General features: G+C 45.3%; 53 protein-coding genes and 1 pseudogene (2 of these 54 running past the window's edge). 49 read left to right on the top strand and 5 right to left on the bottom strand.

Annotated features, from left to right (window positions below):
- Positions 1–945 carry the 5' portion of an adenylosuccinate synthase gene (locus ACYQ2E_RS02715; RefSeq protein WP_460016522.1) on the bottom strand. Its footprint begins 363 nt before the window's first position, so the window shows 945 of its 1308 coding nt (coding positions 1–945); its start codon is at positions 943–945; its stop codon lies off the left edge, out of view.
- Between the two features lie 418 nt (positions 946–1363).
- Here ACYQ2E_RS02715 and ACYQ2E_RS02720 point away from each other — a divergent pair, with 418 nt between their 5' ends.
- Entirely contained in the window at positions 1364–1903 is a 540-nt protein-coding gene (locus tag ACYQ2E_RS02720; protein ID WP_460016523.1) for an HNH endonuclease, read from the top strand.
- A 30-nt stretch (positions 1904–1933) separates the two neighbouring features.
- Positions 1934–2917 (top strand): DUF6287 domain-containing protein, encoded by a 984-nt coding sequence (locus ACYQ2E_RS02725; protein WP_460016524.1) that lies wholly within the window; start codon positions 1934–1936, stop codon positions 2915–2917.
- Positions 2918–2968: 51 nt separating this feature from the next.
- On the opposite strand, the gene ACYQ2E_RS02730 is transcribed toward ACYQ2E_RS02725, so the two are convergent.
- A complete protein-coding gene (locus ACYQ2E_RS02730) occupies positions 2969–3445 on the bottom strand; it encodes an S-ribosylhomocysteine lyase (RefSeq protein WP_460016525.1) in 477 nt (158 codons plus the stop codon).
- Positions 3446–3718: 273 nt separating this feature from the next.
- Here ACYQ2E_RS02730 and ACYQ2E_RS02735 point away from each other — a divergent pair, with 273 nt between their 5' ends.
- From ACYQ2E_RS02735 to ACYQ2E_RS02880, 30 genes and pseudogenes are all read left to right on the top strand, one after another.
- A complete protein-coding gene (locus tag ACYQ2E_RS02735; protein WP_460016526.1) occupies positions 3719–4564 on the top strand; it encodes an aldo/keto reductase in 846 nt (281 codons plus the stop codon).
- A gap of 147 nt (positions 4565–4711) precedes the next feature.
- Positions 4712–6310, top strand: coding sequence for a bifunctional aspartate transaminase/aspartate 4-decarboxylase (locus ACYQ2E_RS02740; protein WP_460016527.1), 1599 nt, complete (start codon positions 4712–4714; stop codon positions 6308–6310).
- Between the two features lie 288 nt (positions 6311–6598).
- Complete coding sequence (locus tag ACYQ2E_RS02745; protein WP_460016528.1) at positions 6599–7063, top strand: hypothetical protein; 465 nt, start codon at positions 6599–6601, stop codon at positions 7061–7063.
- Positions 7064–7519 carry a hypothetical protein gene (locus tag ACYQ2E_RS02750; protein WP_460016529.1) on the top strand — a complete coding sequence of 152 codons (456 nt, stop codon included), beginning with the start codon at positions 7064–7066 and terminating at the stop codon, positions 7517–7519.
- An 11-nt stretch (positions 7520–7530) separates the two neighbouring features.
- Positions 7531–8286, top strand: a complete 756-nt coding sequence (locus tag ACYQ2E_RS02755) for a hypothetical protein (protein WP_460016530.1) — start codon at positions 7531–7533, stop codon at positions 8284–8286.
- A 110-nt stretch (positions 8287–8396) separates the two neighbouring features.
- On the top strand, positions 8397–12977 hold the full coding sequence (locus tag ACYQ2E_RS02760; protein ID WP_460016531.1) for an MSCRAMM family protein: 4581 nt from the start codon (positions 8397–8399) through the stop codon (positions 12975–12977).
- A gap of 12 nt (positions 12978–12989) precedes the next feature.
- Positions 12990–13163 carry a hypothetical protein gene (locus ACYQ2E_RS02765; RefSeq protein WP_460016532.1) on the top strand — a complete coding sequence of 58 codons (174 nt, stop codon included), beginning with the start codon at positions 12990–12992 and terminating at the stop codon, positions 13161–13163.
- A 1-nt stretch (position 13164) separates the two neighbouring features.
- A pseudogene (locus ACYQ2E_RS02770) lies at positions 13165–13407 on the top strand (YdbC family protein); the annotation flags it as partial.
- 167 nt (positions 13408–13574) lie between these two features.
- Positions 13575–13919 (top strand): hypothetical protein, encoded by a 345-nt coding sequence (locus tag ACYQ2E_RS02775; protein ID WP_460016533.1) that lies wholly within the window; start codon positions 13575–13577, stop codon positions 13917–13919.
- 13 nt (positions 13920–13932) lie between these two features.
- Positions 13933–14976: a hypothetical protein gene (locus ACYQ2E_RS02780; RefSeq protein WP_460016534.1), complete on the top strand. Its 1044-nt coding sequence runs from the start codon at positions 13933–13935 to the stop codon at positions 14974–14976.
- Positions 14973–17678 carry a type IV secretory system conjugative DNA transfer family protein gene (locus ACYQ2E_RS02785; protein ID WP_460016535.1) on the top strand — a complete coding sequence of 902 codons (2706 nt, stop codon included), beginning with the start codon at positions 14973–14975 and terminating at the stop codon, positions 17676–17678. The genes ACYQ2E_RS02780 and ACYQ2E_RS02785 overlap by 4 nt, the downstream gene beginning before the upstream one ends.
- A complete protein-coding gene (locus ACYQ2E_RS02790; RefSeq protein ID WP_460016536.1) occupies positions 17653–19674 on the top strand; it encodes a pLS20_p028 family conjugation system transmembrane protein in 2022 nt (673 codons plus the stop codon). Before ACYQ2E_RS02785 ends, ACYQ2E_RS02790 begins: the two co-directional genes overlap by 26 nt.
- Positions 19664–19972 (top strand): hypothetical protein, encoded by a 309-nt coding sequence (locus tag ACYQ2E_RS02795; protein WP_460016537.1) that lies wholly within the window; start codon positions 19664–19666, stop codon positions 19970–19972. The genes ACYQ2E_RS02790 and ACYQ2E_RS02795 overlap by 11 nt, the downstream gene beginning before the upstream one ends.
- A complete protein-coding gene (locus ACYQ2E_RS02800; RefSeq protein ID WP_460016538.1) occupies positions 19962–21638 on the top strand; it encodes a type VII secretion protein EssB/YukC in 1677 nt (558 codons plus the stop codon). The genes ACYQ2E_RS02795 and ACYQ2E_RS02800 overlap by 11 nt, the downstream gene beginning before the upstream one ends.
- A 15-nt stretch (positions 21639–21653) precedes the next feature.
- Positions 21654–26162, top strand: coding sequence for a type VII secretion protein EssC (gene essC, locus ACYQ2E_RS02805; protein WP_460016539.1), 4509 nt, complete (start codon positions 21654–21656; stop codon positions 26160–26162).
- Complete coding sequence (locus ACYQ2E_RS02810; protein WP_460016540.1) at positions 26155–26619, top strand: DUF4176 domain-containing protein; 465 nt, start codon at positions 26155–26157, stop codon at positions 26617–26619. The genes essC and ACYQ2E_RS02810 overlap by 8 nt, the downstream gene beginning before the upstream one ends.
- The gene (locus ACYQ2E_RS02815; protein WP_460016541.1) at positions 26616–26987 is read left to right on the top strand and encodes a DUF4176 domain-containing protein; all 372 of its coding nucleotides are present in this window, start codon (positions 26616–26618) and stop codon (positions 26985–26987) included. The genes ACYQ2E_RS02810 and ACYQ2E_RS02815 overlap by 4 nt, the downstream gene beginning before the upstream one ends.
- Positions 26987–27298 (top strand): hypothetical protein, encoded by a 312-nt coding sequence (locus tag ACYQ2E_RS02820; RefSeq protein WP_460016542.1) that lies wholly within the window; start codon positions 26987–26989, stop codon positions 27296–27298. The genes ACYQ2E_RS02815 and ACYQ2E_RS02820 overlap by 1 nt, the downstream gene beginning before the upstream one ends.
- 12 nt (positions 27299–27310) lie before the next feature.
- Complete coding sequence (locus ACYQ2E_RS02825; RefSeq protein WP_460016543.1) at positions 27311–27577, top strand: hypothetical protein; 267 nt, start codon at positions 27311–27313, stop codon at positions 27575–27577.
- Positions 27574–29595, top strand: a complete 2022-nt coding sequence (locus ACYQ2E_RS02830; protein WP_460016544.1) for a GH-E family nuclease — start codon at positions 27574–27576, stop codon at positions 29593–29595. Before ACYQ2E_RS02825 ends, ACYQ2E_RS02830 begins: the two co-directional genes overlap by 4 nt.
- A gap of 2 nt (positions 29596–29597) precedes the next feature.
- Entirely contained in the window at positions 29598–30173 is a 576-nt protein-coding gene (locus ACYQ2E_RS02835) for a suppressor of fused domain protein (RefSeq protein ID WP_460016545.1), read from the top strand.
- A gap of 254 nt (positions 30174–30427) precedes the next feature.
- Positions 30428–31090, top strand: coding sequence for a hypothetical protein (locus ACYQ2E_RS02840; RefSeq protein WP_460016546.1), 663 nt, complete (start codon positions 30428–30430; stop codon positions 31088–31090).
- A gap of 24 nt (positions 31091–31114) precedes the next feature.
- Positions 31115–33184 (top strand): glycohydrolase toxin TNT-related protein, encoded by a 2070-nt coding sequence (locus ACYQ2E_RS02845; protein WP_460016547.1) that lies wholly within the window; start codon positions 31115–31117, stop codon positions 33182–33184.
- 20 nt (positions 33185–33204) lie between these two features.
- Complete coding sequence (locus ACYQ2E_RS02850; RefSeq protein ID WP_460016548.1) at positions 33205–33606, top strand: Imm63 family immunity protein; 402 nt, start codon at positions 33205–33207, stop codon at positions 33604–33606.
- A 78-nt stretch (positions 33607–33684) separates the two neighbouring features.
- The gene (locus ACYQ2E_RS02855) at positions 33685–34776 is read left to right on the top strand and encodes a DNA/RNA non-specific endonuclease (RefSeq protein ID WP_460016549.1); all 1092 of its coding nucleotides are present in this window, start codon (positions 33685–33687) and stop codon (positions 34774–34776) included.
- Positions 34776–35243 carry a hypothetical protein gene (locus ACYQ2E_RS02860; RefSeq protein WP_460016550.1) on the top strand — a complete coding sequence of 156 codons (468 nt, stop codon included), beginning with the start codon at positions 34776–34778 and terminating at the stop codon, positions 35241–35243. Before ACYQ2E_RS02855 ends, ACYQ2E_RS02860 begins: the two co-directional genes overlap by 1 nt.
- Before the next feature lie 64 nt (positions 35244–35307).
- Positions 35308–35790 carry an immunity protein YezG family protein gene (locus ACYQ2E_RS02865; protein ID WP_460016551.1) on the top strand — a complete coding sequence of 161 codons (483 nt, stop codon included), beginning with the start codon at positions 35308–35310 and terminating at the stop codon, positions 35788–35790.
- A gap of 59 nt (positions 35791–35849) precedes the next feature.
- Positions 35850–36089 (top strand): hypothetical protein, encoded by a 240-nt coding sequence (locus ACYQ2E_RS02870; RefSeq protein WP_460016624.1) that lies wholly within the window; start codon positions 35850–35852, stop codon positions 36087–36089.
- Positions 36090–36140: 51 nt separating this feature from the next.
- A complete protein-coding gene (esaA, locus tag ACYQ2E_RS02875; RefSeq protein ID WP_460016552.1) occupies positions 36141–38954 on the top strand; it encodes a type VII secretion protein EsaA in 2814 nt (937 codons plus the stop codon).
- 54 nt (positions 38955–39008) lie between these two features.
- Positions 39009–39809, top strand: a complete 801-nt coding sequence (locus ACYQ2E_RS02880; protein WP_460016553.1) for a hypothetical protein — start codon at positions 39009–39011, stop codon at positions 39807–39809.
- A gap of 76 nt (positions 39810–39885) precedes the next feature.
- On the opposite strand, the gene ACYQ2E_RS02885 is transcribed toward ACYQ2E_RS02880, so the two are convergent.
- A complete protein-coding gene (locus ACYQ2E_RS02885; protein ID WP_460016554.1) occupies positions 39886–40794 on the bottom strand; it encodes a helix-turn-helix domain-containing protein in 909 nt (302 codons plus the stop codon).
- 700 nt (positions 40795–41494) lie between these two features.
- On the opposite strand from ACYQ2E_RS02885, the gene ACYQ2E_RS02890 reads away from it, so the two are divergent.
- The 5 genes from ACYQ2E_RS02890 (at position 41495) to ACYQ2E_RS02910 (ending at position 45624) form a co-directional block, all read left to right on the top strand.
- Positions 41495–42022 carry a sigma factor-like helix-turn-helix DNA-binding protein gene (locus ACYQ2E_RS02890; protein WP_460016555.1) on the top strand — a complete coding sequence of 176 codons (528 nt, stop codon included), beginning with the start codon at positions 41495–41497 and terminating at the stop codon, positions 42020–42022.
- A gap of 539 nt (positions 42023–42561) precedes the next feature.
- Complete coding sequence (locus ACYQ2E_RS02895; protein WP_460016556.1) at positions 42562–42795, top strand: DNA-binding protein; 234 nt, start codon at positions 42562–42564, stop codon at positions 42793–42795.
- 81 nt (positions 42796–42876) lie between these two features.
- Positions 42877–44112: a tyrosine-type recombinase/integrase gene (locus tag ACYQ2E_RS02900; RefSeq protein WP_460016557.1), complete on the top strand. Its 1236-nt coding sequence runs from the start codon at positions 42877–42879 to the stop codon at positions 44110–44112.
- A 104-nt stretch (positions 44113–44216) separates the two neighbouring features.
- Positions 44217–44771, top strand: coding sequence for a biotin transporter BioY (locus ACYQ2E_RS02905; RefSeq protein ID WP_460016558.1), 555 nt, complete (start codon positions 44217–44219; stop codon positions 44769–44771).
- A 139-nt stretch (positions 44772–44910) separates the two neighbouring features.
- Positions 44911–45624, top strand: coding sequence for a hypothetical protein (locus tag ACYQ2E_RS02910; RefSeq protein ID WP_460016559.1), 714 nt, complete (start codon positions 44911–44913; stop codon positions 45622–45624).
- 73 nt (positions 45625–45697) lie between these two features.
- On the opposite strand, the gene ACYQ2E_RS02915 is transcribed toward ACYQ2E_RS02910, so the two are convergent.
- Positions 45698–46420 carry a biotin--[acetyl-CoA-carboxylase] ligase gene (locus tag ACYQ2E_RS02915; RefSeq protein ID WP_460016560.1) on the bottom strand — a complete coding sequence of 241 codons (723 nt, stop codon included), beginning with the start codon at positions 46418–46420 and terminating at the stop codon, positions 45698–45700.
- Between the two features lie 201 nt (positions 46421–46621).
- Between ACYQ2E_RS02915 and ACYQ2E_RS02920 the strand changes: the two genes are divergently transcribed.
- The 6 genes from ACYQ2E_RS02920 (at position 46622) to ACYQ2E_RS02945 (ending at position 51661) form a co-directional block, all read left to right on the top strand.
- Positions 46622–47998: a CitMHS family transporter gene (locus tag ACYQ2E_RS02920; RefSeq protein ID WP_460016561.1), complete on the top strand. Its 1377-nt coding sequence runs from the start codon at positions 46622–46624 to the stop codon at positions 47996–47998.
- Positions 47999–48122: 124 nt separating this feature from the next.
- Positions 48123–48458, top strand: coding sequence for a hypothetical protein (locus ACYQ2E_RS02925; RefSeq protein WP_460016562.1), 336 nt, complete (start codon positions 48123–48125; stop codon positions 48456–48458).
- A 52-nt stretch (positions 48459–48510) separates the two neighbouring features.
- A complete protein-coding gene (locus tag ACYQ2E_RS02930) occupies positions 48511–48921 on the top strand; it encodes an acetyl-CoA carboxylase biotin carboxyl carrier protein subunit (protein WP_460016563.1) in 411 nt (136 codons plus the stop codon).
- Positions 48922–48932: 11 nt separating this feature from the next.
- On the top strand, positions 48933–50048 hold the full coding sequence (locus ACYQ2E_RS02935; protein ID WP_460016564.1) for a sodium ion-translocating decarboxylase subunit beta: 1116 nt from the start codon (positions 48933–48935) through the stop codon (positions 50046–50048).
- Positions 50049–50092: 44 nt separating this feature from the next.
- Positions 50093–50221, top strand: coding sequence for an OadG-related small transporter subunit (locus ACYQ2E_RS02940; RefSeq protein WP_460016565.1), 129 nt, complete (start codon positions 50093–50095; stop codon positions 50219–50221).
- 45 nt (positions 50222–50266) lie between these two features.
- Positions 50267–51661 (top strand): oxaloacetate decarboxylase subunit alpha, encoded by a 1395-nt coding sequence (locus ACYQ2E_RS02945; RefSeq protein WP_460016625.1) that lies wholly within the window; start codon positions 50267–50269, stop codon positions 51659–51661.
- 2 nt (positions 51662–51663) lie between these two features.
- On the opposite strand, the gene ACYQ2E_RS02950 is transcribed toward ACYQ2E_RS02945, so the two are convergent.
- Positions 51664–52593 carry a sugar-binding transcriptional regulator gene (locus ACYQ2E_RS02950; RefSeq protein ID WP_460016566.1) on the bottom strand — a complete coding sequence of 310 codons (930 nt, stop codon included), beginning with the start codon at positions 52591–52593 and terminating at the stop codon, positions 51664–51666.
- Between the two features lie 39 nt (positions 52594–52632).
- On the opposite strand from ACYQ2E_RS02950, the gene citC reads away from it, so the two are divergent.
- The 6 genes from citC to ACYQ2E_RS02980 all read left to right on the top strand — a co-directional run.
- Positions 52633–53664 carry a [citrate (pro-3S)-lyase] ligase gene (gene citC, locus ACYQ2E_RS02955; RefSeq protein ID WP_460016567.1) on the top strand — a complete coding sequence of 344 codons (1032 nt, stop codon included), beginning with the start codon at positions 52633–52635 and terminating at the stop codon, positions 53662–53664.
- Positions 53654–53947 (top strand): citrate lyase acyl carrier protein, encoded by a 294-nt coding sequence (citD, locus tag ACYQ2E_RS02960; RefSeq protein ID WP_460016568.1) that lies wholly within the window; start codon positions 53654–53656, stop codon positions 53945–53947. Before citC ends, citD begins: the two co-directional genes overlap by 11 nt.
- Entirely contained in the window at positions 53947–54855 is a 909-nt protein-coding gene (gene citE / locus ACYQ2E_RS02965) for a citrate (pro-3S)-lyase subunit beta (protein ID WP_460016569.1), read from the top strand. Before citD ends, citE begins: the two co-directional genes overlap by 1 nt.
- A complete protein-coding gene (gene citF, locus ACYQ2E_RS02970) occupies positions 54845–56383 on the top strand; it encodes a citrate lyase subunit alpha (protein WP_460016570.1) in 1539 nt (512 codons plus the stop codon). Before citE ends, citF begins: the two co-directional genes overlap by 11 nt.
- 87 nt (positions 56384–56470) lie before the next feature.
- Positions 56471–57001, top strand: a complete 531-nt coding sequence (citX, locus tag ACYQ2E_RS02975; RefSeq protein ID WP_460016571.1) for a citrate lyase holo-[acyl-carrier protein] synthase — start codon at positions 56471–56473, stop codon at positions 56999–57001.
- Positions 56955–57671, top strand: the 5' portion of a protein-coding gene (locus ACYQ2E_RS02980; RefSeq protein ID WP_460016572.1) for a triphosphoribosyl-dephospho-CoA synthase. It continues 171 nt past the right edge of the window; 717 of the gene's 888 nt are visible here — the first part of the coding sequence; it begins with the start codon at positions 56955–56957; its stop codon lies off the right edge, out of view. The genes citX and ACYQ2E_RS02980 overlap by 47 nt, the downstream gene beginning before the upstream one ends.

Consider the following 57671-nt stretch of genomic DNA (forward strand, 5'->3'; position numbering starts at 1 on the left):
GCGCATGACAACTGCATCGAACCAGCCGATGCGGCGCGGACGTCCGGTAGTCACGCCGTATTCGTGCGCAATCTCGCGGATTTTATCACCGGTCTCGTTTTTCTGCTCAGTCGGGAAAGGCCCCTCGCCCACACGTGAAGTGTAAGCCTTGCAGACGCCAAGCACTTCCTGGATTTTGGACGGGCCGACACCAGCGCCTGTAGTTGCACCGCCGGCAATCGGGTTGGAAGAAGTCACATAAGGGTAAGTCCCGTGGTCGATATCGAGCATCACGCCCTGAGCGCCCTCAAAGAGCACCTTTCTGCCCTTGCGGAGCTCCTTGTCAATCTGGTAGCTGGTGTCCATGACATAGCGCTTGAGTTGCTGGCCGTAGCCGTAATATTCCTCAATCAGTGGCGCAGCCTCAATCGGCGCTGCATCATAGAGCTTTGTGAACAATAAATTCTTTTCGTCCACAATCTCAGTCAGACGCTTTGTCAAATATTCCTTGTCAAGCAAATCCGCCACACGCAAGCCGCTACGCATATATTTATCGACATAAGCAGGCCCGATGCCGTTTTTCGTTGTCCCGATTTTCGCCGCACCGCGCGCATTTTCCTGCAACTCATCAATAATTTTGTGGAAACTGAACAAGACCTGAGCGCGGTCGGAAATACGCAGCCCGCTTGTATCCACACCTGCGTCCTGCAAGTATTTCAGCTCCTCAAGCACCGCCTGCGGATTAATCACCACGCCATTTGCGATAATCGACAACTTAGACGGGTCGAAAATTCCCGAAGGAATGCTGTGCAGGGCGAAATTCTTGCCGCCGAATGAAATCGAGTGTCCGGCATTGTTTCCGCCCTGATAACGCACAATCACATCCGCCTTCTGCGCAAGAAAATCAGTGATTTTTCCCTTTCCCTCGTCGCCCCATTGGCTACCTACAACTACAATTGCTGGCATATTAAATACTCATTTCTTTATGTTTTTCCGGCAAAATGCGAGGACAGCTCTAAAAATTGCTTTTTGTGACTTTTGAGTTCATTTTTCAAAAGTCAAGAAAGTCCGACGACGGCTTACAGGTGTAAGTCTAGGAGGACTGACGATGGATTTTGGAAAATGAACCAAAATCGCAAAATCTGAATTTTTAGAACTGTCCGTTAGCAAGTTACTACTAATTTTAGCGAAATTTAAAATTCTGTGCAAGTAAAATTCCGAATAATCTGAAAAAAGCTGTTTGAATGTTCGGATTTTACTTCGAAATCAATTCGTGCAGAAATTATCGTTTGCCTTTTTTTACGTGATAGAAAAAATAAAAATATTGAAAATTATTATTTTTAAACACGCCATGCTATAATAATGATAAAGGGAGTAGGGTAAAATGTTTAAACTTGCACAGAGTACGAGGGCTGAAATACGCAAAAAGGGTTTCTTTTTTCCAAAATACTATTACCGGCTTTGGACAACCAAAACAAATTTTTATGATTTCGAGACGACTGCTGAAGATTGGAATGAGAATCTGGCTTTGAGTGCAAAAGAACCTGTTTGTTACGGACAAATTGAAGAACGGTTTTATTGGTACTTTAAAGGTGAATGGTGCTGGGAGAATGAGAGATTAAGCGCAGATGAAGTTCGAGTTAAACTTTATTTACGTCACAATAGTAACCAACGGGAGATAGAACGCGGCAAAGAGATGATTGCTGCAGAAGATAGACGGAAAGCTACGAAAAGGACAGAAATTTCGGACGAAGTGCGACAACTTGTCTGGGAAAGAGACAAGGGGCGCTGTGTGAGATGCGGCTCAAAAGAAAATCTGATGTTTGATTATATTATACCTTTAACTATGGGGGGAGCATCAACAGCAGAAAACATGCAGGTGTTATGTGTGACCTGCAGTTCCAAGCGAATCGAATATAGATAGAAATGGATATTTAGCACTTTGGAGTAAGAAATGAAACCAGTAAAAGTAGAAAAAAATCATCCGATTTTATTTGTCGCGATGCTTGCGGGGATTGGCTTGCTTGTGGGAGGTATTATTTTATTCTTCATTATGGTGGTAATGCCGGATTCTGAGAAGAAAAATCAAATAAGTTCAAGCTCTTCCAGCAGCTCAAAGCCGGTATTATCAAGTACTGAAGCTCAAGCTACAACCAGCAGTTCAGTAACTATGTCATGGTCGAGTTTAGAGCTTAACCAGCAAATTTCAATATTGATACAATGTGCTGCTTCACAGGCTGCGCTTGCCGGACAGAATGATACAATGCTTGGAGCCAGCACTTATTCTATGACAGGAACAGTTTCGGATGGTACGCTTTTGATGAATAATGGAACAGAAAACGGTTCAGAAGAACTTGCAGATGTTACGATTACAGATGGCTATGTGACCGTGGAGAATAAGTTCATGGGGACGACTGGCACATTCTTGCTTAAAAAACTGATTGAGACCTATTTTTCAACGCAGGATGAACAGGATTCAACGAATGCTATGTCGCAGCGAATCGTGGCGCCGATTGATACGCTGGGTTCGGCGATGAATCTGGACGAGATTTTGGCTGGTAATTATAAGAGCATACAGGGTATTTGGTCAAACAGTGTTGGGAATTTAATTGTAATATCTGGAAACGATATCATGGTAGGGAACGAAAATAATGAACCTCTTATCAGTGGTATTAATTTTCAAAAAAGTGACGGTTCTGGAACGATGAATTACAAAGTAACAAACGGCTACATAGCTGGTTATAACAATGGAGCTAGCCAAGGTGCAGTGTCTAAAGGAGGTGCGCCATTTACACTGGATTTTATTCCCAAAGATATTTCTTTCAAATATGGTCAGACAGAGACAGAAAGAGAGAGGGATAGAATATTTTTGGGAAGTTCTGCGATAGGGCCAGTAGAAGTAGTACTAGCCAATTCTCTTTATTATAGGTCTGAGTAAGAGTAATTACAAAAAACGGACTCAATAGCTCCGTTTTTTTTGTGTATATTTTCAGACAAGCTCCCGCACATAAGGGTCACTGGAAATCCCCTCTGCCAGAATTTTTTTCGCCCATTCCTTAGCGCCGAAGACGCTGTGATTCCGGTAGTTGCCGCATTCTTTTTCAGCTACGCCCGGCACCTGCGGCCAGCCGAAGCTGTCGCTCACAATTTCTTCAAGCGAAGATTTGATGACTTTTGCAATTTCTTCAGATGAATGTTCGCCCCACATAATCATGTGGAAGCCAGTTTGACAGCCGAAGGGCGAGAAATCAATCATGCCGTCAATACGGTCGCGAATCAGTGAAGCCATGCTGTGCTCAATTGTGTGCAGCGCTGCCATGCCGATGACGTTTTGATTGGGCTGGACGAAACGCACGTCGAAATTGGTGATGACATCGCCGTTAGGACCGGTTTCTGCTCCGATGAGGCGCACGTAAGGCGCCAGGACTTTTGTGTGGTCGAGTTGAAAGGATTCTACTTCTGCCATTTTTACCTCTTTTCTGATACTATTTTAGCACTTGAGAGCAATGCTGTCACATTTAACGAATAATGCGGAGCACCGTTTAGAATTCATCTCAGGGGCGGGGTGCTTCGGGTTTCATGGGATTCTTAGATTTTATCAGGCTGTAAGTCAAGTAGAATCCGACAACTCAATTGACGTGTTAAAATATTTTCGGAAAACTCAATATTTCTCATTCATTTTCACGCCGATTTTGCGTGATTGTGCTAAAATAATGATATAAAAAATGGAGGCAAAAAAATGGCGTTAACAGACACATATACGCTGGCAAACGGCGTCAAGATTCCTGAAGTTGGTTTTGGCACCTGGCAGTCAAAAGATGGAGATGAGGCTTATGATGCGGTAAAATGGGCGCTGGAAGCCGGCTACCGTCATATCGATACGGCTCAGGCTTATAAGAATGAGGTATCTGTCGGCAGAGCAATCCGGGATTCTGAAATTCCGCGTGATGAGCTGTTTGTCACGACAAAGCTCTGGGGCTGCAATACGACTGAAGCTGCGGCGACAGCAATTGATGAAAGCTTGCAGAAGCTGCACATGAACTATGTTGATTTGTTCCTGATTCACTGGCCGAATCCGCTGGCTTTCCGTCCAAACTTTGCGGCACGCAATGCTGCTGTCTGGAAAGCAATGGAAGAGGCTGTTAAGGCCGGTAAAATTCGTGCGATTGGCGTCTCGAATTTTCATCCGCGCCACTTGAAAGCGCTGCTTGAGACGGCCGAGATTAAACCAGTGGTCAATCAGATTCTGGTCAATCCGTCGGATCAGGAGCCTGAGCTTGTGAGCTTTAACAAAGAAAATGGTATTTTGACAGAGGCTTATTCACCGCTTGGTACGGGTAAAATCTTTACGATTCCCGCTTTGGCTGATTTGGCTGAAAAATACAATCGTACGATTGCGCAAATCGTCCTGCGCTGGTCGCTAGACCATGGTTATCTGCCGTTGCCGAAGTCTGTCACCCAGTCTCGTATTGTTGAAAATGCACAGATTTTTGACTTTACGCTGGAGCCTGAGGATATTGCCCTCATTGACGGATTGCACGGGCAGGCAGGACTTGCTTCAGACCCTGATAAAGTTGATTTTTAAGCTGATTTGAGGACATTTGAGGACAATAATAGAACATTTGTTTAAAATGCATTTGAGTCAATAGAATCAAGCATTTTCACGAAAAATAGAACTGCAGGCACGGTTCTATTTTTTTATAAGAATAAATTTATATTGTATAATAAACTCATGAAAACGAAAACTGCCGCTAAAAATTACGAAGGCCTCGGTGCTTTTGAAATCAGCTTTGAGATGCAGAAACTGGCCGAAAAAAACAAGAAAGACAATATTTTCTTGAATGCCGGGCGCGGGAATCCGAACTGGATTAATACTAAGGCGCGCCTTGCCTTCAACCGCCTCGTCGAATTCGGAATTCGAGATTCCAGGCGAACCATCAATGAAAGCGACATGGCAGGATACACGCAGCTCAAAGGAATTGCGCAGCGTTTTGGAGCCTTTCTGGAGCCGGAAGAAAATGCGACAGACAAGTTTTTAGACGAAGCGCTGGCCTACCTCAAGCTGGACCTCAGCTTGCAGGCCGATGATGTCGTAAAAGAGCTTGTTGACGGCGCCCTGGGTAACAATTACCCCGTGCCGAACCGTGCTCTGAAAAACACAGAAATCATCTTAAAGCGCTATCTCGAGAAGACACTTTACAAGGGCTCAATCATTCCGCACAACACGCAGCTTTTCCCCACAGAAGGCGGGACCGCAGCCATTGTCTACATCTTCAATTCACTCAAGCGCAACCATCTGATAAAAGCCGGCGACAAAATTGCCATTAACACACCGATTTTTACCCCCTACCTGCAGATTCCCGAGCTAAACGAATTTGACCTTGTTAAAGTTCTGATTGATTCCGATGAAAGTAAAAACTGGGAAATTTCACTTGAGCAGATAAAAAAGCTGGAAGACCCCGACATAAAAGCATTTTTCGTCGTAAATCCCTCAAATCCGGGCTCCAAAGCTTTCAGTCAGGAGGCACTCCGTGCGATTCAGGCGGCGGTTGAAAAAAATCCTGACTTGATGATTATCACAGACGACGTTTACGGCACTTTTGTTGAAAATTTCCAAAGCCTTTACAGTCTTGTGCCAAAGAATACAATTCTCGTGTACTCATTCTCCAAGCTATTTGGCGCAACCGGCTGGCGTCTTGGACTTATTGCCCTGCAGAAAAAGAACATTTTCGACGAATTAATTGATAGGCTGCCAGAAGCAGAGCTGGCCGAGCTGGACAAGCGCTATTCGCTTGTGACACATTCACCAGAAAACTTTTCGTTCATTGATAGAATTGTTGCAGACTCGCGCTCTGTCGGGCTTTATCATACTTCCGGCCTCTCAACACCGCAGCAGATTATGGAAGTGCTTTTCGCACTGACCCATCTCATTCATCAAGATGAAGCCGACCCATACTTTAACGCTTGTGCAGAGCTCATTAACCGGCGCTATGAAGACCTGCACAAGGCTTTGAAACTTGCCACGGATGAATCGGCCGAAAATGCCAAGTATTATTCGATGATTAATATCTTATCAGTGGCTGAGCAGCAATACGGCAAGGATTTCCGCACTTATCTGGAGAATAATTTTGTGCACAATGACTTTCTGCTTAAACTGGCCGAGCGAAATGGGGTTGTTCTCATGGACGGTGTTGGTTTCGGCGCTGGAGAAGGCGATTTGCGCGTCTCAGAAGCTAATTTGCCGACGGAAGATTATTATTTGATTGGGCAGCAGATTTTAGAGCTGCTGAGAGAATATTATCTGGAATTTGAAAAAACTCGGAGATTCTGAGTTTTTTTGCTATAATACCGCGAGATTTTCACCAAACTCTGTAATGGCAAGCCTGCAGAGCATCTAACTTATCATAAAACTAATAAATTCACAAAAAAATTCACGAAAGAGCGGATAGAACAATGTGGAATTATTATGATTCAACAGGAAGTAAAATATTTTTTGAAGAAATAGGACTTGGTAATTTTGCTACTAAGTTCTATTTTTTATTTTATTTATTATTTGACAACGACATATAATAATGTTATACTTATTTTATAAAGAACAGATTAAAAGGAGGAAGGACAGATGATGATTCAGGCGCAAGATTTGCTGAAGGTTGTGCAAGCAAATAAACAGGCAGGGTTTGACTTTCAAATGTATAGCTGGAAAGCAGAACATGGGCTTTCTCTGACAGATAAGATTTCGCGTCATTCTTTTATTCCGGCTGGGAGTACAACGGCTTATACTGAAGATGAAAAGGGAGAAGTTGTTGCCCGGATTGCGGTCAATAAGCTGATTGTCTGTCTATGGGAAAGCTTAGCACAATTTTCTATGGAAGGACGGGTGATTTGTGCGCGTGAGGCTTATGGGCAGCCGATGGAAGTTTTGGATGAGGAACTGTTTCATCAGGAGGCCTTTGGGCAGCTTGTAGAAGAAGACTTGTTTGCGGCTAAAACAGGGAGGGAAGTAATTGCTCCCGATTTATCGGAAGTTGAAGCGGCTTCTCTTATGAAAAGTTTTGCGGCGTGGAAAAAGGAGGGTGGGGAGTAAATGGCACGATTAGGACGGCCTAGTATTTATTACGAACGTATTGAGCCGCTCATAGAGGAAATCAGGCAATGGAAACAGAAGGATCGACTGACGGATGCGGAGATTGCTGAAAAGCTGGAGGTCTCACTTCCAAGTCTTGTCAATTACAAGCGGGATCATGAAGCGATGAAAATCGCCCTTGCCCCTCCTTTGCTGACGTCTGAGGAACAGAAAAAGTTGAAAGCGAACAATGAGCGAAATCGTCAAAAGGCGCTCAGTTCGGCGAAGAGCTTTCTCCGTCTCCGTGCTGAAAAGGAAGAGCTGCTGGATTTCATGGAGATTATTGCGGATCGTGCGCCTAATGACTATTATCCTTTGTTTAAAGAGATAATTGATAAGGAAATACGGGAGAGAATAGCTTTTGATGAGATGTTTAAATCTTACGGTTTGGGCGATGATGCTGATTTGCCGTTTTGAGGAGGAAGTAAATGAATAAAAAACTGATAATTGGCAGTATTGCCGTGGCACTTCTAGCCGGCGGAACAGCAGGTGGTGTCATCTTCAGGCACAATCAGGAAAGTCTTAAAGTTGCGACTCAGAAAGAAAAAGCCGAGGCAAAGAAAGACTATGATTTGAAATTGTCAAAAGCTAAGTCCTCTCTGACATTAGCCGAGAAGTCCCGTAAAGCTTCGGACATTGCTATGGTTAAGACTTTAGCAGGAGGACTTTATGAAAAGGACAAAGCCCTGCTCTTGTCGGAAGTTCGAAGACTTGAGGAGAATTTGAAACTGCTTAGGCTAACGGCTGAAGTGGTTGATAAAGCCGCGCAGTCAAAAGTCGAGGCAGATCTTTCATCGGCCCAGCAACGAGTAGATGGTTTGAAAGACAGTTTTTTATCGGCAGATAAGGAAGTTCTGCAGGCAAGGCTCGAGGGAACGAAGAAGATGATTGCTGAGGAGAAAGCAAAAGCGGCTGAAGCCGAAATAGCTGCCGCAGTTCGTGCTCCTGCTTTGACTGCTTCAGGAGGTTCATCTGATGTTTCGGGAACAACTGGGGAGGCAACAAATGCCGATGGTGCTTTTACAGCTCCAGTGACACCTCCTGAGGTGCAAGTTCCTGCACAAGACGGCACAAATTCTGGAAATATGGGTTCAGATTATCATCCTTTGAAGACTCAAGAGGAGTTTAGGCAAGCTGAGGAAGAGGCGGCACATGCTCCAGCCTTTGACTGGAATCAGAAATAGTAGTAACTTTTTTAATTTTAAAGACTGTCCGAAATTGACAGTAAACTAGTTGATGACGATTCTCAAAGTAGAGTCGTCTTTTTATTTCTACAACTAAACTGGAGGTACCAATGAAAAAGGAACAAAAGACTGCGGGAGCTCAAACGGAGACCCAAGCGAAGAACTTTCGGTACTGGAAATCAGGAAAACACTGGCTTTACAGTGCTTCGGCGCTTGCGCTTCTGTTAGGTGGCAATCTCGTAAGTTCTACACTACCGGTTTTACAGTCGCAAGTCGCAGAAGCCATAACTCTTCCTTCAGGTGTGCAGGAGATAGGCTCTGTTTCAGGAATTCCCTTATACAAGTCAGGAACAGGTGATACGAGTTCTTCCAATTTTCAGTCTCTGGTGGATGCGATTGTTCAAAGTAACTCGGATAAACTTCAGGGTGCGAAATATGTGGCCAGTCAGATTGAATGGACAGGTGAGACAAAAATGGTTGGATCTGGCACTACAACGGTTGCGGGAATGGGGGGCAATGTCACCTATTTCTTTGCTCGAGATGGTTACGCTCCAACAGATCAGGTGATTCAGCTCACGAATGGCCAAAGCTTTGGTATCAGTAATGTCGGTTACATTACTGATGTGACAACAGGCGAAAAGATTAAGATTGGTCTTACAATTACAGCTAACGGCACAGAAAACAATAATGGCAGTGACCAGAACCTTTTTGCAGTACGTAATGCGGGTTCGGTGATTCATATTCTTGACGCTGTCCCATATGGTGGTGGAAATACAGGCGGCGGGTTGACGGAGAACGGCGGATCGAGCGGCGGGAATTCTGGAGGGATGGGCTTAGGCTATATCAAGTCTCTGGACTATACCACAACGATTGTTCGAATGGATAACGGCCAGGCAATTCCTGATGATCAGCTTGTTGTGGCACAAAAAGTTTCAGACATTGACGCTTCTCAAAAAGTGAAGCTTGTAAATAAAAATGCTTTGGGTGTGATTGTTTCGCCAGATACGAAATTGACAGTAGATGGCGATGCTCTGCGTTCAACGACTGATGCGGCCGTGAATGCAGATGATAAGAATTTAGACCCGACTTCATTCTTTATCATCAAGCGCTATAACTCAATTTTCATGCACTACGAGTACACGGACGGTCTTTATGAATCCGGCGGAGTCGCCCACGTTCAGATTGACACAGCTCAGTTCGGTCATTATTACTTTGAAGTGAATCTCGGCGGCCACATCAAACTGGACAAGTCCACGGTGCAGTACGGCAAGAACGCCTGGAACGGGAATTATTCGTTTGACCCGCTGGCTTTCGATGTGGTTGATAAAAGCGGGAAAGTCGTCGAGACGCTGGAGCTGGACGGAAATGGTAAATCGAACGGGACAAAGCTCCTGCCTGCAGGGGATTATATTCTGCGGGAAAAAGCGAGTGACTGGCGTGCCACGGGTCAAACCCAGCACGGTGATATTCCGGTTCATGTGGACGCCGGAAAGACCACGACCGTTTCGGGTGACCAGCTGAAAAACACAGCGGTCACAGGCTCGATTTCGATAGATAAAACGGCAGACGGAAACAAACAGCTCATGAACAATCTCTACAGTTATGCCGGGCTTCAGTTCTCGGTGAAGAGTACGGACGGGCGTTTCTCTGACACGATTACATTAGGCGCAGACGGAAAAGGAACGACCACGAATCCACTGCCGCTTGGTGAATACAATGTCCAAGAAATAGACGGCTCAGTTCAGGCGCCGTCCGGCATGGTGGTGAATCCGCAGGTGTTTAAAGTCTCTCTAACTTACAAGGACAAAGATACTGCACTTGTCTTCAGTAATCAGGGTGTAGACAATAAAGCGGTCAAGGGTCAAATCACGGTGAAGAAGTCAGGTGTGGAGTCAGGCACAGACCTCTGGAACGGGAACTACAGCCTGTCTGGCAATCAGTTCAAAGTGACCTCGATTACAGACGGTAAAGTCTATACGATTACCACAGACGCCAAGGGAATTGCCAAGACGGACAAGATTCCGCTGGGCCGCTACCGGATTGAAGAGGTGAAATCTTCTGACGGTTTTGTCAATACGTTCGGCGCAAAAGAAGTGACCCTGACTTACAAGGATAACAAAACCGAGCTTGTCTTCGGCGAGACTTCAGGGACGAACCAGGAAGTCAAAGGTCAGAACCTGATTTCAAAAGAGGATAAAGAAACAGGCAAAGTTCCGGACGGCAAAGGCAACATGAAAACAGCCAAGTATGCGCTCTACTACGGCGATAATTCTACGGGTTCAGCGGCACATCAGACAGATCAGGCCGTGAAGTGGTCAGACATTCCAAAGGCAAAACTTCTGGCCGGTGAAAAAGTCACCTCTGCAGTGGTTAACGGCACAAAGGTGGATTACGGCGACAAAGTCGTCGTTGATGTGTCAGATGATAAACTCGAAGCCGCCATCGGCAACTTAGCGCTGGGAAAATATTACTGGCGTGAGGTGGACGCAGGAGAGGGTTACTCGGTTGACCCTGACGCACACCCCTTTGAAATCAAGAAGAAAGATGACCAGACGTCAAACATTATCACGCCGAACACAAAATCGGCCGAGCAGCTGATTAAGGCGAAAATCTCAATCCAGAAACTGGCTGAGATTGCAGGGGAGTCGGCAGAGTCAGGCTACAATGACGTGGAATTTACCGCAACACCGCTCAAAGGCACGACAGGAAATCCTGTCAAAATGGTCACAGGCATTGACCCGAAGCACCCTGAGGAAGACGGTTATGCCTCAATGATTCTGCCGTACGGGGACTGGGTGATTCAGGAGACCAAAGGGATTGACGGCTACGAAGCAATCAAGGACATCTATCTTCACATGTCGCATGACACGAAGACTGATTTGTTAACCCTCACGGCCTCTTACAAGCCTGATTTTTCAGCTCCTTTTTCGACGCGTACTTTCGTGGTGACGGACGACGCCAATTCTGAAAATCCGAATGCAAAGGGCCAAACGATTGCGGGCAAGACGTCGTCCGATTTTCCTCTTATTTCGCTTGCGACGATCCGCCTGACGGATAAGACGGAGCCGCCGATTCCGCCTGTTCCAAGTGTGGACATTGAGAAAGCCAATGAGAAGCTGCCGGCGGCTGGTAAAGGCAATCTTGAGGACGAGGCGGACAATGACGGTGAAAACGACCATGATACCAAAGAAACGGCTTTTGTGGCTGATAATGACAAGACTACGCCGATGAAGTTTAAGGTCACGAACAACGGTGAAGAAGCCCTTTCGCATCTCAAGTTGACGGATAGGACGACGGAGGGAAAAGCTAAGGTTAAATCACTTGTCTGGACTTATCCGGGCAAGGTGCTTAAAGTGAATGTCAAGGGTGAGCTTGAGATTTCTGACGGGAAATTGCTTGTACTTCCGGTCGCTGGAATGATTGAGGGGACAGGGACGCTTGAGGCACTTGACGAGGTCAGCACGCATATTGACCAGGCAAGAGTAACTGGAATCGGCGTCGAATCTAAGAAAACGGTGGAAGACAAAGACGACTGGCACGGAAAGAACGTCAAGCCAAGTATTGATGTAGAGAAAGCGAATGATAAGCTTCCGGACGCTGGTAAGGGGAACCATACCGACAAGGCTGACAATGCCGGGGAGAATGACCACGATACCCAAAAGACTGCTTTCATGACGGAAGCAGGGAAAGAAATTCCGCTGTTCTTTAGAATCACGAACAATGGTCTGGAAGCGCTGGATCACGTGAAACCTGTTGATAAGACGATTGACGGAAAAGTTGAGGTTCAAGGCCTGAGCTGGACGTACAAGGGTGAGACCTTGACGCTGAACGAGTCAGGTGAGCTGGTTACTTCAGACGGCAGGCTCTTTGTTCTTCCTGCAGGAGATTTCATTGAGGCGAGCGGAAAACTTCCGGGGCTGCCGGAGGGAACACTTCACAGCGATGAAATCATGGTCGGTGCGGTTGGCGTTGAATCAAAGAAATCGGTCGGAGATAAAGACCAGTGGTATGGTAAGACACCAGAAGCTCCCGAGGCGCCTAAGCCCCCGGAAGCATCTAAGCCAGGTATTGACATTGAGAAGTTTGACGGCTCCGCCAAAGATGTTGAGGCTGGTCAAGGCAACAACTCAGACAAGGACAATAACTTAGGTGAAACTGACCGGGACACCAAAGAAACCGCACTGAAGATTGAGAATAAGAAAACGACAGAAATTTCATTCAAAGTCACGAATAACGAGACAGAGGCACTGACGGACATCAGGCTCTCAGACAAAGCAATTGAGGGCAAGGTTTCAGTTAAAGACATTGTTTGGGAATTTCCGCTTTCCAAGGACGGCGTGGTGCTTGGCAGTGACGGGAAACCGCTGATTCTTCTGCCCGGTGAGAGTTTCACAGGAAAAGGCACACTACCTGAACTGGACGCAGGCGAGCTTCACGGCGATGAAGTGACGGTCACCGCGGTTGGGGTGACATCAAAACAGAGCGTTGAAGACAAGGACAAGTGGTACGGGAAAGTTGAGAAAGAAAATCCTCTGCCTCTGACAGGTGAGGAGGCGGGCTGGTTGTTAAGCGGAATCGGTGCTCTTCTGATTGCGGTCATTGGGGTGATTAAACGTAAGGCTTTTTCAATGTTTTTCTCAAAATTTAGAAAGGAGAAAGCGGGAGTCGAGAGTAATTTGAACAAAAAATAGAAAGGAAAACAAATGATGCCCTATACCAAAGATGAAAAAACCAAAATACGGAAACGCGCCCAGCAAATTGCTCAGCTTCTAGGGCTGGATTATAATGAATGTCTCCTTCAACTCCAGGAACAATTTATTGTGGATAAAACAGATGAGGTCTTTTTGCTTCTCGCGCAGGAAAAGAAAGGAGAATGACATGCCACAAACGAGAGAAACTTATAGAAATTTTTCTGCACAGGAACAGGAAATCACGCACGAAATCAAAGGTCACTTAGGCGATTTAGGCTTTCCGAGTAAAAGTGGCTGGACAAGAGAGATTAATCTTGTCTCCTGGAACGGCGCAGCGCCTAAAATAGATATTCGTGCCTGGTCTGCAGATCACACACGTATGGGACGAGGTATTACTTTTACACAAGAGGAGTTTAAAAGTCTGCAGGAGCTGGACAGTTCACAGCTTTTTCAGGAAATGGAAGGATTCAAAGCTTCAAACATTCAGGAGAAAGAGTTAGAAAAGTTTTCAGCGTATGAACCAACGATATAAAAAATTAATGACAAATCATTTCTGGGAGCCGAAAGGCTCCCCTTTTGTGATTCAAGGAGGAAAATATGCACACCTTTCTTTTAACAACTGCTTTGCCGTCCAATATTGCGTCGGCACTCCATTCTCTTTTTCAGATTGGACAGTATGCGGGCTTAGGCGGAGGCGCTGTCGTGGTTTTATGGACACTCGTTTCAGGACTTCGTAAAGATGTCCAGAAGCGTCGTCAGGCATGGGATGATGTCATGGGAGTCGCGGCGATTATGCTTGCGATTGGACTCTTGTCATCTCTAATCAACTGGATTTTAACTGCTTTGGGAATCGGCTCTTATATGCCCCAGAATATTTTGACTTTAATGCTTGATCAGACAATGAGACTGGCAATGGCTGCCGGACTTCTCATCAATCTTTAAGAAGGAGAATTTAATGAAATTTAAGCTTATTCCAACGGAACGCCGTTTAGCCCGCCAGTTTAAACCTCAAAAAGTTGAGATTGCAGAGGCTGAAGAAGAAATCAGACGCTTGATTCATTTTTCTAAAAAGAAAAACCGGGAGCGGCCGATTTTAGCCACGCTTCAGTTTGACGACGGCTCAGGCAAGGCGGCCCTGGTTTCGCAGCCGATTTCTTTTGACGAAGACACAGCCGTCAATATTTCTTATTGGGCGATACAGATGATGGGGACGAGATATGCGAGTGCCGATCAGGCTCTGAAAGACCAGTTCTTAAATCAGCTGTATGAGGAACTGGCAGAAAACGTGGAAGAGCAGGGGGACGAGACTGAACCTCCTTTTTCTTTGGTGGAAAAGCCAGTTCAAAAGAAATGTCCTGTCTGCGGTAAAAGTTTTGAGGGAGCGCTGGTTGATTGTCCTCGTTGCGGACAGAATCAGAATGAAAGAGATGTTTCCGAGAACACGCAAACGGAAGAAAAACGGTTGCTCTGTGCTTCATGCGGGGAAGAAATTGAGGAGTATCTTCTCAGCTGTCCTTATTGCGGGAAAAGTCAGAAGGAGAAAAAATTTTCTGGACAGCCGATAGAAAAACCGGAAGGTGATAATTCTCAGCTGTCTAAAGAAGAGACTGCCTTTGATGTTCCTCAAGCTTTTTTGAGTACTTTACAAAGTCTTATTGAAAAGCAGGAGGCTTCAAATATCCAGCGACAACAGGCAGAAATTACAGAGAAATGGCAAGTCCGAAAGGAACAAGCTCAAAAAGAAAAAAAGGCAGTTCTTGATTCGGCTAAGGTAGAGGCACTTGAGCAGCTCAAAAAAGAATTTGAACACAGAGAACAGGAGTTAAAAAAGGATTATGAAGCAAAATACCAGGAAATTCGGAAAGAATTGGAGACGGCAATGGCTCAGGAAGCGGGTGAAGAAATCCGTGAGGCAGGAGAGAAGCAGAAAGAAAGTGCGAAAATGCTACTAGCACAGCTTATGCAGTTCTTGAATGTGGAAGGGCACTTTAAGTCATGAACAGTATTTACAAACAATGGAAAGCTCTTTTAGCCAATCAATGGGTGCTTACAGCAGAAGCCGTTATCGGCGCGGCTTTTCTGCTGATTGTGACCAGCTTTATTTTAAATATGCTGACGCTGTTTCTCCAGATTTTTAGGCGTTATCCAGTGAAAAGTCTCAACGGAATTTCAGAAAATCTGAATCTTGCTGGACTCGCTGTTAAAAATCATTGGCTCGGATTGCTCTTTCCCAGCTGGAGTTCGTTCAACGGTTTTGTCTATTTCGTCGTTTTTCTTATTTTTGCCTTCGTGATGGGGCGGCATCTTTATAAACACCGGATTGCTTTTAAGAACCTCAATAAAGGGACAGAGGGTACGAGCCGCTGGACAACAGAAGAGGAATTAAACAAACAGTATCGTTTGGTTTCTTTGGACAAGAAGTCGGAATACAGTGGCCATGCAGGGGTTCCAGTGGCTTTTCATCCGGACCGGGAACATGTTTGGATTGATCAGACCAATACTAATGTTGAAGTGGACGGCGCGACTCAGACAGGAAAAACGCAAACCTTGACTTATCCTGTTCTGGATTTAAATATTCGTGCAGAAATTCCTGACAGTATGATTATCAATGATATTAAAGGCGATATTTTACGGAGAACTTTCTTTCATCCGCTGGCGCGAAGAAAATTCCACTTCAGAGTTTTCAACTTGATTGAACCTAAAAACTCCCTTCGGTATAATCCGCTCTATGATATTGGTCAAGCCTATTTTCAAAAGAATTTTGCAAAGGCGCAGCGCAAGGCTCAGACACTCTCTTATATCTTTTATCATAACCCTGAAGCTAAAGAGCCCGTCTGGGACGAGGGAGCGATGGCAGTCTTTGAGGCCGTGACGCTTTGGATTGCGGAGCTTGCGCTTGAATATCATCATGCGCACTGGGTGAACATGACGGCATTGATTGATTTGATTGATTATCTTGCGACGGAAAAGAACGAAAAAACGGGATTGACACGATTGGACACTTACTTTATGACTCTCCCCACCTCAAGTATTGTAAGGCGGGCCTATTCGATTGCTCTGAAAGCAGAGAAACGGCAGACGGCAAGCTTCTACATGATGGTAGCGGCCAAGCTCAAGTACTTTTTCAGTGAAGAGATTAAATATCTGACCAGTGCGCAGGATTTGGATTTTTTAGACCTGGCCTACCCGAAAGACGGCAAGCCGACGCTGTTATTTGTTGTCTTTCCTTATTCGGATTTTTCTAACGCGAAGCTTCTTAAAATGTTCTTTACTCAGCTTTATCAGAAGCTTGCAGAAGAGACCACATTAGGGGAAGGAAAATTTGATGTTCGTTTACGTTCTTGGTTTGAGGAAGCTCAAAATACACCGGAAATAGAAGGAATGGAACGCTATACCAATGTGGGTCTGGCCTCCGGCATGATGTACGGTTTCATTGTGCAGTCTCATGCCGGTTTTGAAAAGGTTTATGGAAAGGAAACCAGTGAGAATATCTTAGGTGCGGCTGGAAATACCTACTATATCAAAACAGATATTTTATCGGAGGCCAGACATTTTTCTGAACAGCTGGGTAATACTACTGTCATTGCTCCTCAGCGTTCAGGGAGTCCGCTTGACTCGGATAAATCTTTTACTGAAATGGAAAAAGGGCGCCCGCTGCTTGATCCGATTGAGCTGACACGTCTCATGCAGAGCGAATGGGTCTTAAACCGGACGAAGTTTACGAAAGACTTGAAAGGAAAACCAATCCGCCCTTATCCAATCAAAGCTTTTTATGAGGAAGTCAAAAATGCACAGGGACATGTCACGCGTTATAAAGAGCACACGAATGCTAAGTTTGCCTATGAATATCTTTTTAGTGAGGCTGGAGGAGATTTTGACACGCATGATAAGCGTTTATCTGACTTAGAACTCCGTGAGAATTTGGAATGGGATGCAAATGGGCAAGCCAGAGAGCGGATTATTACGGATGCCGATTTAGTAATCCCGCATGAGCTGCTAGATACGGTTCTTGCGCTTGGTTCAGCTAAAAAAGAATGGAAAAATTTTATCGGAGCACCCGAAGAAAAAGAGGAGCTGCTTGAACAGGTGAGGGGTTATGAAGAAAAACTGGATGAATGGAGAAGAGGTGGAGAAAATAAAGAACAAAGAGAGCCGAAAAATCACAGAAAGTCTGACCTATTGGATTATTCAGAAACTCATGCGAATCCAGAGTATCTCAGCGACCCTGCTGGTAATAACGGCGCTTATAGAGCTGAATCCGTTGACCAAAATTCTGATGGTTCTATGGGGCGGAATCATGCTGGCGAGTACTTTGCTGCTTCTGATGAGCTGGATATATCTTCTTCTCAAAATATTTCTCCTCTGGAACGTACCAATCAGAAACGACTCGAAGCCCGGAAAAAACGGGAGGAGAAAGTCATGATGGAGATGCTAGATCAGTTGCGTAATTTGGAAGACGACAATGGTGCGAATATTAAAGCACTTTTTGGTGAGTGGTACGTCCGCTTTTTAGATTTGATTTCGACATATTTCGGCGAAAATCACAGACGTTTCGTGGAAGATCCGACGCTCTCCGTCAAACAGTTCAGAAACTGGATGGAAGCCGCGCAGAAAAGTGTTCAGGGGCGTAAATTTTTAGCGGCTTTCAATGACTTAAAAGAGAAAGGAGAATGGGATGACAAACGCAGACCTGGCGGCTAAACTTCAAGAATGGGCGGGTTATCTCCACTCTTATACCTCGCTTAATCCGCTTGACATGGTGGTCTTAGTGATAAAAAGTCTCGGCTGGTATCTGATAGTCGGTTTAGCCAACTTGCAGGATGCTACTAATGGCTTGGCGGTGAAAGCTTTGACGATTTTATATATCGAAAACTATCAGGGCTTCAAGGATTTCATGACGACCTACCGGCCGCTCTTTATCGCTTTGTCTATGTTATTTGTCCTCATGACTCTAATCGGCATGATGGTCAATCGTGGACGGGATACTACGCTCTTTGACTTTTTCAGAAATTTGCTCATTGGAATGATTGTCTTGATCGGATTCCCTTGGCTTTGGGGACAAGCGACGGAGAATACCGTGCAGGTCGCAAAATACATCAATCAGAGCAGTGCCATGTCCACGCATATTATCATGCAGAATCTGACAGATTTAGATTATGTGGCTGAAAAGTATGATTTTAATGTCACGAAGTTTAATGGAAGCGGAGAATCAACCGTTACGGCAGGACTGGCGCTGGATACAGTTAAAAATTATCTTGCGACCGATGCAAAGGGAAATGTCTCTGTAACAGAACTGAATAAGATTGATCCGACAGCGGTGATTGACCCAGAACATGCCCCAGTTTCTTTGTCCTCAGAGGCGAAAGAAATACTATCCCATAAATTGAATTATGGTGCAAGCTCTGCGAAAGCAGAAAAACTGGGCGGTGGTTTCTTTGGCTTTGGGGCTGAACACTACTTCCGCTATGACTGGAATTTCTTTCGGATTGCTTTCTATCAGCTTCTGGGAATTTTAGTCAGTTTGATTTTGACCTTTAAAGTGGCTCAGATTGGTTATGAAATTTGGTATAATGGCGCTTTTATTGAGGGAGCAGCACTTTTTGATACGCGAACAGGCAAGCGCCTGATGGCGATGGGACAGAAATTCTTTGTCAGCCTCGGCGCGGTGATTGTGATTTTTGTCATGCAGACACTTTTTAACATCGGTTATGCCTTTATTGACGGCAATATTGCGACAGAGAACCTTTCAGGCTTACTTCTCAATGCGATTTTAAAAATTGCGCTTTTCATGACAATTATTGACGGCCCCAATATTTACGAATCCGCCTTTGGCGTGGATGCAGGACTAAAGAGTGCCACCAGAGCCATTATCGGTGCAAATCAGGGCACACAATTGCTGCGTGGAATGGGTTCAGGCCTGTCTCATCTAACGAAATCAGCAGGACGAAAACTGGCAGGAGGTGCAGGCTTTACAGCAGGCGCTGTGAGTGCTTTTCATGACAAAGCCAACAATGAGCCTCAAGCACAAGCCATGAATGCAATCGGCGGGAGTGAGAAGAACGCTTTCGGTACAATGGGCACTGCTAAAGGCAGTTCTTCAAACAAAGAAAGTCAAACTGGCGCGATAAGTGAGTCACACTTGCGTGAAAAGAATTGGGGCGAGAAAGGTGAGAGAAGTACAGAGAACGGAAAGAAAGCAGACAAGGCTCAGGCAACAGAAAATCGTATTCCCCTTTCTGTCTTTGAACAGGAACAGAAGCGCCGGGATTTACGGAGCCTGGAACAGAAGCCTGCTCGAGGTCTTCAAAGTGCTTCTACGCTGATGGACGGAAAAACCCAGCAGAATATTGACAAAGATTTCGCGAAATTGACTTTCCCGGAAGATTTATCAGAAAAAAGCAGAATCATGCATTCAGAAGTGGAGGATTATCGTCGGGAAATGGAAAACAGCGTGGATAAAGTCAAAGGCATTCGTCAGAATGAACACAGAGAACTTAAAAATCACATTGCGCAATTGAGCACCCCTCAACCGAAAAACTTGAAGAGTGCCGCAGCGAAAGGACATTTAATTGGACAAGGTATTGTGGAAGCTGCAGGACAATCGGCTGAAAGGCGCGCTGCAAGTCAGGAACAGAAGGCGATCTATGATGAATTCTTTACCTCAAAATTGAAAGGAGAATCGCACCGTGACAATTAAAACACCAAAACGAATACGCAAAGATTTTGAAATCAAGGCAGGCTTTACTCAGAACGATGTAAAAGGCGTCATGATTGGTGTCGGCGCAGGACTTGCGACCTCACTCCCCATGATTTCCAGTTTCCGCCTGCTTTGGATTCTGCTTTCACTTTTAGTTTCTATCTGGCTGATGTTACCCAGTAAAGAAGCACGAAAACTGAAGCATTGGCAGGTGATGCTATTATTGATGACAAATCCGGTGAGAAGTTATATTGCAGAACGCGACAGCCGAAAGGAGGACAAAGAAAATGAAGACTAAAACACTACAAGACTTTGCACAGGACGAAAGCCCTAAAAAATTAAGAAAGCAGAAAAAGAATAAGAACAGTGAGCCGGAGAACAAAAATTCGAAGCGGAGTACTTTTCACCGCTTTCTTCCCTTTTTATCCCGAGACAAAAAAGAATTGATTTATCCCGTTCAGGAATTCCAGGAAGACGGAACCGTAATCTGTGAGTATAACGGTGAAAAGCAGATTCAAGCTCTTTTTCGTCCAACACCTTATGATTTGTCCAAACTGACAGATGAAGAGTTTGAGCGTATTTCAAACGGTTACTGGGAGTTCCACAGACTTTACAAGAAGCAGATGAAAGAGTTTTATATCAACTTTCCAGAAAACAACAAAGATAACCAGAGTTTTATCAACGAAAAAATGAAACAGGAAAATGACGCGGTCAAACTCAGGTTTCTGGATTATGAAATGCAGAAACTCAAAATTCAGGAAAAATGGGTCAAGACCCGACAATCCTTTATTGCAGTCTATGGAAAAGATCAGGAAGAACTGGAGACACGAATTACCGAACTTCAAACCGCAGGGAAGCGCCTTTTCACATTTAAACAATTGGATAAAAAAGAGGTACTTTTGCTTTTTGAGCTGATTAACAACTCCGGAAAACTCTCAGAAGCTCACCGGCTGCTGAAAAAGAGACAAGACAATGAGGACATCGTTCAAACGGCACCACGGGGAGGATTGATTTTCGGAGCAAATTACAAATACTTTGAGAGCGGAGCAGATTATCGCACAGTACTTTACGTCAGCGATTTACCTCAGACCAAGAAAGATTTTTGGATTTCAGGAATTGTGAATAGGGAGTATGTTGATGCAGCCACTGTAGATTATGTGATGAATGAATCCGTTAATTATGAAAAGGAAATCGCAGAAACAGTTGAAAACTATGAAGATGAAGCGGCTCAAGCCAAGAAAACCGTGGTCAGGGATGCCGCATTAAAAAATGCAAATGAGCTTCGAAGACTGGCGGATAAAATGAATGACATCGGTGAAATCATCAAAAAATTTGCCCAAGATTTGAACTTGCTCGGAAGTCTGCCGGAAGTGATTGCTTTCATTGATCAGGAAGTGCAGAAAGAAGCCGATAAAGTCGCCCAGAAGATTACTCCTGTTTCTAAACGGCGTTATCGTTTCTTTAAGTATTTCGGTGTGCTTGCGATTGTTGCTGCGCTTGTGTTAGGAGGACTGACTTATAGCTATGTAAGCAATAATAAGAAGCAGGCGGCGATTATTACTGCACAGACGTCCTTTCTGACTAATAATTATGCACAGACACAGACAGACTTGGAAAAATATAGTTTGAAGTCGCTTCCTAAATCTGCGCGTTATGTTTTAGCGGTGAGCAGTGTAAATCTCTCTGATTTAACGCTGACACAGAAAGAAGCCATTCTAAACACGGTTTCCACAAAATCAGATGATAATACTCTGAATTACTGGGGATATACAGGACGCGGCGACTTTGACCAGGCGCTCAATCTGGCAAAGAATCTCGGTGATACCCAGCTGACACTTCTGGCTTATACTAATCTTTACGAAGTAACAAAACTGAACTCAACCATGGACGGGGAAAAGAAGCAGAAACTGATGGAAGAGTATGACAAACAGATTCAAGAGCTGACGAAAAGCCTTGGAAAATAGGAAGGCAGGAAAGTCATGAGTAAAACAGGCTTTGAGGAAATAGAGGAGACGAAAGCACAGACACTCTTTTTGGATAACCGTTTAGATGCAAGTGATACACTGTTTGTTATCTATCTCTTAAGTGAAAAGCTTCAGACAATTACTTTGTCGGAACATCGTCCGACACTGACTTATCTGAACTTTCCTTTTAGTGCCATGGGAGACGACGAGCTTTGGATTGCAGGACAAAAGGTACCTCTGGGACGCTCTTTTGTTGAGAAATTAGGCCTGGAAGTTTTTGTGGTTTCACAGAAAACAGGTCAAACAATGTCAATTCAGATTGATGCCGGTGACGATTTTGTGATTGGATCCAGCCACATTGCGAATATTCGGACACAGGGCGATTACCAGATTGTCATCCATGAAGCAGTTTTGAGTATTGACGCTGATGCAGGGGAAAATTTTCTCTATTTCAATGATCGGCTAATTACAGAACATTATTTTGCGGAAGGAATTAAAACCTGTGATCAGGTTCTCACCCCTGAATTTCTGATTGAAAAGCGTCGCAACCAGTGGAAACTGACGACCTTTACGAAGGAGCTTGCTTTTAAACGCGGGAGTTTTCTGCGGCAAGCGCCTGAAATCGAATTTTCTGAAGACTTTCCGAAATACCGCAGAAGTCCGAGACTTCACCTAGAACCGCCCGAAGATAAATTTAGAATTGAAAAGATTGAATCTGCGCCGAAAGCCGCAAAGAACGGTCTTCTTAAGACAATTCTCCCGCCGGTCGGGATGCTGGCAGTGACGGGAATTGTCAGTGTGCTCTCAAGGCGTAATCCTGTGATGATGCTGTCAATGGGATTCATGAGTCTTATGACCGCAGGATTTACCGTTTCTCAATACTTTAACGAGAAAAAAGGGCGAAAGCTTGAAGATAAAACCCGTCAGGAAAACTATGAATTTTATCTAATCAATGCCACCTCGGAGATTGCAAAGCGGTACAAAGAAGAGACAATGGTGCTCAACTACCAGAATCCGTCCCCTGAGACACTTTCGGAATTGATTGAGACCTATAATTCCCGAATTTATGAGCGGATGGTTAATAATAAAGATTTTCTGGAAGTTTCATTGGGCAGAGGAAATCAGACATCCCATCTCACCGTCGAATCAGACGTGAATGCCCGTGATAACGATGAAAATACCCAGCATGTTAAGCATATTGCTGAACTTTATTCCACGCAGCGCAAGGTGCCCGTCACACTGAGCATCGCGAACCAGACCCTGGGGCTCGTCGGGACTTATCCGGTGCTTAAAACAGCCGCCAGCAATCTCCTCCTGCAAGTCGCCTTTTTCCATTCTTACCGGGATGTGAATTTCATCAGCCTTGTGCCTGAAAAAGATTACCGGAAAGACTGGGGAAGTTGGCGGGTACTGCCGCATTTCAAGCTTCAGGAATTAGGAATGCGCGGACTGATTCATGATAACAAGACGCGTGACATTGTCTTGAGCAGCTTTTATCAATTGTTAAATAAACGTAAGCAAGTCCTGCAGGAGGCCGGCAAAGAAAAGCCTCAGTTTTCTCCGCACTACATTTTGACGATTTTTGACGATTCTTACTTAGCTGGTCACGGCATTAATGAGTTTTTAGCCGATGACATGAGTGGGCTGGGCGTGACAGTTATCTGGGCAAAAGAGGATCAGAAGCTCCTTCCGGAAACAGTCACTGCACTTGTCGAATACAAAAACCAGAGTGCTGGCGAAATCATCAATGACAATCATGTTTATCTGGCGAAAGCCTTTGAACCATATAGCGCTTTATTAAATCCTGAGAAGAGTCTGCGTCGGCTGGCGAATCTGGAACATGTGGAAGTTGAGAAAAACGCCATTCCTGAAAGTCTGTCGCTCTTGGAGCAGTACGAAGTGAAGACGATTGAAGACTTGGAAATCAAGGAACGCTGGGAAGCAGCCGAGCCGAACAAGACCATCAAGTCTCTGATTGGATGGCGTGGAAAAAGAGAATATATGTACTGGGATCTGCATGAACGCGTCCATGGACCGCATGCGCTCGTCGGAGGAACGACAGGGTCTGGTAAATCCGAGTTCCTGACCACCTATTTGATTGGCTTAGCGATTAACTTTTCACCGGAAGACATTGGTATGCTTATCATTGACTGGAAGGGCGGAGGGATTGCCAATACCCTGGCAGGTCTGCCGCATTTCATGGGCTCTATTACCAATCTGGACGGCGCCGGGACTGCAAGAGCCCTAGCGAGTATCAAGGCTGAGCTGGACAAGCGCCAGCGGGAGTTTGCCAAGTTCGGCGTCAATAACATCAACGGATACATGAGTTTGTATAAACAGCGGCTACATCCCAAACCAGACGGGATTTATCCGCAAGATCCCATTCCGCACCTGATTCTAGTGTCTGATGAGTTCGCGGAATTGAAAGCAAATGTGCCGGAATTTCTCGATGAATTGACTTCAGTGGCGCGTATCGGACGTTCCCTCGGTGTGCATTTGATTCTGGCGACACAAAAACCGAGCGGGGTTGTCAATGATCAGATTGAAGCCAACTCCAGAAGTAAAATTGCCTTGAAAATGGCCAGTGAGCAGGACTCGAATGAGCTCTTGAAGACGCATGATGCCGCGCACATCACGCAACCTGGACGCGGATATTTGAAGGTCGGACAAAACGAAGTTTATGAACTTTTTCAATCCGGTTACGCGGGTGTCCCTTATGATCCGCAAGCTGTGAAAACAGAAACGATTGATGAAAGAATCTATCAGGTGACGGATTTAGGACAAATGGAAGTGGTACTGGATCCAGGCGAAGAAGTCGTGCAGGGACACGACACGAGTGATTTAGACACTCAGCTGGATGCTGTTATTAAGGGAGTCAATGCCGTCTTTCAATCTTCGAATCTCGTGATTCCGGCGAAACCTTGGCTTCCGAATCTGGAGGAACAGATTGTCACGCCTCTTGCGGCGCAGGGGAAAGAAAGAAACTTAAGTATTCCCCTAGGTCTCCTAGATATTCCAAGTCAGCAGGCACAAGCCCCTTACCTGTATGATGCGGAGCACGCCAGTCACACGGCGATTTTCTCTAGCCCCGGTTACGGCAAATCAACGGTTCTGCAAACGCTCGTCATGAACCTGGCTCGGCAGAATACACCAGAGCAGGTTCAGTTTAATTTACTGGATTTCGGGAATAACGGACTGCTACCGCTTAAGAATCTTCCCCATGTAGCAGATATTGTGATGCTGGAAGAGGCAGAAAAACTTTCAAAAATGATGGCGCAGATTTCTTCTGAATTGACGGCACGTAAAAGCTTATTCAAAAAAGCAGGCGTTGCGTCGCTCGCTCAATATGAAGCTAAAACACACGAAAAGCTCCCTCTGATTCTTACGATTTTAGACAGTTATGACGGACTCGCGCAACAGGATTCGAGAAAAGAAAGCATTGATAATTTACTTGTCCAGCTTCTGCGTGAGGGTGCCGCTTTAGGAATGACCCTCATCATGACAGCGGGCCGGGTTGGAGCTGTGCGTATGAATATGACAGCCAACATTCAAACCAAGATGGTCCTTTATCTTAATGATGAATCTGAAGTGGTCACTGTAATGGGACGCGACCGAGTAACCCAGGCTGAAATCGTCGGTCGAGGACAGGTGATGGAAGAGATTCCGACCGCGATTCAATTTTACCTTCCGGCAAAAGGGGAAAATGCGACAGAAGTGCTTGAAGCACTTGAGACCGAGGTTGAGAAGATGAACCAGTCCTGGACGGGCAAACGTCCGGAGAAGATTCCGATGACGCCGGATGAATTACGTCTAGACGCCTTTGAAGTCTTGCCTGAAGTTATCAGCTGGCAGAAAAAACAGCATTTGCCTCTCGGGATGTCCTATCAAACGACGAACATTTTAGGCTTTGTGCCAGGTCGTCAGCCCTACTTCCTGCTGGCGCCGATGGACGATGAGCAGGAGCTTTTCTTACAGAAGTTGGTACTCACTCAGATTGCCAAAATTAAAACGAGCGTGCTTCTCGTAGATTTCAGTGAAAACTTTGAGGAAGCGCTTGATGGAACGTCTCTCTCCGAAAATATCACGTTTATCACAGACAAGGAAGACGCGAAGGTTGTGCTTAACGGTATTGTCGGATACATGCAGCTGGTGAAAAAACATGAACAGGGAACACCGCTGTTGTTGGTCATTGCTGACCTCCAGGATTTTGTTCAAAAGACAGGGATTAAGGTTAACGATTTCGTTTCAGCTCTGAAAACGACCTATAAAGCTGGTTTAGATTTTCTTGTCTTCAGTCCCCATGAATATATCGCCAAAAGTTATGATGAGGTCCCCAAGGCCATCCGCCAGCTGAAATTCACCGGCCTTATCGGCTCAAGGATGTATGACAGTGCATTAATCAAAGGTGCTGGTTTATCCAGCGAACCGGGCTTGTCTCTCCAAGACGCTTACTTTGTCTTAAAAGGCGGCGCAGTCTATGACAAGATTAAACTCCCACAGCTGAAAGGAGGCTCAGATGAGTGAAGAAGCACCAGAATTGCTTCCGCTGGGAAGCGCAGTAAAAATCAGAGGAGATGACAGCATCTATATCCTCATTTCCCGAGGTTTTCAGAAAAAGGACGGGGAAATGTTGGCAGGCTATGCCGGCGTTCCGCATCCTTACGGTGAAAGCAAAAAATACAAGACCGTAACAATTGCGACTTCAAACATTCTTGAAGTGGTTCATCGCGGCTATGAAGACGCGCTGGATAGGGACTTTGTTCAGGAGCAGCTCGGTCAGGCGCTGGACGCACCCGCACCATTGACAACACCGGATCCTTCGGATGAAGTGATTGTTGTCGTTTCGAAAGAAGAAACACAAACCGTTCCTGCTGCACCTCCTGCAATCGAACCTGAAAAAACAGCGCTGCCAGGGGTGCCGGAACATCCTCATGATCCGTTTTACAATCTTACACATAAAGCAAAGGAAAACAAAAAATGACAGAAGAAAACACATTTTTACCCATTGGAAGTATCGTAATTCTCAAAGGCGCCCTTAAAAAACTCATGATTGTAAATCGTGCCAGCGTCCTCGAAGGCAAGTATTTTGACTATGGTGCAATTCTTTATCCGGAAGGACTCATTGATGACAATCTGGCTTATTTCAATCAGGAAGATATTTTGAAAGTCGTCTTTGAAGCTTACACGGATGACGACGATGTTCTAATGGTCGAGCAGCTGGTACAGGCAAAAGAAGCTTATCTGACTTCTGAATCAGAGTCTCCAGTGCAGGTAATTACTGAAACCGTCACGGTTAAGACGGACGATGACGATCCATTTGCCTCCGTTCGTGATATGGAGGACAACTGATGGATGATGACGCGAAAATTTCACGAATCAGTCAGCTGGATGGCTATGTCAGCCGTCTAAGAGGCTTGCTTGGCTCAGTTGAAGGTCTTGATTTCTCTCAGTTCAAACAAGCCGGAACAACCAACTGGTCAGGAGAAAAAAAGAGCAGTAAATTTGATGAGCAGCATCAGGAGGGGACTTCACAGCTCAAAAAGACCGCGCCTGAGATTGAAGAAGCAATTTCGACCTGCAAGAATAAAATGTACAGTTTGGCCTGGTCGATTGATGATCCGTTCAAGAAAGCTCAGGCGCTTGGGATGATTTGGTTTTAAGGAGAAAAACAGATGGTACAGCAAATGGTAGACAGCGGCGGCTACGAAGACGTCGTGGCAAAAGTAGAGGAAGCCGCCGCTCTGGTGGCAGATGTGAGCAATGGTTTAAACACGAATGACGCGCATCTCAAAGTTTCACAGATTCCGAAAATTTTCGAGATTTACGATGACCTCTCGAAAATGATTGCCTCTCTCGGTGGACGGGTCGAACATGACATCCAGGAGATTCGCCAGCTGGGAGTCAACATCAAAACGACAGATGAGGAGGCCAGTTCATGAGTAATGACGAACTCTACTATGACGACCTGACAGATCTGGCGGCTCGGGTTGCTCAAGGCATCCAGAACCGAACCCAGCCGCTGGACGCGCTCACCCAAACGCTGAACCAGCTGATTGGCACGGACACCATTAAAGGTCTGGGTGCCGACAGCATGAAAGCTTATGTCAGTGAAGTACACCTGCCGCTGATTCAGACCTTTCAGCTCGCCCTCAATAATTATCAGATGGCATTAGGCAAGTATGTCAAAGGCTATCTGGATGTGGACAGCGATGCCGGCTTTAAACTGATTCGGGAGGATTTAGAAGACCATCAGACGAAGCTGACCACTCACCGCTCTGACTATACGGATTTGGCGGAACAGCTCAAATCTCTGTCAGATGAAGCCAGCAGTATTGTTTCACTAGGCGGAGCCGGCAGCAGCTACCTGAACAAAGTCGCCGATAAGATGGACGACATGAAAAAGACAGCCAAGGATCTGCTGGAGAGCTGGGACAATTATGAACAAACGGATCCGGGATTTGCACAGGTTCAGGAACTGCTGGCAAGAACGCGCGGCCTGATTAAGAGCGCGCTCAATGTTCCCGGAGGCTATTCATACAGTCCAGGTTCCTTCAGCGGTCTGATGAGCGCCGAATTTCTAGCAGCATATCAGGCCAATCTCAGCTATGCGACAGACGTCAATAATCAGAATGAATTTTCCAAGAACTGGGAAAGCATTATGAACGAATACGGCGCCGACCAGCAGCGGCTGGAAGAAGCAGCGGCGAAGAAGAAAGCACAGGAAGAAGGGCTCTTCGGTCTCCTCTGGGACGGCCTCCAGATAGCGGCCGGCGCAGTAATGGTTGCGACGGGTGTCGGTGCACCGCTTGGTGTTGTCCTGATTGCTGGAGGCGTCAACAGTGCCATCAACCATGCATCTATGGCGATAACAGGAAAAGGCTTTAACCTTGTTGGAATGGCCAGTGAAAACATTGGAAAATGGTATAATAGTAGTCTAGGGAAAGCCTTGGGACAGGACGGAGCCGGCGGTATCGTCAACGGAATTTTCCAGGGAGCCGGAGAAATGGTCAGCGGAATGGCCCAGATGAGTGTCTACGACATCGGGAAAGGTGTGAATACACTATTTACCAATGGAGAGGCCCGCCAGCAGATGTTTGACGGAATCGGGAGCTGGTGGAATCAGCTCTGCACCGGAGATTCAGTGGCTATCGGCAAGACAGTTTTCAATGTCGCCAGCATCTTTGTGGGCGGAGCCGAAGTGAAAGGGGCCGCACAGATTGCGAAAGCCTCCAGTGCGGAAGGTCTGCTGGCTAAGAGCGGAGTATTTATAAAGGCGCTGGGTCAGACGACCGTGAAGAACGCCGTTGAAACCGGAAAGATGTTCAAGAATCTTCCGGGAAATCTCAAGAATGGTGCAGAACGTTTCTCTACCAAAGTCTATGACAGCCGTTTTGCGGCGAGCATGCGCGAAGTTTTAGGGAAAGGAAATCCTAGACTGGCCTTTGATACTGTGGGCAACGGTCGTCCGGTGCTAACCCAAGCTAACAGAAGTGCATATGATATTAAGAAAGTTAATGAACTTCCTTCAGGAGCTAAAGCCGATTTCAATTCAAATGTAGATGGGGTGAGAACAGGTGTAAACCCTGATGAATTTTCACCACAACAAACGAAGAAAATTGTTAAGAGAGAACTTACTCCAGATCAGAAGAAGACTTATGCACGACCTTCAGGTTTTAGGAAAGACGTGAGAGATCAGGTGTGGAGTAATGCCGAAGAAGCTGGTCCAGTACTTGATCCTCTGACAAAAATGCCTATTGATCCCGATGAACCATGGGATATGGGACATAAGCCCGGGTACGAATTCTGGAAACATCAGCAGAGTGCGGCTGAAAGGGGAATCAGTAGGAAACAGTTTCTTGATGAATATAATAATCCAGAACACTATAGGCCTGAATTACCGTCATCAAATAGAGGACATGCGGCAGAAGATGCAACAAATACATATTTTGGAGATTAATAATGACGATGACAACAGAGAAAAAAATAGCACAATATACCTTGAACGCTATTGGGGGTAACCCTAAAGTTCTAAAGTATAAAGATGCAAATGAAAGCTCAGAGATAGACATTTTTATAGGTGTTGATAGGCCTTTTGAAGGTGTATCGACTTATTCTACAATTGGTTTATCCAATTTTGATATTGGTATGAAAACGAAAGAAGGAAAACAGTTAAGAGTAGAGTTTGTTGGATCCAGTGCTTCTGTAAATGATTTGTTCGGGAATATTGTAAGTAGTTGTGCTTTCAATATCATTAACAGTCAATATTCGGTAAAACCTGGAACTGTCTTTCCTAATGTTATCAGTGAATATTATGATTCCCCGACTATGAAGCACATTCTTTTTAGCGCACCTTTTCTATGGGAAAATTTAAAGTCGCTAGAAACAAGTACAGCACATATTACGTGGTTAATGACCATCCCTATTTCTGATGAAGAATTTGAATTTCTAAAGGTCAATGGGAGTGAAAAATTGGAAGAATTATTTGAGGAAAAGGATATTGATATATTTGATTTAACAAGAGAATCAGTTGTTTAAATCTAAATGTATTATTAGTTCAAGTTCCGTTCCTACCAGCACTCCAAGAATTAGGCGCAAAAGCCATCGGCGGAAATGACGAGACAGAGCTCTGGTTACTTGAGGCTCAATCTGAGGAAAATGTAATTGAGAAACTTGAGTTGAGATAAAAACAGGTTAGTCAATAACAGCGCAATTATGACTTAATGATGATGTAAAGTTTCAGCATCTATTACAATTCCTGAAACTGAGTATCCCAAACTGTCAGGAGAAAAATGACTTACTTGCTCAACATTCAGCGAATGAATTTGAAGACCGCTTGCCTATATGCAATTATTGCACATGCAATTTCATTGTTGAAAAATCCGGAACTTGATTATGAACAATCCTGGGATGGAATAAATTACAGTCAAGTAAACGGGCAAGGCGCAAGAGGAACGGTCAGTTTCTCTGAGCAAATCGTTGTAGGAGTCTTTCGGAACGAAAACCTTCATCAGAGCTATCGACCAGCTGAAAATTATATTGCAGGGGCCGATAAGAAGTTTGAAGAACTCGCGGAGAACGAAACTTTTCAATATTTACTAGATGACCTCTCACATTATTCACCAGGTAGCGGAAAAAAAGAAATTAAGCCAGTCATCACAACCGCTTTCTGGGGAGAAGACGAACTGCTCTCAAATGACACTGTTGCTGAATTTAAACTACATAGTGACGGATTACTTGACTTTGCGTTTTTAAATCAAAAAGAACAAAAAGAGTATTGGAAAGAATATTGCGAGCTCACTCCAGAGGAGATGGATTTAGTGGAAAATATTTTCAAAATCAAACAAAACCATCTAGAACAGGAAATAGAAATAGCTGATTTCAAAGAATATTCCGCAAAGAACTATGAAATTGAGGGAATTTCAGCCTGTCGGCTCTCTCTATCGGAGATTTAATTCCAGATAAGGAAAAAGTAAACAATGAGTAATGACGAACTCTACTATGACGACCTGACAGATCTGGCGGCTCGGGTTGCTCAAGGCATCCAGAACCGAACCCAGCCGCTGGACGCGCTCACCCAAACGCTGAACCAGCTGATTGGCACGGACACCATTAAAGGTCTGGGTGCCGACAGCATGAAAGCTTATGTCAGTGAAGTACACCTGCCGCTGATTCAGACCTTTCAGCTCGCCCTCAATAATTATCAGATGGCATTAGGCAAGTATGTCAAAGGCTATCTGGATGTGGACAGCGATGCCGGCTTTAAACTGATTCGGGAGGATTTAGAAGACCATCAGACGAAGCTGACCACTCACCGCTCTGACTATACGGATTTGGCGGAACAGCTCAAATCTCTGTCAGATGAAGCCAGCAGTATTGTTTCACTAGGCGGAGCCGGCAGCAGCTACCTGAACAAAGTCGCCGATAAGATGGACGACATGAAAAAGACAGCCAAGGATCTGCTGGAGAGCTGGGACAATTATGAACAAACGGATCCGGGATTTGCACAGGTTCAGGAACTGCTGGCAAGAACGCGCGGCCTGATTAAGAGCGCGCTCAATGTTCCCGGAGGCTATTCATACAGTCCAGGTTCCTTCAGCGGTCTGATGAGCGCCGAATTTCTAGCAGCATATCAGGCCAATCTCAGCTATGCGACAGACGTCAATAATCAGAATGAATTTTCCAAGAACTGGGAAAGCATTATGAACGAATACGGCGCCGACCAGCAGCGGCTGGAAGAAGCAGCGGCGAAGAAGAAAGCACAGGAAGAAGGGCTCTTCGGTCTCCTCTGGGACGGCCTCCAGATAGCGGCCGGCGCAGTAATGGTTGCGACGGGTGTCGGTGCACCGCTTGGTGTTGTCCTGATTGCTGGAGGCGTCAACAGTGCCATCAACCATGCATCTATGGCGATAACAGGAAAAGGCTTTAACCTTGTTGGAATGGCCAGTGAAAACATTGGAAAATGGTATAATAGTAGTCTAGGGAAAGCCTTGGGACAGGACGGAGCCGGCGGTATCGTCAACGGAATTTTCCAGGGAGCCGGAGAAATGGTCAGCGGAATGGCCCAGATGAGTGTCTACGACATCGGGAAAGGTGTGAATACACTATTTACCAATGGAGAGGCCCGCCAGCAGATGTTTGACGGAATCGGGAGCTGGTGGAATCAGCTCTGCACCGGAGATTCAGTGGCTATCGGCAAGACAGTTTTCAATGTCGCCAGCATCTTTGTGGGCGGAGCCGAAGTGAAAGGGGCCGCACAGATTGCGAAAGCCTCCAGTGCGGAAGGTCTGCTGGCTAAGAGCGGAGTATTTATAAAGGCGCTGGGTCAGACGACCGTGAAGAACGCCGTTGAAACCGGAAAGATGTTCAAGAATCTTCCGGGAAATCTCAAGAATGGTGCAGAACGTTTCTCTACCAAAGTCTATGACAGCCGTTTTGCGGCGAGCATGCGCGAAGTTTTAGGGAAAGGAAATCCTAGAGTAGCTTTTGCGGGAGTAGGAGATGGCCGTTCGCTTTTTAGGGTGGTAAGTAAACCGGCGGATGGCTTACCTAAGGAAGTTCAGAGGGACTTTGCGGGGATGTCTGCTATAGATAAAGCCAAGCTTGATAGGTGGAAACATAAACCATCACATAAAGATTATTTGGAACACAAAGCTGTCTATGATGATGCTAGATATTTCAATCAAGAAACTGGAGAACCAATTTATCCAGGTATGAATGGAGATCCCAATGTTGATGGTTTTGTGAATGGTGAGTACTTCAACGAAATACTACAACCTGGTGATGAAACTGATTTGTTAATAGGGAGACGTGGATCAACAGATGGAAAGTATTTTGCTCCAGCTGGGACACCGTTCGATGATATAGCTTTGCCACCATTTATGGAAAACGAGCCAGAAATTCTATATAAAGTGTGCAAACCCCTACCTGTAAAAGCTGGTGAAGTTGCTCCTTGGTTTGGCAAAAATGGTGGTGGGACACAATATTTGACCGATTTTTCAGCTGGAGAATTAATTGATGCTGGTTATCTGAAGCCCATTATTCCATAGCAATAGAAAGAGATAAGAAAATGAAAGAAATAAATGACAGAATGGTTGCTTTAGGAAGACTAATTTCGTTAGACGCAACGTATAACGGTTATCCTAAGGTGGTGGAAAAGGAAGATGTTTTCACAGATGGAAAATTTCTTTATGAAGATAAGAAAGTTTATCACTATGTTGTAATGGAACGTGGTAAAGAGGTTGAAAGTTATTCTTCAGGCATTGTTGATGAAGTACTATATTTTGTGTTTAAAGATATTACAAGAAGTTTAGCCATAAAATATGAGAGTGAGCATAGTGTACCTAATCAAGATTTTCGGAAAATAATGTTTCAAAGACAATTGGAGTTATTATCTGAAATTAATCCTGATTATGAGGAAAAACAGAAATCGTACATACAGGATGTCCTCGCTAAAAATCCATATACTTAAAAGATAATTGTTTCTTCTAGGAGATAACATTACAGCTATGTTCAACCGATTTCTGATTTCTATGATGACTTAGGAGAAATGGTCAGCGGGATGGCCCAGATGAGTGTCTACGACATCGGGAAAGGTGTGAATACACTATTTACCAATGGAGAGGCACGCCAGCAGATGCTTGACGGAATCGGGAGCTGGTGGAATCAGCTCCCGAGCGGCGACGCAGTGGCCATCGGCAAGACAGGCTTTAACCTGGCCAGCATCTTCATCGGCGGAGCCGAAGTGAAAGGCGCTGCACAGATTGCGAAAGCCTCCAGTGCGGAAGGTCTGCTGGCTAAGAGCGGAGTATTTATAAAGGCGCTGGGCCAGACGACCGTGAAGAACGCCGTTGAAACCGGAAAGATGTTCAAGAATCTTCCGGGAAACCTAAAAAATGGTGCAGAACGTTTCTCTACCAAAATCTATGACAGCCGTTTTGCGGCGGGCATGCGCGAAGTTTTAGGAAATCCTAGAGTAGCTTTTGCGGGTATAAGAGATAGTCGCTCAGCGATGAGTTTAGTGGGTAAAGATGTGAAGGAAATTTCCACTGGAACTTCAAGAGCGAACTTCTCGGAAGAAAGTTCTGGTGTTTCCTCCAAAGGTTCCGGCGAAGCGCCATCGTCTGTAAGAGCAGAATTTGTTAAAAATCCGTTTGTTAAGGGTGAAGGCGGAAAACTTAGACCAAATGTCCAGTATAGGGCAAGTGCTCCTGGAACAAATCATAGCTATATTTATGAAACCAATTTAGAAGGGGACATTGTTAGGGTTAGAGCAGATGAGCTTTCATGGAAAGGTGACAGAAAACGTCTTACCAACAAGAGAAATACACCGGATAAGTTGAAGGATGATGAGGCAGGGCATTTGATTGCAGATCAATTTGATGGTTCACCTGAATTGGATAACTTGGTTAGCCAAGCTCGAGATTTGAATCGTGGTGCGGGTTCTGAGTGGAAAGAGATGGAAACCCAGTGGCGTGATGCATTAACTGGTAATCCACCGAAAAAAGTAACAGATGTTCAGATTGATGTTCAATATGAAGTGGGCAGCCACAGACCTATTGGGTTTGATGTACAATATACTATTGAAGGTCAAAAAACTGTAACAAGATCTTTTCCTAATGTAATGAAAGGAGCAAACTAATGGCAGAAAAATTTGAAAAAATATCAGAAATACAGGATGATATTCTTGGAGCTGTGTGGCAGGTAATTGGAGATGAAGTAGATGAGTATTATATTCAGGGAAAAGTTTCAGTCGCAGATGATGGTTCCGGAATGGTTGAAGGTGGATTAGATTATGCGAGCAAATCGGGCAAGCTTTATATGAATAATAAATTAGGTATCGAAAAGACTACTCTTGGTGACTTAAACAAGTTTATTACCGAGAAAATTCGCGAGCTTTACAATACACTTATGGACCTTCAAGGGAAGTCTCCTGTTCGTTTTCGTTGGATAGTCAATGTTGAATTAGGTCATGTTGATAGTGATTGGACTTATTATGATCAATTAACTCCTGAAGAATTGAAAAATAATGCTTGGAAAGGGTGGCGTGGCGACGAAATGTGGGAAGCGCAAATCCGAGAAAACCTTTCACGGAAAAAAGGTGATTAACTCCTTGCTTCTACGACGAATTGAGGAGAGGAAAATAGCGGAATGGTTATTAAATTAGACAAATATGGTGGAACAACAAAATTTAATCAAATGGGAAGAATTGCAAGCAGCAACCGTTCAAGATATATTTTCTATTATGAAAATGGATATTGAGGATTTAAAAGAATTCAAGTTACTTGCCAGTTTCGATAAGTATGGGGGCGCTCACATTCCATTCTATTTCAAAACGAAAAATAATAATAATTGGATTTATTATTTGGACGATGAGAGAGGAAAAAGAAACGCAAGTGTGAGAACAGATATTTTACGTGATTTCTGGAAATCTACGAAAACATTGGGACTAGAGCAATGGTATACTCTTGTTTTATCGGTAAATGAGAATAACATTCCAAGCCTGGAATTTGGGTACATTGATTGGTCTGAGAATTTGCACGGGGGAAATGATTTATTAGATTATTTCGAATATAAGTATCTTGGGATGCAGCCTCAGACAGATAAAGCCAAAAAAGTTATTCAGGAAATGGAAGACCTTGTAGGGAAACAGTAACTTTCAATTCTTGGGAGATTATCAAAACTGTTTGATTTAATCAAAATTTAGCTCTATTCCTGGAACAATTTTTCAAAGGAATCAAAATGGACAAAATAAGCGGAAATGCCCGGCTTGTCAGAAATCTGATTGAAAAGGCAGAGTTTAAAATGTCCATCCGTGTTATGACAAATAATCCCAATGAGAAAAACCGGTCAAAACTGGTGACAATGAAAAAAGAAGACTTTATTGAAGAAGTCGAACGATTAAGGAAAGAAACTAACGCTTCAAGCCAATCCATCGGTTTTATAAGGAGCTGAAGCTGATTCAAGTCGAACGCGTGCGTGAACGCAAGTTCAAAAGGAGAGAGTATGGAAAAAAGAAGAGAAGTCAGACAATCCCAAGTCCTCTGGGAAGTCTTTGACAGAAAAATGCGGAAGTTCCGCCTGATAGCCTCAGGAGTGATTGTTTTCCTGCTGATCAGCGCAGGCTGCCTCTTCTTTTTACTAAGTCAGACCATGCAAAAGAAAACGCAGACCACGAAACCGACAATTGCCCTGGTAAATGAAGATCAGCCTGCCGCTTTCAATAATCAGAACTATAACTTTGGTCAGTCCTTTGTCAACCTTGTCTCTAATGACAGTAAGTATAACTGGCAGGTCGTGGCGCGGGGTGTCGCCAATAAAGCATACTCTGACGGTTCTGTTCAAGCGGTCATTTATCTTCCGCAAGATTTTTCGCATAACATTCTGACGCTTCAAGCCATTGACCCTCAAAAGGCGCAGGTGGATTATAAAGTAGTGGACGCTCAGTCGAAGCTGACTAATAATCTCCTGCAGGACAAGATTGTTAATGTCCTTTATGATTTCAATACATCAATTGTCAAAATGTACTATGCTTCAGTTGCCGGGAATGTCGCCGATGCGCAGACGAATATGAACAATGTGGTGAACAGCCAGGGTGCCATTCTGACGAATCTCAACAATAGTGTTTACGGGCCTTTTCAGGAGACGAATGAGGGCTACAGCTCCGTTGTTTCTGTTGCGACGAGCCTGCAAGACCAGAATGATAATTGGATTGAGGCACAAAACAGCTTCACCGATACCGTTACAAAAATGCTGAACTCAAACAGCGAGGCCTTTGATAAACAGCTTCCCAACCTGACGCAGTATTTCGATACTCAAAAGCAAATCGTCGACACCAATTTGGTCAATGCTAATAAAGGCATTACAAATCAGGCTGATTCAGACCAGTCTTATTACTACGGCCTGTACACGACGGCTTACAACAAAGCACTGCAAGCCTTACAGCAGTTCAGAAGCACGGATGAATCAGGAAATGAAAACGGCATTTACGCCAAGCTGAAAACTCAAATCACTGATTACAACACACTGATTAGCGGTGTGCGCGACGATATTGGTAATCAAGTCAAGAATCTGGACGAGAAACGAACATCGCTCTTAGAACTTGAAAAGAATCTCTATTCTGAATTTTTTGCTCAAGAGGTTGCGCCGACAGCCGATTCAACTGATTTTACCAGTCTTGAGACAGATGATAATGCTCGAGCGGCTCTCGCCAATCTGCTCTCCTCTTCCTTTGAGGGAACTGACAACCTTAAAGACAAGGCTTATTCAAGCACAATCAGTACGCTTTTAAGCCAAGTCTCAGTAGAGAGCAGTCAGTATGAGCCTCTGCTTCAATCTCTGGTTTCTAACGGCTCTCTTACTGTTCTACAAGAACAACAGATTAATGGGAAACTGGACGTCCTCAAGAATTATGCGACAGCGTTTGGACTTCCCACTGCAACAGTTAATTTCAGTGATGTTCCGGCAACTGAAGCGACAGAACAGAAAATGACTAAGACTTTGTCTATTACAGTTCCGGCAGGAAGCTCCTACATTTTGAGCTTTTCAGCAGGCGGCGGACTGACGAATGCAGCAGTTTCACTTGACCCGGCAACTCCGCCAACCGGCACAGGCATTGACGCCAGCAATCCTAATTCAATTGTCCTGGATAACAGCACAAGTACCACGACAACGGATGCCGACGGGAATCCTGTTGAAACAGCGCCGACACAGCCCCAAACTTACACGATTACCTATGTGATTGATTTGGGTGAAGTCAAATCTGGAACCGTCACATTCAACTGGGGAACTGGCGCCGACCAGCATTCAACACAAGACATCTTTACTTTAGCACCCACCGAGGCAATTTCCGAATACGCAGGCGGAGAAGAGTTCAGCACAATCACGACACTCTTGAACAACATTGATACCGCCACCCAGCTCATCGCTTTCCTCTATGGGGCACCAGGCGCTACTGCAGCAGACATGACTGGTATCACTGACTTTGTATCCAGTGCAGATTCGAAATCCGTTTATAAGATGTACGGCAATATGGATAAAAGCCAAATGGCTGAACGATTAAGTGATGACGATGTGACCCGATTTAAGGAACAGGGAACCAGTCACATCAAGGATGTCACCGACACACTGGAAACTCTCAGTTCAACGATTTCAAGTCTGGCGACAGACCAAACCCGCTTAACTGACAACCTGCCCAGCGACTATTTTGCTCAAATCATAAATGAGCTGGACACATGGTGTCAACAGACAATGACAACTCTGGACACACAGTATAATGCCTGGACAAAAAATCAGACGACTCCGCTGGAGGAAAAATCCTGGCAGGAGTACAACGAGAGCGAAATAGCCTTGTACTATGATAAAGCCAGCGGCGAAGACCTATACAAGACGATTTCTGAACTGGTTTCTTCAAGCAGTAAACAAGCCAAAGACACCGCGGACAGTGCTCAAATCATCAAGAGCAATTCGGACACGTTCACGCAAATGGTCGAAACAGTTACCAAAACCCAGACCGCAGCTAAAGAGGTTATAGACAATACAGGTAACCTTCTCAGCACCGGGAACAGTGATTTCTTAAACAGCCAGACCTACAACGGCAAATTTGAGACCGTATTGTCCAACACACGCTCCAACGATGCGAATGCCAACAATATCTTCAGCTTCTTTGCCAAGCCGCTTTCAACCAAGGATGTAACACCGGAAGCTAAAGAGGTCACCCCAGGATTTGACTGGCGCTGGATTATTATCTTTGCCGGTGGAATCCTGCTGGGTGTGCTGGGCAAGACCTGGATTCGGATGAAGCCAAAGAGTGAAGAGTAGAACTCTAAGCGGAAAACAGATTTTCCGTTCTTTTGAACAACGGGAGGAGGACTTGTGGACATCCAATATAAACGCGGGAAATGGTCAGAAGAAGAAAATGCTCAGCTTCGTAAGCTGGCCATAAAACACACCGACCAAAAGATTTCCGAACAGATTCACAGGAAACCGGCGGCGATTCTGCGGCAACGGTTAATACTGGGAATAAAAAAACGCGAGCATCCCTTTGCCCAGAAATCATGGTCATTAAAAGAACAGACCCAGTTGAAAGTATTGCTCAAGACACATACGGAGTCAGGGACTGCCGAAATCATGCATCGCACAGAAGGGTCCATTCGCGGAAAAAAAGACCTATTAGGCTTAAAAGCTGCCAGAACATGGCAGGAAAAAGATTATGCTCAACTGAAAGGATTGGTTGCTCAGAACAAAAGCAACTCAGAAATTGCGGAAATCATGGGACGGACACGAAGGGCCATCCAGCAGGCCAAGTATAAGCTTGATTTGGGAGATTTTTCTATTCGTAAGTGGACAAAGCAAGAAGAAACAGAATTGCGTGAACTGTCAACAGAGAAGACCATAGCAGAGTTAGCCCAGCATTTTGGAAGAGGCTGGACTGCCATTGAACGAAAATGTCAGGCTTTGGGGATTAAGACACAATCCAAACATATTGTTATCCTTGGTCCTTTCACACCAGAAGAAGATGACTATATCATTAAGACTTCATGGTATATGACCAACCTGCAGCTTTCAGAAAAACTCAACCGAACCGAAGGCTCTGTTAAGCAGAGAAAAACAAGGTTGAGAAAAATGGGTTTCACTGTTGGAACCTGCCTACCCCAAAAGGGGCAGAATGAGTGATAAAGGCTGAATCATTTTCTTAAGTGATTCAGTTTTTTTGTTTTTGATTCATGTAGCTAAAATTTCAGAAAACAACTCACACACCACCCAATCTCTTAAATTCATTAGAAATCTGAGTCGCAGTTTTTGAGCAACCGCAAAACTTAAGCACTCGCTGACAATGCTTCATGACTTTCAATGCAGTTTTTTTCGGGAAGTGTCCATCTTCTTTATGGTATGAGTAAATTGCTTTATTGTATATAAGTGTCAATTTCTCAAACATGTAGTATTCATGAATATCACTCTCTTCAAGGTATTTTATCAGCTTCCCAGCGAGGATGTAAGCCTTCCTGTCCACAAAAACATTGATAATGTTTAAAACACCCTGAGTCACCGCATGTCTAATATAATGGAGCTTACTATTTTCCTGTAAAGGATTAATCATTTGCTTCGTCAACTCGGCTAATTTGAGCAGGTCAATAAACTGTGCACATTGGCTTAACAGCTGAATGTCATACAATCCCCACTCTGTTAGACCACAAAGGTAATTCATTAGAAAATCAAGTTCATTTTGAGTGATTGAGTGGGAGGAATCAATAAAGTACAGCACAGATTTCACTCGTATGCTGTCTAATTTCAATTTTTTATTACGAGGCTTGTCTTTCAGTTTTATGTCAATTTGGTCTGCGAGCTGTTTGAGATGCACAACATTCTGCTCCATCACGGCATCTGCCACCTCCGTACTGAACAACAGAACATCTTTGGACTGCAAATGCTGATTATAAGTGTTTTGGAATTCAAACATATTAACGTTGATGTTATCTAAAAGTACAATGAAATGATGGGTGGCCAGAATTGTCCGCCCATTTTCAAAATTTGAAAGGTGCTGCGTAGAAATTTCATCGCCCGCCGCTTCCTCTTGAGAAAACCCCTTCGCTTCCCGTAAATGTTTGAAAACTACCCCCAATGCCAATTCTTTAAACGAGTATTTTTCCGCTTTTTCCATAAACTCTCTCTCCTAACTATTATATTATTTAAATGGAAAAACTGTCCAATTTATTTCTAATGCGTGATGTACAGCCAATTTAAAGGATTCTATTGAAATTCTTGACTATTATATAATTATAAAATTTGCATTTTTAGACAGTGTGGCTTTCGCGTTTAATATTATATAATATAATTATGATAAAATAAAGAGTTGCTAATGTGACCGCTTCAATTATCTAATCACTCAATATAAAAATCGAAGAAAGGGGAAACCATGAAGAAACACAAATTTATTCAGCTGCTCGCATTGCTCTTCATTACGGCAGTCTCGTATCCGATTATAATTTTTTAAAGGCAATTATGCCGGCAATGATTCATTTTTTAAAGGAGGAAATTTGACACCCATTCCTATATTTATTTTTGTGATATTTCTTACACTCTCAAGCGGACTTTAACACGTCCGTTTTTTTAATCCCTCTTTTCAACTCAACTTCATCTGGAGTCAAACTCCAGCATACAATTTCAACAATTAAATAAAACAGACCTGATTTACGTATAAGGGACTGGAAATAATGGTTCAAACAACAGAAAGCAATCTGTTGTTTGAAGATAAAGTTCCTTTTTCTTGACGGTTTTCAGGCGCATTAATCAGTGTTCTTTATCAGAGAAGGCTGTTTTTTATTTTCCGTCCCTTCGTCGTTCAGGCGAAAGGACAAGAAATGAAAAAATTCATCAAAACAGATGCAAAGAAACGCAGTACATATACCTATGTGGACGTCAAAGGTAAACTCATTGCAACGCTGACAGCCGGGAGCAGTGGAGTCACTGCTGAAGATATTCGACAGCTTCACTTAGAAGATGACCGTGAAGTCAGAAATAACCTCAAAAACTCACGACTTAAACTGGAAAAGTGGCAGAAAGAAGAAGCAGGGCAATGGGAACAGACCCACCCCTATGAAAAATTTCCCAAGAACTGGGTACTTTCAGTTGAGGGAGAACTGGAAGATGAAAGTAAAAGTCTTCTCATGGCGCAGGCAGCCATTCAGCCAGAATGTGAAATCACACCTGAGATTGATCGCCTTCATGAGGCTGTTGAGAAACTAAAACCACAGCAGCAAGCTTTAATTCAAGCGGTCTTTTATGAAAACAAAAGCTTAACCGAGATTGCACAAGATGAAGGCGTCACACACGTTGCCATCATTAACCGACTAAAAAAGATTTACAAACAGCTTCAGAAAAACTTTTGAAAAAATATTTTATAGGGGGTTACAATCAATACTTTTTTGAGGACGGTAGATATAGAGGGGAGGAACATTTTCTTATAAAGAAGTACCGTAAGTCTCACTTACACGCGGAAAAGAGCCGATGATTGCGTTCGCGTTAGAAAAACACCGTGTGAAGAAGTGCAAATGTCGCTTAACAGGAAAAGCACAACAAGATTGAGATATAAGTTCGACTCTTATCATTTGCATGCACTCAAATAAAAAAGCTTTGAAAGGAAGCAAAACAAATGAACTACTACAAACAAGAATTAGAACGAATCCGAAGAAATTTCAGATTTTCACTGGGAATTTATGACAGACAACCTCTCCTGCAAAAAGTTTTGTGCCGAGAGATGATGACAAAGCTGAAGAAGTTTCGAATTCCGAAACAATTTTCCTTTCTTTTTCCAGTGAGAAAAGAAATTTATGATGAAATTCAAAATGTTTATGTCGCACTCAAGAACGGGCAAATCATCCGAAAAGAAGATCTTCCCCGTTTAATAGACAAGGAGGATTAGGAATAGATGACTTCAGTGAAAATAAACAAAGACAAAGTCACCAAACTTTTCGGAAACAAAGAAGAAATTGCCTATATCTTTGGGGTCAACATCAAGACCCTCTCCAATGACCTGACGCAAATGCGCCGCTTACCACAATTTGCGGGGTATGTCATGAACATCAGCCACAAGCGCGTATTCATCTCAATTGAGGGGTACCGTGCGTATTTAGAATACAAAGCACAGAACAAGAACCATTAATTTTTTGCGAAGTATTTGAAAGGATGCTATAATAAAAGTGTTCTATACGCTCCTTCGTGATTTTACCGAAAGGAGACAAAAATGGCAACAAAAAACGGCTTACGGGTTTACCCCGAAAAAGCAACAGGAAAATTCAAATATCGACTCGTGATGGACTACTACCATCCTTATGAAGAACGGTGGAAACAAGTCACTTGCGGCTCAGACAGCACGACCAAAAAAGCACTCGATGAGGCGAAAAACAAACTAAGCATCAAAGTAGAAAGGATTTTAGGCGATTACAACAAAAAGAAAACCGCGCTCACTGTGAGCGAGGCTCTAGAGAAATGGTATGAATTCCGTAAAGATTCCGTGTCTGATGGAACACACAAAGCTGATCGAAGCAATACGCGAGTTTTTAAAGCGACTTTCGGGCGCTGGCAAGTGGCAAAAGTTGAAAAAGATCACATCAAAGATTATCTGACTCACTTAAATGTGACTCCGTCTTCAAAAAAGAACTATCGAAGTAGGCTCAGCCTTTTCTTTGAATTCTGTGAGGATGAAGGTTATATTCAGGAAAGTCCCATGTATCGTGTCCGTCTCCCAAAGCATAAAGAGACCCTGGAAGAAAAGCAGAAACGTGAGGACAAAAACTTTACAGTCAGTGAGATGAAACTCCTACTTGAGGCAATGGAAAAACGTATCACAGATGGAAGAGGGTGTGACCGTGTCAATAATTGGCGCAAGCGTATGTTTGTTGAATTTCAGTTTTCTTTAGGCAATCGAATTTCAGAATCTGCAGGGTTGAGATACCAAGATATTGACTTTGAGTTAGGGATTCTTCACATGAGAACGCAATTGGATAGGATACAGTCTTCAGCTCAGGTTCCTAAACTAAAAGAGCTCAAAACAAGTCACTCTGAACGTGATATTTCTCTGAAAAAGCGAGAAATTGAAATTCTTAATTGGTTCAAAGAGAAAAATGATACCCACTCTGAATTTGTATTTGTTCAAGAAAATGGTCATCTATTTAGTCAAGGGACAATTAATTGTTATTTGAAAAAATTTTGTGATGTCCTCCCCTACAAACTTAGCTCCACATTTGTTTCCCATGCTTTGCGTCACGGCAATGTTATGCTTCAGAAAGAACGAGGCGTTGATGAACAAGTCATTGTTCAACGGGGAGGCTGGGCGGATACTCAGATGATTAGCCGCGTTTATGGTCGTCATGTCACACCGGTTTTACTGGAACGAGCCGACCTTGCGTTAAAAAACTTCTCTGTCCAAAATTCACAAAATATTCACGAAAAATCAGAGAAACTTGACGAAGTTTCATGAAGAATGAAAAAGCATGAATCTCTCAAAGGTCATAGTTCATGAAGCATGAGGAATATCAGAGATGAATGTGGTGTAGAACGCGCTTTTTTGCTATAATTTTAAGGATGAAAAATAATACCTTCTCTTTGCTGCTAGTCGCATTGGGCACGGCTCTGATTGCCGTGGCCTCACAATTGGCTATTCCCTTAGGCCCGGTTCCTTTTACTCTGCAGACCTTAGTTGTGGCGCTGCTGGCCAGTTTGTACCGCTTACGTGAGATTCTTCTGAGTGTTCTGCTGTATTTGCTGTTGGGCTTGATTGGTCTGCCGATTTTCAGCGGCGGAGCGTCTGGGCCGGCGTCTTTATTTGGCCCGACTGGCGGATTTCTGCTGGCTTTTTTAGTTTCTGGAAGCCTGATTAGCCTGATGATTCAGCTCTTTGGCCGAAATATTTTCATGTTAACTTTGACGAATTTACTAGGGCTTGGACTGACCTTGCTAATCGGCACAGTGTGGCTGAAGGTCTATTACAAGATGAATTGGGGCGCAGCTTTTATGACAGGATTCGTGCCTTTCATCGTCGGTGAAATCGTCAAAGCAGTGATAGTGGTGGGCTTAGCCGTCTCTCTTTACAGAATCCTGCCGCGGATTAACCCCTATTTCAATTCTCGAAAAGACTAGTTTTTTTACAATTTAGTGATAAGTGTGCTGGAAATGAAAGCGTAATTAGAGTAAAATAAATACAGGATTATAGGCTTCAAATTTTAAAGCTGAGCGCCTATGGTTCGATGAAAATACCTATTACATAGAATGAGGAAAGATGAAAATTTTCGGAAAACTTTTGATTGCAGCAGCAGGATTTGCGGCAGCTGCTGGAATCGAACTGTCTGCCAATGCAGATGTTGCAATGAATCGCCTTTACAACCCGAATTCAGGTGAGCACTTCTACACAGCGACTCCAAATGAAGCCAGCAGTCTGGTAGACGCAGGCTGGAGTTATGAGGGAATCGGCTGGGTCGCTCCAGATTCAGGAAGCCCTGTTTACCGCCTTTATAACAAAAATGCCGGCGACCATTTCTATACTCTGAGCAGCTATGAGCGTGACGAATTGAAGAAAGCCGGCTGGAGTGATGAAGGAATCGGCTGGTACTCAGGCGGTTCAGTAGCTTTGAAGCGCGCATATAATCCGAATGCGAAAGCTGGTTCACACAACTATACAACAAGCCCGGCAGAGCAGGCAAATCTTATAAAAGCCGGCTGGAAGGATGAAGCAGTAGCCTGGTACGGAACTGAAGAAGGCGCTTCTGTTGTAGAGGCAGACAGTGACTCTGACATGCCTTACTATTTCGTCTCAAAAGGCTGGAATATCGCAGCCTTCGGCAATGTCTTTGTGGATAACGAGTCAGGCTTAGCTTACACACGTGTGAAGAATGCCGCGGACTACGACTATGTGCCGTGGGACGACCAGGACGCAGGCGATGATACTGCCTCTGCCCTGTTCCTTGATGAAGACCTTGAAGATTGGGAAGACTAATTAAATAAACATAAATCCGAATAATTACTGATAACTCATCATGATTATTCGGATTTTTTATACAATTATTCGTTTATTTTTTCAATGAAATTTCGCCGGAGTTGAGAATGCGCTGTACGCCGTCGCTGCAGTCTACAACGAGCTCACCGTGATTTGTCAGGTCGGTAGCGAGTCCCTCGTAATCTACTTTATTTTGTGTGAAAGCGACATTCTGGCCCAGAACGAAGCAGTGTGCCTTGTAAATTTCCAAATAATTTTCAGATTTCAGGCGCTCAAATTCTGCCCAGATTTCCGCGACCAGCTCAGACGCGCTGATGCTTGGTTTATCATCGAAGAACAGCGAAGTTGCGCGGCCGCTGAGCTCCTCAGGAAATTCTGTAATATGAAAATTGATGCCGATGCCGAGCACAATGCCTGCTCTGCCGGATTCTGCAAGGATTCCGACAAACTTTTTACCGTCCAGGTAAATGTCGTTCACCCATTTTATCAGAGGTTTTTTGCTGGTCAGTTTTTCTACTGCACTGACGATAGCTGCTGCTGCAAGAAGTGTGTACTGAACCGGATGTTCCAGACTAATCGTCCCAAGATTTGCACTCATATAAATACCGCCCTGGGCAGGTGCAAAATATTCGCGGCCGAAACGTCCGTAGGTGGCGGTTTGATGGCCGGTCAAATAGAGTGAGTTCTTCGCTCCCTTTTTGGCTTCGCTCTGCGTGGAAGAAGTCTTTTCTAGAATGTTCAGCTCAGAGAGCCAGGAGTTCTTATTTAAAATCAGATTTTTGTCAAAAGTGTTCATGACTTATTTTAACATATTAGTTACCCCTTAAAACTTTCTTATTTTTTTAAAAAGTTTTAAGCGCTTTAACATTTTTAAAAAATTTGAAAAATAATTTTTAAAAAATTCAAAAATCGCTTGACAAAAGCTTAAGTAAGTCTTAAAATGAAACTGTAAACGATTTCAAAAAATCGAATTTATAATAACATTTAGGAGGAAGCTATGTTAACCATATTAGCTTACTTGATGATTATTGTCTTTATGATTGTCATCATGAAAAAGTGGCTGTCACCATTCCTCACGCTGGTTCTTGTGCCTATCGTCTTCGCCGCTGTGGTGATGCTGACAGGCTTAGCCCAGTATCCGAAAGGTGATGACGGTGCTCAGGTCACGAATCTCGGCGCCATGATCATGGATGGAATGTCAAGCGTATCTTCAACGGGTATCATGCTGATCTTCGCCATTCTTTATTTCTCAATCATGCTGGATGCCGGAATGTTCGACCCTATCACATCACGCATGATTCACTTTGCTAAGGGCGATCCTATGAAGATTCTGATTGCCACTGCAATTGTTTCAGCCGCGGTTTCTCTGAACGGTGACGGAACGACGACAACGCTGATTGTTGTGTCGGCTTTCCTGCCGATTTATAAGAAGCTGCATATGAAGGTCATGAACCTGGCCGTTCTGCTGATTCTGCAGAATGCGATTATGAATCTGCTTCCATGGGGCGGTCCGACCGCGCGTGCGATGGCGGTTCTGCATCTTGATGCCAGCATTCTGACTTATCTCCTGCCTGGTATGATTCTTGCGATTGCTTATGTAATCTTCTTTGTTGCCATTCGTATGGGCAAGCAGGAACGTAGTCGTCTGGGTGTGACTACCTTGACGGATGCGGAAATCGATGCCATGATGGAAATTCCCGATGAAGAGACCTTGTCTGTTCGTCGTCCGAAACTCTTTGCTTTTAACGGTATTTTGACGATTGTTCTGATTGTCTGGCTGGTTGCAGGCTCATTTATTTCTGCCATTTCTGTTCCGCCTTCAGTTCTTTTCCTGATTGGTACGGTCATTGCACTGATGGTCAACTATCCGAACCTCAAAGACCAGTCTAAACGTATTGGTGCGCATGGCGGAGATGCACTCCAGGTCGTTATCCTTATCTTTGCAGCCGGCGTACTGCTCGGCCTCTTCCAGGGGACAGGCATGTCGGATGCCCTGGCGAGCAACCTTGTCAGCATCATCCCTGATTCATGGGGACGTTTCTATGGCTTTATTATCGCCATTCTCTCTGTACCCGGTACTTTCTTCCTTTCCAACGACGGCTTCTATTACGGCGTTATGCCCGCCCTCGCAAAGGTTGGTGTGGAATACGGCTTTACAAACCTGCAATTAGGTATCGCTTCATTGATGGGTATGGCCTTCCACTTGCTCAGCCCGCTGGTTGCCTTCATTTATCTGCTTCTTCGTATGACAGACCTTGATATGGGCCAATGGCAGCGCGAAGCCGGCAAATATGCCATCGGCGTGCTCATCATCTTCCTCGTAGCGGGTTCCATGTTCTTCGCTGTTCCGGGACACATGCTATTCGGCGGATGATTTCCGAATTCTTATAAGAGTCCTTAATTTACGTAAAGGTCGGCAATTCATAAATTACCGACTTTTGCGGTTTGTATGATATTCTTAATGTATAGAAAATATAAGAAAGGGGGGGATAAGCAGCATGCGATTTTTTCACAGACGAAAAAAACCCGACAATTTAGTTAGACATGAGACTATTGTTGACAAATCTGTTAAAATAGAAGCAGACTGGGAGAATGTTCCCGCTTGGGTTGAAGTGACCGGCAAAGAAGAAGTAAAAACCGCCAGCCTGATTAGTTCATCAATCGCAATGGCCGACCGGTCTGACGGAAAATTCACAATCAAAAAAGTCTGGCAGCGCAATCCGGAAGCAGAGCTCGTTTCGGTGCTTGCAGCAGCTGTCTGTACCGTAACAGAAGAAAATCAATTGACTGTCAAGTCAATCAAACGTAAAATTTCAAGTGACCGCAATGCTTGATGCTCTCAATTTCAAGCTCTCAAATTAAAACTTTCAAAGAAAGGCAGCAAAAATGCTCAGAAAATTCAAAATTCGTGTTGACGGCAAAGAGTATCTTGTCGAAATGGAAGAAGAGGGAACGCCACAGCATCCTCTGCAGCCTGCTCCCGTTGCCGTTGCCGCACCAGCAGCCCCGGCGGCTCCGGCAGTAGTTCCCCCAGCACCAGCAGCAGCAGCCTCGGTCGCAGCGCCCTCAGTGCGTTCAGCAAGTGCGGCCGCCATCAAAGCGCCCATGCCAGGTGCAATTTTAAGAATTTTAGTCAACGTAGGTGAACATGTAGAAGAAAATCAGCCTCTGATGATTCTTGAGGCAATGAAGATGGAAAATCAGATTGTGGCAGATAAAGCTGGAACTGTTTCAGAGATTCATGTCACAGCCGGAAACCAGGTTAACCCTGGTGATGCACTGATTACCATTGCTTAGAGAGGAAAGATATGCAAACACTTTTACACGGAATTACTCAGATGGGGGCGGAACCGGGACGTATTGTGATGATGCTCATTGGGGCAGTTCTCATGTATCTCGGAATCAAAAAAGATTATGAGCCGACGCTGCTTGTTCCCATGGGACTGGGCGCGATTCTGGTGAATTTTCCGAATACCGGCGTTTTGTCCACAGGCGGTGAAAAAGGTCCTTTTCAGGTTCTGTTCGATGCCGGCATCAATACCGAGCTTTTCCCGCTACTCTTATTCATCGGGATTGGCGCGATGATTGATTTCGGCCCGATTCTGCAAAATCCTTTTCTGCTCCTGTTCGGTGCGGCAGCGCAGTTCGGCATTTTCTTCACGATTATCGTGGCGACTTTGCTGGGCTTCCATATGAACGATGCGGCCTCAATCGGCATCATCGGTGCGGCGGACGGCCCGACTTCCATCTTTGTGGCCAATACGCTGCACTCGAAGTACCTCGGCGCAATCATGGTCGCGGCTTATAGCTATATGGCTTTGGTGCCAATTATCCAGCCTGTAGCTATCCGTGCCGTAACGACCAAGCATGAGCGGAGAATTCGCATGGCTTATCGCGCAGGCGAAGTCTCACAAACGGCAAAAATCCTCTTCCCGATAGTGATTACAATCATTGCCGGCTTAATTGCCCCAGTTTCTCTTCCATTGGTAGGCTTCCTGATGTTCGGAAACCTCCTGCGAGAATGCGGCGTGCTTGACAGGCTTTCGCTGACTGCTCAAAATGAACTGGTCAACATTGTCTCGATTCTGCTGGGGCTGACCGTTTCAGTGAAGCTGGAATATCATGAATTCCTGCAAGTAGATACACTGATTGTCATTCTGCTTGGTCTGGTAGCCTTCGTCATGGACTCCATCGGCGGTGTACTATTCGCCAAGCTCCTGAATCTTTTCCGCAAAGAGAAAATCAATCCGATGATTGGCGCCGCTGGTATCTCGGCCTTCCCGATGAGCTCGCGCGTGATTCAGAAAATGGCAACAGCAGAAGACCCGCAGAACTTCATTCTGATGCATGCCGCAGGTGCCAATGTGGCTGGACAGATTGCCTCGGTGATTGCAGGCGGCTTAGTGCTTGCACTGCTGGCATAATGTAAGACGAGCGCTTGCGCGAATGCCATTTAAGGAGAAATGAAATGACTGAAAATTTACCAAAAGCTTTAGAAATATTAGCGCTTGGCTGGGGCGGTGTCTTTGTCGTCCTGATTATCATCTATCTTGCGTCACTGGCCTTAGCGAAACTATTCCCAGTGAAGAAGAGCTGATGTTAATGTTTTATGAACAAAATGCCGAAGAAAGTAGAAAAAAGTATGACTAAAAAAGTTCAATTTATGGAAACAGTGCTGCGTGACGGCAATCAATCACAGATTGCGACGCGCATGCCGATTTCTGATATGCTGCCGATTTTGAAAACCATGGATGAGGCAGGCTATCTGTCTCTGGAGGCATGGGGCGGTGCGACTTTTGACTCCTGTCTTCGTTTCTTGAATGAAGACCCTTGGGAGCGGCTTCGCCAGATTCGCTCACGGGTTAAAAATACCAAGCTGCAGATGCTGCTGCGCGGTCAGAATTTGCTGGGCTATCGTCACTACGCGGACGATGTGGTGGTAAAATTTGTCGAAAAATCCGTCAGAAACGGCATTGATGTGATTCGGATTTTTGACGCGCTGAATGATACCCGTAATCTTCGCACGGCTCTGGAAGCGACAAAAAATGCCGGCGCTGAAGCACAGCCTGCAATTGCTTATACGACCAGTGATTTCCACACTGTAGACTACTTTGTTAATTTGGCGAAGGAAATGTCCACGATGGGGGCAGATTCGCTTTGTATTAAGGATATGGCTGGTATTTTGCTGCCGGAAACCGCCTATGAGCTGGTGTCGCGCATTAAGGACGCAGTGGATTTGCCGCTGGAGATTCATACCCATGCGACAGCCGGTGTTTCTGAGATGACCTATGTCAAATCCGTTGAAGCAGGCGCAGACATCATTGACACCTGCATTTCCAGCTTTTCCGGCGGGACTTCACAGCCGGCGACAGAGGCCATGGCCATTGCACTGGAGAATCTCGGTTATGAAACTGGTTTGAAATTGGACAAGCTGTCTGCTATCGCTGAACATTTCAATCCTGTGCGTGACCGTTTCCGCGCCGAAAAAATCCTCAACCCCAAAGTTAAGGATACTGAGCCGAAGGCGCTGATTTTCCAGGTTCCTGGCGGCATGCTGTCAAATCTGATGAGTCAGCTGGATGAACAGCACATGTCAGACAAATACGATGCCGTATTGGCAGAAGTGCCGAAAGTCCGCGCAGATTTAGGCTTCCCGCCGCTTGTCACGCCCTTATCGCAGATGGTAGGCTCTCAGGCAGTCATGAACGTTATCACCGGCGAGCGCTATAAACTTGTACCAAAAGAAATAAAGGACTATGTTGCCGGAAAATACGGCAAACCGCCAGTAGAAATTTCTCCCGAGATTCGTGAAAAAATCATCGGCGATGCGCCGGTTGAAACAGAGCGCCCAGCCGATAAGCTTGAGCCGGAATTTTACAAACTCAAGGCTGAAATTTCTGAATATGCCAAGTCCGACGAAGATGTGCTGGATTACGCCCTCTTTCCGAAACCGGGGAAAGATTTCCTCGGCCGTCGTGAAGACCCGTTTTACGACATACCAGTGCAGACTGTCGATGTTAAAATTGACTTGGAATAAATTTAAATCTCGTTAAGAATGCGCGTCGCAACCGCCTCAGAGATAATCAAATCCGTGAAAAATTTCCCGCGCAGCGCGCCCAGTGTTGACTGAGCCTTAAACTTGCTCGGAACGACCGCAATACGATGCGGCGTGCGGAGAATCTGAAGCATGGAAAGACCGAAGACACAGTCTTCCTCAGGCTTGACCAGCACTTTCCCGTTGATGTCAATCGGCCGGCCGTAGACCATGCCGACGACTTCGTCAAGATTGACATTCGGAAAAATCTCGTCAATGTGCGCGCGCCAGTCAGGAATCGAATTAACAGATGCCAGCGTGCCAAGCCCCGTAAAAAGCATGTTCATTTTTCTTGCAGCCCGAATCGCCGGCTGAGAAGCAATTTCATGAATCATGCCGTTACGCGTCTCCTTGTTCACGACATAGAGGGGGCCTGACAAAGTAATAAAATCTGCGGAGAATCTTTGAGCCGCATTTTCAACCATGCGCCGTGAGCCCACGGCTGACTTGTACTTACGATTTTCACCCATAAACTGCGTAAAAGTCAGCCCATCACGCACCACTGGAAGAAAGTGCTCCGTCACATCGTACATCGTGGCGCCCCAAAGCGTTCCCACAATTGAGCTTTGAATGATGCGCCTCTGAATATGCTCGGCCGCAAAACTGATGAGATTGTCGCGTCCGCTGGCCAGACCGCCGTCGTCAATGATAGCAATTTCCTGAATATCAAAAAGTTTGTGAAATTGCCGCTCCAGCTCCTGATTGCGCTGCAGAGGCGTCTCAATCAGAATCGTGACAATGCCCGTCTGACGTGCCTCTTCCAGATACTTGTTGACCAGATAACGACTAAGCGAGTATTTGTCGGCAAGCTCAGCAAAGGTCATATTGGCAATGTAATAATCGCGGGCCAGATTGGCTAAAAGGTCGTTGTTCATACTTGAATTATAGCATTTTATGAGATACGAAAACAAAAAATGGAAAAAATACAAGATATTTTTTTAAAAATTCCAGCAAGCCGTATTCAGTGGCAGGAATTTCTGGCGAGCATGAATCTCAGGGCACCAGCGGACCCGGAAATGCTAGATGAAACGGTCGGTATTTTTGACGATAGGACGGGAGAAATCCTAGCTTGCGGTTCCGTCAAAGGAAACATCATACAGCTCGTTGCAGCAAGCAGCTCGGAAGACTTAAGTTCTGCGAGATTTAATACAATCATCACAGAGCTGAGTAACCGCTTGGCAGCCCGTGGGCTGCATCATATCTTTGTCTTTACAAAGGCCGAGTACAGTCAAAGCTTTCAGTATCTAGGCTTCCACGAGCTTGTCCAGACAGAAGCCGCAGCACTGCTGGAAAAAGGCAGACCGGATATTCACGATTTTCTGGAAAATGCGCCAAAGCCGCAAGGCAGGAGAATCGCCAGTATCGTGATGAATGCCAATCCTTTCACGCTGGGGCACAGAGCCTTGGTCGAAAAGGCGGCAGAGGAGAACGAGCAGGTCATTGTATTTGTGGTTGCGTCGGACGGCTCACTTTTTACACCGGGTGAACGTCTGCTGCTGGTTCAGCAGGGGCTGGCAGACTTGCCCAATGTCAGCGTGACAACGGGCGGCGACTACATGGTGAGTTTTGCGACTTTTCCCAGCTATTTTATCAAGGACGAGGCCGGAATCACGAAATACCAGACGGAGCTTGACGCGCGCCTGTTTGGGAAATGGATGGTGCCCGCGCTGGGCATTACGAGCCGATATTTAGGCGAAGAGCCCTTTTCGGAGACAACAGAAATTTATAATCAGACACTTAAGCATGAGTTGTCCGGTTTAATTGAAGTCAAAATCATTCCGCGCAAGGAAACAGAACATGAAATTATCTCCGCAACCGCAGTCAGACGTGCGATTAAAGACGGAGAACTGCTGAAAGTCAAGGCTTTCGTGCCTGCGACGACTTACAGATTTATAGAGGAGAACTTGAACGAAATCCAAGGGAGGATAGAAGAAAATGGAAATTAAAAAGACTGGAATGGCCGGAACGCTTGAATCATCTGACCTCCAGGTTACAGTTTCACCGGCATCGGCGAAGGGCATTACTTTTGAGCTGACGAGCGACGTGAAAAAACAGTTTGGCGAGCAGATTCAGGCCACCGTGCTTGATGTGCTCAATAAATACGGCATTCAGAACGCAGCCGTGCAGATAGTGGACAAGGGCGCTCTGGACCTGGTGATTCGTGCCCGCGCTGCAGCTGCGGTTGAGCGTGCGCTTGAAGCTGAAGAGATTAACTGGGAGGCGCTATAATGGCTGAAAAATTGAGACGTACCATGATGTTTGTGCCGGGGAACAGCCCTTCAATGATTAAAGACGCCGGTATTTTCGGTGCCGACTCCATCATGTTTGACCTGGAAGACGCTGTTTCAATGACTGAAAAGGACGCCGCGCGCCTGCTGGTCTATGAAGCCGTGAAAAACATTGATTACGGCAATGCTGAGCTGGTCGTCCGCATCAACGGGCTGGATACGCCTTTCTGGAAACAGGACGTGCGTGCCATGGTAAAGGCCGGCATCCAAGTCATCCGCGCACCAAAAGTTGAAACTGCCGCGATGATGGAAGAGCTGTCAGCTGAAATCGAAAAAGCTGAAAAAGAATTCGGCCTCGAAATCGGTCAAACCAAAGTCATGGCAGCCCTAGAGTCTGCGCTCGGCGTGATGAATGCGCTCGAAGTCGCCCGTAGCTGCCCGAATCGTATGATGGGCATTGCGCTTTCAGGCATGGACTATCGCGTGGACATGAAAACCAAAGCCTATCCGGATGAGGAGGAGCTCTATTTTGCCCGGAACATGATTCTTCACGCCGCGCGTGCCGCAGGTGTCGCAGCTTTTGATACTGTCTACGGCAATGTGGATGACGAAGAAGGCTTCCTGCGCGGCGTTGAGCTGATTCACAAACTCGGCTTTGACGGCAAATCTGTCATTAATCCGCGCCAGATTCCGCTGGTGAACAAGGTTTACACACCGACTGAAAAGGAAGTCATTGAAGCGCAGAAAGTCATGGCGGCCATCGAAGAGGCGAAAGCCAAAGGCTCAGGCGTTATCAGCCTGAACGGCGAAATGGTTGACCGTCCCATCGTGCTTCGTGCCGAGCGTACAATCATGCTTGCCGAAGCAGCGGGCGTACTCGACGAGAAAGGAGTTTATCATGCAAAATAAAGCAGGACGCGAATTACCAGATGAATTGCTGACTCAATCCGGCTACAAGCCCTTTGAAACAACCGAGTACGGCAACCGTGAAGTTCAGCACGCCGCCACGAAAGTCAAAGCTTCAAATGCTGGAAATAAAGTTGTCAGCTCTCTTGAAGAAGCCGTCAAATCCTCAGTCAAAGACGGCATGACCATCTCATTTCACCACCATTTCCGCGAAGGCGACTTCGTCTTCAATAAAGTCATGCGCGTCATCATTGACGAAGGCTACAAAGACCTGACCATTGCGCCGTCATCATTGACAAATGTCATGAACGATATCCTGGTCGAAGCCATAAAAAAAGGCACCGTGACCAATATCACCTCCTCAGGTATGCGCGGCACACTGGGCGATGCAGTCTCCCACGGCGCTCTGAAAAATCCGGTCATCTTCCGCAGTCACGGCGGCCGTGCGCGTGCCATCGAAGAAGGCGCCATCAAAATAGACGTGGCCTTCCTAGGCGTGCCGAATTCAGACGAAATGGGCAATGCCAACGGAATGGACGGCCCAACTGCCTTCGGCTCATTAGGTTATGCCTTAATGGATGCGGCTTACGCCGACAAGGTCATCTTAGTGACCGACCATCTTGTGCCCTATCCCAACACACCTGCTTCCATCAAGCAGACGCAAGTTGACATGATTGTTAAAATTGATGCTGTTGGAAATCCTCAGAAAATAGGCGCAGGCGCAACACGCTTCACGAAAGACCCTAAAGAACTGAAAATCGCGGAAACCGTCAATGACGTGATTGTGAACTCGCCCTATTTCAAAGACGGATTCAGCTTTCAGACAGGCACAGGCGGTGCAGCCCTTGCTGTAACCCGCTTCCTGCGCCAGTCAATGATAGACGCCGATATCAAGGCAGCCTTCGCTCTGGGCGGCATCACCTCGCCAATGGTCGGCCTGCTCGAAGAAGGCCTGGTCAAGAAAATTATGGACGTGCAGGATTTCGATGCCGGCGCAGCTCAGTCCATGCACAAAAACAAAGAGCAGCAGGAAATCGACGCCAGCTGGTATGCAGACCCCGCCAATAAAGGCGCCATGGTCGACAAACTCGACGTGGTCATCCTGTCAGCCCTGGAAATTGATACAAAGTTCAACGTCAATGTCATGACAGGCTCTGACGGCGTCATCCGCGGCGCAATCGGCGGTCATCAGGATGCATCGCATGCAAAGCTGACCATCATCTCAGCACCACTGGTGCGCGGACGTATTGCAACAGTCGTTCCAGATGTCACCACGCTTGTCACGCCAGGAGATTCGATTGACGTCCTCGTCACCGAAGTCGGCATCGCAATCAATCCGAAGCGTACAGATTTGATTGACGTCCTCAGCAAAGTGCCAAGCCTGAAAATCTACAGCATTGAAGAACTGGCGAAAATGGCCGAGGCCAAACTCGGCAAGCCGCAGGCACTCGAATTCACCGACCGAGTGGTCGCCCTGATTGAGTACCGTGACGGGACACTTCTGGACGTCATCCGCGAAGTGAAAGACTAACAACAAGAAATAATGGGCATGAACCGCTTGCGCAGGACTGCCCATTTTTGGTAAAACAACATGAAAATTTTTTCTACAGGAAAAAAAGTGACACTGGAAGAAGTGCTCAAAAACAAAGAGTGGCGCGTAGATAGACTGTCCGACCTGGCAGAGCAATTCCCGCAGCGCACGCTCGTCTCCGTAAAACTGAACATCCCAGGCCCAATAAAAAATAACCCCTATTTTCAGCAAATCTTTCTGTCAATCTGGCCGGATTTGACCAGAAAATCCCAGGAGCAAAAGCTCTTCATCGAAAGAAAAACAGGCCCAGAAGGCTTCCTAGTCTGCCGCAGCGAGGCTGATAAAGTAAAACAGGAAATGATTACCATAGAAGAAAACCAGCCGCTCGGCCGACTCTTCGACCTGGACGTTTACGACGCCGAAACCGACCGTCAAATCTCCCGCAGCGAGCTCGGCCTGCCCGCCCGGAAATGTTTCATCTGCGAGCGCCCAGCCAAAGAATGCGCCCGAAGCCAGCGGCACAGCAAAGAAGAAATCACCCAAGAAATAGAAAAAATCTGCGAGGACTATTTTGACGAAAACGACGAATGCGATGAGTGCAATGAATGCGGCGAATAACGCAAGTTCCCCGAAATATCTCGCCCAGCTTGCAGTAAAAGCGCTGCTCTATGAAGTTTCACTGCCGGATAAGCCCGGACTCGTCTCACCAACAGGCAACCCAGGCCATCCGGACATGGACATTTTCACCTTCATTGACAGCGCCCTCGCACTTCAGCCCTATTTCGAAAAGCTCGCACAGCTGGGAGAGAGTTTCCGCACAGATTCTCAAGAAGAAGACCTGCCGGAACTCTTTTCTGCTGCCCGAAAACTGGGACTTGACGCCGAAAAAGACATGCTCCAAGCCACAAACGGCGTCAATACGCACAAAGGTGCCATCTTTTTGCTGGGAATTGCAGTAACCGCGACAGCCTATAATGGCGGCAGCAAGCTTCCTGATATTCAAGAGACCATTAAGAAAATGCTGGTTAATCTGAGCGCGCGGGATTTTGAAAAAATCAGCCGCAAAGACAAAAAAGATTTGACCGCCGGCGAGAAACAATTTGCCGAATACGGCCTGAAAGGCATTCGCGGAGAGGCCGAAAACGGCTTCCCGACCGTCTTTAACACTGCATTACCATTCCTGAATCAAAGCCAGGGAGAATTGAAAGAGCGCTTAATGGACACTTTCATGAGAATTGTATTAGTGCTACCTGATAGCAATTTAATCAAAAGGGCAAAGAGTGTAGAA

Source organism: Lactovum odontotermitis (assembly GCF_054658595.1).

Excerpts from the sequence above, each read along its gene's own strand:
- ACYQ2E_RS02720 (WP_460016523.1), top strand. The coding sequence starts at position 1,364 with ATGTTTAAACTTGCACAGAGTACGAGGGCTGAAATACGCAAAAAGGGT.
- ACYQ2E_RS02725 (WP_460016524.1), top strand. The coding sequence starts at position 1,934 with ATGAAACCAGTAAAAGTAGAAAAAAATCATCCGATTTTATTTGTCGCG.
- ACYQ2E_RS02730 (WP_460016525.1), bottom strand. The coding sequence starts at position 3,445 with ATGGCAGAAGTAGAATCCTTTCAACTCGACCACACAAAAGTCCTGGCG.
- ACYQ2E_RS02735 (WP_460016526.1), top strand. The coding sequence starts at position 3,719 with ATGGCGTTAACAGACACATATACGCTGGCAAACGGCGTCAAGATTCCT.
- ACYQ2E_RS02740 (WP_460016527.1), top strand. The coding sequence starts at position 4,712 with ATGAAAACGAAAACTGCCGCTAAAAATTACGAAGGCCTCGGTGCTTTT.
- ACYQ2E_RS02745 (WP_460016528.1), top strand. The coding sequence starts at position 6,599 with ATGATGATTCAGGCGCAAGATTTGCTGAAGGTTGTGCAAGCAAATAAA.
- ACYQ2E_RS02750 (WP_460016529.1), top strand. The coding sequence starts at position 7,064 with ATGGCACGATTAGGACGGCCTAGTATTTATTACGAACGTATTGAGCCG.
- ACYQ2E_RS02755 (WP_460016530.1), top strand. The coding sequence starts at position 7,531 with ATGAATAAAAAACTGATAATTGGCAGTATTGCCGTGGCACTTCTAGCC.
- ACYQ2E_RS02760 (WP_460016531.1), top strand. The coding sequence starts at position 8,397 with ATGAAAAAGGAACAAAAGACTGCGGGAGCTCAAACGGAGACCCAAGCG.
- ACYQ2E_RS02765 (WP_460016532.1), top strand. The coding sequence starts at position 12,990 with ATGATGCCCTATACCAAAGATGAAAAAACCAAAATACGGAAACGCGCC.
- ACYQ2E_RS02775 (WP_460016533.1), top strand. The coding sequence starts at position 13,575 with ATGCACACCTTTCTTTTAACAACTGCTTTGCCGTCCAATATTGCGTCG.
- ACYQ2E_RS02780 (WP_460016534.1), top strand. The coding sequence starts at position 13,933 with ATGAAATTTAAGCTTATTCCAACGGAACGCCGTTTAGCCCGCCAGTTT.
- ACYQ2E_RS02785 (WP_460016535.1), top strand. The coding sequence starts at position 14,973 with ATGAACAGTATTTACAAACAATGGAAAGCTCTTTTAGCCAATCAATGG.
- ACYQ2E_RS02790 (WP_460016536.1), top strand. The coding sequence starts at position 17,653 with ATGACAAACGCAGACCTGGCGGCTAAACTTCAAGAATGGGCGGGTTAT.
- ACYQ2E_RS02800 (WP_460016538.1), top strand. The coding sequence starts at position 19,962 with ATGAAGACTAAAACACTACAAGACTTTGCACAGGACGAAAGCCCTAAA.
- essC (WP_460016539.1), top strand. The coding sequence starts at position 21,654 with ATGAGTAAAACAGGCTTTGAGGAAATAGAGGAGACGAAAGCACAGACA.
- ACYQ2E_RS02810 (WP_460016540.1), top strand. The coding sequence starts at position 26,155 with ATGAGTGAAGAAGCACCAGAATTGCTTCCGCTGGGAAGCGCAGTAAAA.
- ACYQ2E_RS02815 (WP_460016541.1), top strand. The coding sequence starts at position 26,616 with ATGACAGAAGAAAACACATTTTTACCCATTGGAAGTATCGTAATTCTC.
- ACYQ2E_RS02820 (WP_460016542.1), top strand. The coding sequence starts at position 26,987 with ATGGATGATGACGCGAAAATTTCACGAATCAGTCAGCTGGATGGCTAT.
- ACYQ2E_RS02825 (WP_460016543.1), top strand. The coding sequence starts at position 27,311 with ATGGTACAGCAAATGGTAGACAGCGGCGGCTACGAAGACGTCGTGGCA.
- ACYQ2E_RS02830 (WP_460016544.1), top strand. The coding sequence starts at position 27,574 with ATGAGTAATGACGAACTCTACTATGACGACCTGACAGATCTGGCGGCT.
- ACYQ2E_RS02835 (WP_460016545.1), top strand. The coding sequence starts at position 29,598 with ATGACGATGACAACAGAGAAAAAAATAGCACAATATACCTTGAACGCT.
- ACYQ2E_RS02840 (WP_460016546.1), top strand. The coding sequence starts at position 30,428 with ATGACTTACTTGCTCAACATTCAGCGAATGAATTTGAAGACCGCTTGC.
- ACYQ2E_RS02845 (WP_460016547.1), top strand. The coding sequence starts at position 31,115 with ATGAGTAATGACGAACTCTACTATGACGACCTGACAGATCTGGCGGCT.
- ACYQ2E_RS02850 (WP_460016548.1), top strand. The coding sequence starts at position 33,205 with ATGAAAGAAATAAATGACAGAATGGTTGCTTTAGGAAGACTAATTTCG.
- ACYQ2E_RS02855 (WP_460016549.1), top strand. The coding sequence starts at position 33,685 with ATGGTCAGCGGGATGGCCCAGATGAGTGTCTACGACATCGGGAAAGGT.
- ACYQ2E_RS02860 (WP_460016550.1), top strand. The coding sequence starts at position 34,776 with ATGGCAGAAAAATTTGAAAAAATATCAGAAATACAGGATGATATTCTT.
- ACYQ2E_RS02865 (WP_460016551.1), top strand. The coding sequence starts at position 35,308 with ATGGTGGAACAACAAAATTTAATCAAATGGGAAGAATTGCAAGCAGCA.
- esaA (WP_460016552.1), top strand. The coding sequence starts at position 36,141 with ATGGAAAAAAGAAGAGAAGTCAGACAATCCCAAGTCCTCTGGGAAGTC.
- ACYQ2E_RS02885 (WP_460016554.1), bottom strand. The coding sequence starts at position 40,794 with ATGGAAAAAGCGGAAAAATACTCGTTTAAAGAATTGGCATTGGGGGTA.
- ACYQ2E_RS02890 (WP_460016555.1), top strand. The coding sequence starts at position 41,495 with ATGAAAAAATTCATCAAAACAGATGCAAAGAAACGCAGTACATATACC.
- ACYQ2E_RS02895 (WP_460016556.1), top strand. The coding sequence starts at position 42,562 with ATGACTTCAGTGAAAATAAACAAAGACAAAGTCACCAAACTTTTCGGA.
- ACYQ2E_RS02900 (WP_460016557.1), top strand. The coding sequence starts at position 42,877 with ATGGCAACAAAAAACGGCTTACGGGTTTACCCCGAAAAAGCAACAGGA.
- ACYQ2E_RS02905 (WP_460016558.1), top strand. The coding sequence starts at position 44,217 with ATGAAAAATAATACCTTCTCTTTGCTGCTAGTCGCATTGGGCACGGCT.
- ACYQ2E_RS02910 (WP_460016559.1), top strand. The coding sequence starts at position 44,911 with ATGAAAATTTTCGGAAAACTTTTGATTGCAGCAGCAGGATTTGCGGCA.
- ACYQ2E_RS02915 (WP_460016560.1), bottom strand. The coding sequence starts at position 46,420 with ATGAACACTTTTGACAAAAATCTGATTTTAAATAAGAACTCCTGGCTC.
- ACYQ2E_RS02920 (WP_460016561.1), top strand. The coding sequence starts at position 46,622 with ATGTTAACCATATTAGCTTACTTGATGATTATTGTCTTTATGATTGTC.
- ACYQ2E_RS02925 (WP_460016562.1), top strand. The coding sequence starts at position 48,123 with ATGCGATTTTTTCACAGACGAAAAAAACCCGACAATTTAGTTAGACAT.
- ACYQ2E_RS02930 (WP_460016563.1), top strand. The coding sequence starts at position 48,511 with ATGCTCAGAAAATTCAAAATTCGTGTTGACGGCAAAGAGTATCTTGTC.
- ACYQ2E_RS02935 (WP_460016564.1), top strand. The coding sequence starts at position 48,933 with ATGCAAACACTTTTACACGGAATTACTCAGATGGGGGCGGAACCGGGA.
- ACYQ2E_RS02940 (WP_460016565.1), top strand. The coding sequence starts at position 50,093 with ATGACTGAAAATTTACCAAAAGCTTTAGAAATATTAGCGCTTGGCTGG.
- ACYQ2E_RS02945 (WP_460016625.1), top strand. The coding sequence starts at position 50,267 with ATGACTAAAAAAGTTCAATTTATGGAAACAGTGCTGCGTGACGGCAAT.
- ACYQ2E_RS02950 (WP_460016566.1), bottom strand. The coding sequence starts at position 52,593 with ATGAACAACGACCTTTTAGCCAATCTGGCCCGCGATTATTACATTGCC.
- citC (WP_460016567.1), top strand. The coding sequence starts at position 52,633 with ATGGAAAAAATACAAGATATTTTTTTAAAAATTCCAGCAAGCCGTATT.
- citD (WP_460016568.1), top strand. The coding sequence starts at position 53,654 with ATGGAAATTAAAAAGACTGGAATGGCCGGAACGCTTGAATCATCTGAC.
- citE (WP_460016569.1), top strand. The coding sequence starts at position 53,947 with ATGGCTGAAAAATTGAGACGTACCATGATGTTTGTGCCGGGGAACAGC.
- citF (WP_460016570.1), top strand. The coding sequence starts at position 54,845 with ATGCAAAATAAAGCAGGACGCGAATTACCAGATGAATTGCTGACTCAA.